The organism is Catellatospora aurea (genome assembly GCF_042663325.1).
Taxonomy (GTDB): Bacteria; Actinomycetota; Actinomycetes; order Mycobacteriales; family Micromonosporaceae; genus Catellatospora; species Catellatospora aurea.
The window spans coordinates 1-43,575 of the sequence record NZ_JBHTAC010000062.1; the positions used below are offsets into that span (position 1 = coordinate 1).

General features: G+C 71.9%; 42 protein-coding genes. 25 read left to right on the forward strand and 17 right to left on the reverse strand.

Annotated features, from left to right (window positions below):
• The first annotated feature begins 153 nt into the window (after positions 1 to 153).
• Positions 154 to 996, forward strand: a complete 843-nt coding sequence (locus tag ACFQO7_RS34830; RefSeq protein ID WP_376810385.1) for a CHAP domain-containing protein — start codon at positions 154 to 156, stop codon at positions 994 to 996.
• 43 nt (positions 997 to 1,039) lie between these two features.
• On the opposite strand, the gene ACFQO7_RS34835 is transcribed toward ACFQO7_RS34830, so the two are convergent.
• On the reverse strand, positions 1,040 to 1,696 hold the full coding sequence (locus tag ACFQO7_RS34835; RefSeq protein WP_376810386.1) for a hypothetical protein: 657 nt from the start codon (positions 1,694 to 1,696) through the stop codon (positions 1,040 to 1,042).
• Positions 1,697 to 1,849: 153 nt separating this feature from the next.
• On the opposite strand from ACFQO7_RS34835, the gene ACFQO7_RS34840 reads away from it, so the two are divergent.
• Positions 1,850 to 3,421 (forward strand): NAD(P)-binding domain-containing protein, encoded by a 1,572-nt coding sequence (locus tag ACFQO7_RS34840; protein ID WP_376810387.1) that lies wholly within the window; start codon positions 1,850 to 1,852, stop codon positions 3,419 to 3,421.
• On the opposite strand, the gene ACFQO7_RS34845 is transcribed toward ACFQO7_RS34840, so the two are convergent.
• The 3 genes from ACFQO7_RS34845 to ACFQO7_RS34855 form a co-directional block, all read right to left on the reverse strand.
• Positions 3,395 to 3,994: a nitroreductase family protein gene (locus ACFQO7_RS34845; protein ID WP_376810422.1), complete on the reverse strand. Its 600-nt coding sequence runs from the start codon at positions 3,992 to 3,994 to the stop codon at positions 3,395 to 3,397. The genes ACFQO7_RS34840 and ACFQO7_RS34845 overlap by 27 nt on opposite strands.
• 130 nt (positions 3,995 to 4,124) lie before the next feature.
• The gene (locus ACFQO7_RS34850; protein ID WP_376810388.1) at positions 4,125 to 5,240 is read right to left on the reverse strand and encodes a carboxylate-amine ligase; all 1,116 of its coding nucleotides are present in this window, start codon (positions 5,238 to 5,240) and stop codon (positions 4,125 to 4,127) included.
• A 109-nt stretch (positions 5,241 to 5,349) separates the two neighbouring features.
• On the reverse strand, positions 5,350 to 6,513 hold the full coding sequence (locus ACFQO7_RS34855; protein WP_376810389.1) for a M20/M25/M40 family metallo-hydrolase: 1,164 nt from the start codon (positions 6,511 to 6,513) through the stop codon (positions 5,350 to 5,352).
• A gap of 203 nt (positions 6,514 to 6,716) precedes the next feature.
• Between ACFQO7_RS34855 and ACFQO7_RS34860 the strand changes: the two genes are divergently transcribed.
• On the forward strand, positions 6,717 to 7,268 hold the full coding sequence (locus ACFQO7_RS34860; protein ID WP_376810390.1) for a carboxymuconolactone decarboxylase family protein: 552 nt from the start codon (positions 6,717 to 6,719) through the stop codon (positions 7,266 to 7,268).
• Between the two features lie 29 nt (positions 7,269 to 7,297).
• On the opposite strand, the gene ACFQO7_RS34865 is transcribed toward ACFQO7_RS34860, so the two are convergent.
• A complete protein-coding gene (locus tag ACFQO7_RS34865) occupies positions 7,298 to 8,026 on the reverse strand; it encodes a methyltransferase (protein ID WP_376810391.1) in 729 nt (242 codons plus the stop codon).
• 389 nt (positions 8,027 to 8,415) lie between these two features.
• Here ACFQO7_RS34865 and ACFQO7_RS34870 point away from each other — a divergent pair, with 389 nt between their 5' ends.
• The 3 genes from ACFQO7_RS34870 (at position 8,416) to ACFQO7_RS34880 (ending at position 11,267) form a co-directional block, all read left to right on the forward strand.
• Entirely contained in the window at positions 8,416 to 9,240 is an 825-nt protein-coding gene (locus tag ACFQO7_RS34870) for a TRADD-N-associated membrane domain-containing protein (RefSeq protein WP_376810392.1), read from the forward strand.
• 367 nt (positions 9,241 to 9,607) lie between these two features.
• Positions 9,608 to 10,312 carry an MOSC domain-containing protein gene (locus tag ACFQO7_RS34875; RefSeq protein ID WP_376810393.1) on the forward strand — a complete coding sequence of 235 codons (705 nt, stop codon included), beginning with the start codon at positions 9,608 to 9,610 and terminating at the stop codon, positions 10,310 to 10,312.
• Between the two features lie 295 nt (positions 10,313 to 10,607).
• Positions 10,608 to 11,267 carry a hypothetical protein gene (locus ACFQO7_RS34880; protein WP_376810394.1) on the forward strand — a complete coding sequence of 220 codons (660 nt, stop codon included), beginning with the start codon at positions 10,608 to 10,610 and terminating at the stop codon, positions 11,265 to 11,267.
• 39 nt (positions 11,268 to 11,306) lie between these two features.
• On the opposite strand, the gene ACFQO7_RS34885 is transcribed toward ACFQO7_RS34880, so the two are convergent.
• The gene (locus tag ACFQO7_RS34885; protein WP_376810395.1) at positions 11,307 to 11,663 is read right to left on the reverse strand and encodes a cupin domain-containing protein; all 357 of its coding nucleotides are present in this window, start codon (positions 11,661 to 11,663) and stop codon (positions 11,307 to 11,309) included.
• A gap of 69 nt (positions 11,664 to 11,732) precedes the next feature.
• Between ACFQO7_RS34885 and ACFQO7_RS34890 the strand changes: the two genes are divergently transcribed.
• On the forward strand, positions 11,733 to 12,329 hold the full coding sequence (locus tag ACFQO7_RS34890) for a TetR/AcrR family transcriptional regulator (RefSeq protein WP_360535672.1): 597 nt from the start codon (positions 11,733 to 11,735) through the stop codon (positions 12,327 to 12,329).
• An 86-nt stretch (positions 12,330 to 12,415) separates the two neighbouring features.
• Entirely contained in the window at positions 12,416 to 13,225 is an 810-nt protein-coding gene (locus ACFQO7_RS34895) for a GGDEF domain-containing protein (protein ID WP_376810396.1), read from the forward strand.
• Positions 13,226 to 13,335: 110 nt separating this feature from the next.
• Here the strand turns inward: ACFQO7_RS34895 and ACFQO7_RS34900 are convergent, their stop codons facing one another.
• A complete protein-coding gene (locus tag ACFQO7_RS34900) occupies positions 13,336 to 14,163 on the reverse strand; it encodes a hypothetical protein (protein WP_376810397.1) in 828 nt (275 codons plus the stop codon).
• A 120-nt stretch (positions 14,164 to 14,283) separates the two neighbouring features.
• A complete protein-coding gene (locus ACFQO7_RS34905; RefSeq protein ID WP_376810398.1) occupies positions 14,284 to 14,622 on the reverse strand; it encodes a hypothetical protein in 339 nt (112 codons plus the stop codon).
• Between the two features lie 249 nt (positions 14,623 to 14,871).
• On the opposite strand from ACFQO7_RS34905, the gene ACFQO7_RS34910 reads away from it, so the two are divergent.
• The 3 genes from ACFQO7_RS34910 (at position 14,872) to ACFQO7_RS34920 (ending at position 17,007) form a co-directional block, all read left to right on the forward strand.
• Positions 14,872 to 15,882 carry a hypothetical protein gene (locus ACFQO7_RS34910; protein WP_376810399.1) on the forward strand — a complete coding sequence of 337 codons (1,011 nt, stop codon included), beginning with the start codon at positions 14,872 to 14,874 and terminating at the stop codon, positions 15,880 to 15,882.
• 77 nt (positions 15,883 to 15,959) lie between these two features.
• Positions 15,960 to 16,694: a VOC family protein gene (locus ACFQO7_RS34915; protein ID WP_376810400.1), complete on the forward strand. Its 735-nt coding sequence runs from the start codon at positions 15,960 to 15,962 to the stop codon at positions 16,692 to 16,694.
• 136 nt (positions 16,695 to 16,830) lie between these two features.
• Positions 16,831 to 17,007: a hypothetical protein gene (locus ACFQO7_RS34920; protein WP_376810401.1), complete on the forward strand. Its 177-nt coding sequence runs from the start codon at positions 16,831 to 16,833 to the stop codon at positions 17,005 to 17,007.
• 13 nt (positions 17,008 to 17,020) lie between these two features.
• On the opposite strand, the gene fxsT is transcribed toward ACFQO7_RS34920, so the two are convergent.
• Together fxsT and ACFQO7_RS34930 are read right to left on the reverse strand one after the other, a co-directional pair.
• The gene (gene fxsT / locus ACFQO7_RS34925) at positions 17,021 to 19,444 is read right to left on the reverse strand and encodes an FxSxx-COOH system tetratricopeptide repeat protein (protein WP_376810402.1); all 2,424 of its coding nucleotides are present in this window, start codon (positions 19,442 to 19,444) and stop codon (positions 17,021 to 17,023) included.
• A 13-nt stretch (positions 19,445 to 19,457) separates the two neighbouring features.
• Positions 19,458 to 19,832: a hypothetical protein gene (locus tag ACFQO7_RS34930; RefSeq protein WP_360535688.1), complete on the reverse strand. Its 375-nt coding sequence runs from the start codon at positions 19,830 to 19,832 to the stop codon at positions 19,458 to 19,460.
• A gap of 310 nt (positions 19,833 to 20,142) precedes the next feature.
• On the opposite strand from ACFQO7_RS34930, the gene ACFQO7_RS34935 reads away from it, so the two are divergent.
• The 5 genes from ACFQO7_RS34935 to ACFQO7_RS34955 all read left to right on the forward strand — a co-directional run bounded on the left by ACFQO7_RS34935 (position 20,143) and on the right by ACFQO7_RS34955 (position 22,920).
• A complete protein-coding gene (locus ACFQO7_RS34935) occupies positions 20,143 to 20,967 on the forward strand; it encodes a YunG family protein (protein ID WP_376810403.1) in 825 nt (274 codons plus the stop codon).
• Positions 20,968 to 21,043: 76 nt separating this feature from the next.
• Complete coding sequence (locus tag ACFQO7_RS34940; RefSeq protein WP_376810404.1) at positions 21,044 to 21,253, forward strand: hypothetical protein; 210 nt, start codon at positions 21,044 to 21,046, stop codon at positions 21,251 to 21,253.
• Positions 21,250 to 21,732, forward strand: a complete 483-nt coding sequence (locus ACFQO7_RS34945) for a GNAT family N-acetyltransferase (RefSeq protein WP_376810405.1) — start codon at positions 21,250 to 21,252, stop codon at positions 21,730 to 21,732. Before ACFQO7_RS34940 ends, ACFQO7_RS34945 begins: the two co-directional genes overlap by 4 nt.
• Before the next feature lie 79 nt (positions 21,733 to 21,811).
• Positions 21,812 to 22,531 (forward strand): hypothetical protein, encoded by a 720-nt coding sequence (locus ACFQO7_RS34950; protein ID WP_376810406.1) that lies wholly within the window; start codon positions 21,812 to 21,814, stop codon positions 22,529 to 22,531.
• Positions 22,528 to 22,920 carry a GntR family transcriptional regulator gene (locus tag ACFQO7_RS34955; protein ID WP_376810407.1) on the forward strand — a complete coding sequence of 131 codons (393 nt, stop codon included), beginning with the start codon at positions 22,528 to 22,530 and terminating at the stop codon, positions 22,918 to 22,920. The genes ACFQO7_RS34950 and ACFQO7_RS34955 overlap by 4 nt, the downstream gene beginning before the upstream one ends.
• A gap of 42 nt (positions 22,921 to 22,962) precedes the next feature.
• Here ACFQO7_RS34955 and ACFQO7_RS34960 read toward each other — a convergent pair whose 3' ends face one another.
• From ACFQO7_RS34960 to ACFQO7_RS34980, 5 genes are all read right to left on the reverse strand, one after another.
• Positions 22,963 to 23,424: a hypothetical protein gene (locus ACFQO7_RS34960; RefSeq protein WP_376810408.1), complete on the reverse strand. Its 462-nt coding sequence runs from the start codon at positions 23,422 to 23,424 to the stop codon at positions 22,963 to 22,965.
• 97 nt (positions 23,425 to 23,521) lie between these two features.
• Positions 23,522 to 23,974, reverse strand: coding sequence for a hypothetical protein (locus tag ACFQO7_RS34965; protein ID WP_360535705.1), 453 nt, complete (start codon positions 23,972 to 23,974; stop codon positions 23,522 to 23,524).
• Positions 23,975 to 24,033: 59 nt separating this feature from the next.
• A complete protein-coding gene (locus ACFQO7_RS34970) occupies positions 24,034 to 24,921 on the reverse strand; it encodes a hypothetical protein (RefSeq protein WP_376810409.1) in 888 nt (295 codons plus the stop codon).
• 256 nt (positions 24,922 to 25,177) lie between these two features.
• Positions 25,178 to 26,197 (reverse strand): MerR family transcriptional regulator, encoded by a 1,020-nt coding sequence (locus ACFQO7_RS34975; RefSeq protein WP_376810410.1) that lies wholly within the window; start codon positions 26,195 to 26,197, stop codon positions 25,178 to 25,180.
• Between the two features lie 7 nt (positions 26,198 to 26,204).
• Complete coding sequence (locus tag ACFQO7_RS34980) at positions 26,205 to 26,873, reverse strand: HEAT repeat domain-containing protein (RefSeq protein ID WP_376810411.1); 669 nt, start codon at positions 26,871 to 26,873, stop codon at positions 26,205 to 26,207.
• A 319-nt stretch (positions 26,874 to 27,192) separates the two neighbouring features.
• Here ACFQO7_RS34980 and ACFQO7_RS34985 point away from each other — a divergent pair, with 319 nt between their 5' ends.
• From ACFQO7_RS34985 to ACFQO7_RS35000, 4 genes are read left to right on the forward strand one after another with little or no spacing between them, the layout of a single operon-like run.
• The gene (locus ACFQO7_RS34985; protein ID WP_376810412.1) at positions 27,193 to 27,501 is read left to right on the forward strand and encodes a hypothetical protein; all 309 of its coding nucleotides are present in this window, start codon (positions 27,193 to 27,195) and stop codon (positions 27,499 to 27,501) included.
• The gene (locus tag ACFQO7_RS34990; RefSeq protein WP_360535717.1) at positions 27,486 to 27,782 is read left to right on the forward strand and encodes a WXG100 family type VII secretion target; all 297 of its coding nucleotides are present in this window, start codon (positions 27,486 to 27,488) and stop codon (positions 27,780 to 27,782) included. The genes ACFQO7_RS34985 and ACFQO7_RS34990 overlap by 16 nt, the downstream gene beginning before the upstream one ends.
• Positions 27,783 to 27,827: 45 nt before the next feature.
• Positions 27,828 to 38,144 (forward strand): WXG100-like domain-containing protein, encoded by a 10,317-nt coding sequence (locus ACFQO7_RS34995; RefSeq protein WP_376810413.1) that lies wholly within the window; start codon positions 27,828 to 27,830, stop codon positions 38,142 to 38,144.
• Positions 38,145 to 38,163: 19 nt separating this feature from the next.
• Positions 38,164 to 39,192, forward strand: coding sequence for a hypothetical protein (locus ACFQO7_RS35000; RefSeq protein WP_376810414.1), 1,029 nt, complete (start codon positions 38,164 to 38,166; stop codon positions 39,190 to 39,192).
• A gap of 15 nt (positions 39,193 to 39,207) precedes the next feature.
• Here the strand turns inward: ACFQO7_RS35000 and ACFQO7_RS35005 are convergent, their stop codons facing one another.
• Positions 39,208 to 39,912, reverse strand: coding sequence for a LuxR C-terminal-related transcriptional regulator (locus ACFQO7_RS35005; protein ID WP_376810415.1), 705 nt, complete (start codon positions 39,910 to 39,912; stop codon positions 39,208 to 39,210).
• 377 nt (positions 39,913 to 40,289) lie between these two features.
• Here ACFQO7_RS35005 and ACFQO7_RS35010 point away from each other — a divergent pair, with 377 nt between their 5' ends.
• Together ACFQO7_RS35010 and ACFQO7_RS35015 are read left to right on the forward strand one after the other, a co-directional pair.
• Positions 40,290 to 40,727: an NADAR family protein gene (locus ACFQO7_RS35010; RefSeq protein WP_376810416.1), complete on the forward strand. Its 438-nt coding sequence runs from the start codon at positions 40,290 to 40,292 to the stop codon at positions 40,725 to 40,727.
• Between the two features lie 52 nt (positions 40,728 to 40,779).
• Positions 40,780 to 41,319, forward strand: a complete 540-nt coding sequence (locus ACFQO7_RS35015) for a HutD/Ves family protein (RefSeq protein WP_376810417.1) — start codon at positions 40,780 to 40,782, stop codon at positions 41,317 to 41,319.
• A gap of 25 nt (positions 41,320 to 41,344) precedes the next feature.
• Here ACFQO7_RS35015 and ACFQO7_RS35020 read toward each other — a convergent pair whose 3' ends face one another.
• Entirely contained in the window at positions 41,345 to 41,923 is a 579-nt protein-coding gene (locus ACFQO7_RS35020; protein ID WP_376810418.1) for a TetR/AcrR family transcriptional regulator, read from the reverse strand.
• Positions 41,924 to 42,014: 91 nt separating this feature from the next.
• Here ACFQO7_RS35020 and ACFQO7_RS35025 point away from each other — a divergent pair, with 91 nt between their 5' ends.
• From ACFQO7_RS35025 to ACFQO7_RS35035, 3 genes are all read left to right on the forward strand, one after another.
• Positions 42,015 to 42,461, forward strand: a complete 447-nt coding sequence (locus ACFQO7_RS35025; RefSeq protein ID WP_376810419.1) for an anthrone oxygenase family protein — start codon at positions 42,015 to 42,017, stop codon at positions 42,459 to 42,461.
• A gap of 24 nt (positions 42,462 to 42,485) precedes the next feature.
• Entirely contained in the window at positions 42,486 to 42,683 is a 198-nt protein-coding gene (locus ACFQO7_RS35030; RefSeq protein ID WP_376810420.1) for a hypothetical protein, read from the forward strand.
• Positions 42,684 to 42,832: 149 nt separating this feature from the next.
• Positions 42,833 to 43,402, forward strand: coding sequence for a dihydrofolate reductase family protein (locus ACFQO7_RS35035; RefSeq protein ID WP_376810421.1), 570 nt, complete (start codon positions 42,833 to 42,835; stop codon positions 43,400 to 43,402).
• Positions 43,403 to 43,575: the final 173 nt, after the last annotated feature.

The following is a 43,575-nucleotide window of genomic DNA, read 5'->3' on the forward strand; positions in this document are numbered from 1 at the left end:
GCACCTACAGGTGCGGCGCGTGCTGGACTTCACCAGCCCTCACCCGGCCGGCGCGGTGTCGGCGGCTGTAGCGGAAATGTACGAAGTGTGTAAGTCGGATTCGTACGGTCGCCTCACCGTGCACCTCAGTTCCATCCCCCGGGGAGGCAAACCATGTCAGGAAGAGTCGGACGCGCACTGCGCGCCGCGGGCGTCATCATCGCCATCGCGGTGTCCGGCGCGAGCGTCGCCGCGACACCGGCCCAGGCCTCGTCACGTGACGGCGTCTGCGACAGCGGCGAGTTCTGCTACTACTACAACAGCGACTTCGCCGGGTCGATCTCCGACCACGGGTCGTCGCTGGCCGACTACGGTGCCACCCAGCCGTCGTGCTACGAGTTCAAGAGCGCCGGCAACGGCCAGGGCCTGTGCGTGAAGAACAACGCGGCGTCGGCGTGGAACCGCACCGGCAGCACCATCCGCGTGTACTACAACAGCGACTTCGGCGGCACGTCGCAGGACATCGCGTCCGGTGCGAAGGTCAACCTGAACGCCTCGCTGAAGAACAACAACGCCTCGCATCAGCCCGCCCCCACCGGCGGCGGCGACAGCTACCCGGCCAAGGACGACTACCCGTACCGCGGGGCCACGACCGGTGTCGACCCGTGGAACTTCTACAAGGGCCAGTGCACCAGCTTCGCGGCGTGGGCGGTGCGCAGCCGGCTTGGCATCGCGTTCCACAACTACTACGACGGCGTCCACTGGGGCAACGCCAACAACTGGGCCAACGCCGCCCGCAGCGCGGGCATCCCGGTGTACGGCAGCCCGAAGGCCGGTGACGTCGCGGTCCGCCTTGGCGGCACCTGGGGTCACGTAGCGTTCGTGACCAGGGTGAACTCCAACGGCACGTTCGAGGTCGACGAGTACAACTACAACGGCGGGTCGGCCTACAGCCACCGCACCGTGTCGGTGGGCACCGCCAACAGCCAGTTCTCGCAGTTCGTCCGGTTCAAGTAGGCAACGCCCGGACCGTGGGGACCGGCCGCGCAGGCCCGCCCTCTCACCACTGAACCCTTGTCCAGGATCCGCCGGCATAAGCCGGCGGGTCCTGGCTGCCCTTGACGCTGTGCCATTCCGCAGGCCAGCTCTCGGGCGGTCCGGCCAGCAGGGCCCGCACTTGCGCGGCGCTCTCATCGGGCCGCTCCGGGTCCCACACCGTGCTCACGAAGATCTGGTACGCGTCCGGCTCTTCTAGCCACACCACGAGCTCACCGGCGTCAGCGGCGTGAGCCTTGACGGCCCCGACTCCCGGCGGCAAAGCAAGGTCGGTCAGGATGAGGCGCCCGGCCCGGCGTTCTGCGGTCTCCCAGCTGTGGTCGGACCCGATGCGGGCGACCTCGGCGTCGTAGGCGGCAGCGTCGAACACCGCCGTTCGCCGATCGACCTGCCAACTCACCCGGGTCCGGCCCCACTCCCAGCGCACGGTGTCGCCTTCGCGGCGGATGCTCGTTTCGATCGCGACGCAGTCCGGGCCGCAGCCGGGACAGCAGGCGATCGTCGCGGTCGTGGGCTCGTCGGTCGCCACGAAGCGGTTCACCGGCACGAGGACGTGCCACGGGTCGGGGCCGTCGTTGTCATCGGCGCGGCTGACGTCCTCGCCGTCGATGCGCACGATCACCCGCAGGCCCTCGACGGACAACGACAGCAGCGAGATCATCGCGCGAACTTAACACCCCTCGGCCACCGGCATGACCACACCGGACACGCGAACTCGTCGACCATCGAATTACACGGCGACCCACCGCGCACGAATGATTGACGCATCGTTATCGATGATGGAGGGTCATGGCATCCCTCACGAGGAGTGTCCATGACAGACAGTGCACCGGCCGAGGTCCGCCACCGGTATGTGATCGTCGGCGCGGGTCCGGCCGGGCTCCAGTTGAGCTACTACCTGCAGCAGGCCGGAGCCGACTACCTCACCCTGGAGCGGGCGCCGGAGCCTGCCGAGTTCTTCCGCCACTTCCCCCGCCACCGCAAGCTCATCTCCCTCAACAAGGTCCACTCGGTGGCCACCGACCCGGAGATCCGGCTGCGCTGGGACTGGAACTCGCTGCTGCAGGACCCGGCCGAGCTGCCGTTCGCCGACTACAGCCGCGAGTACTTCCCGCACGCCGACGACATGGTCCGCTACCTGGGCGACTTCGGCCGCCACCACAAGCTCAACGTCCGCTACGACACCGACGTGCGGCGGGTGGACCGGGCCGGGGACGGGTTCGCGGTGCACACCGCCGACGGGGTGGTCCACGCCGACTGCATCGTCGTAGCGACCGGCTGGGGCCGGCCGAACATCCCCGACGTCAAGGGCATCGAGCACGCCGTCGGCTACGAGGCGATGAGCACCGACCCGGCCGACTACGCCGACCAGCGGGTGCTGATCCTCGGCAAGGGCAACTCCGCGTTCGAGACCGCGTCGGCGCTGCTCGGGCACGCCGCGATGATCCACCTGGCGAGCCCGCGGCCGCTGCGGCTGGCGTGGAACACCAAACACCCCGGTGACGTACGCGGCCACCACGGGGCGGTGCTGGACAGCTACCAGTTCAAGACCCTGCACTCGGTGCTCGACTGCGTCATCGACGAGATCCGCCCGGTCGGCGACCGGTTCGAGGTCAGCCTGACCTACACCCACGCCGACGGGGAGACCGCGGTCATGGAGTACGAGTCGGTGCTGCGCTGCACAGGGTTCGCCATGGACACGTCGCTGTTCGGCGACGGCTGCCGGCCGCGGATGACCCCGAACGGCCGCATGCCCGCCACCCGCCCCGACTGGCAGTCGCTCGACGTCGACGGGCTGTACTTCGCCGGGACGCTGGCCCAGGACCGGGACTTCAAGAAGGCGTCCTCGGCGTTCATCGACGGCTTCCGGTACAACCTGCGCACCCTGACCCAGCTGCTGCGGGAACGCTACGAGCAGGTGCCGCTGCCCTACGACGAGGTCGACGCCGGCTCGCTGACGGCGGCAGTGCTGGACCGGGTCAACTGGAGCTCGGCGCTGTGGACGCAGTTCGAGTTCCTCACCGACGCCCTCGTCGTCGACGAGGCGTCCGGGCGGGTGCGGCACTACCACGACCTGCCCGAGGACTACGCGGTCGCCCGGTTCGGCGACCAGCCGCACCTGTACACGTTCGGGCTGCGCTGGGGCCGCGACGAGTACTCCGACGTGTTCGCCATCGAGCGGCACCCGCAGCCCGACCGGGCCGCCGAGAGCGCCTTCATCCACCCGGTGGTCCGCCGGTACCGCCATGGCGAGCTGGTGCAGGAGCTGCATCTGCTGGAGGATCTGCTGGCCGAGTGGCGGCGCGAGGACCGGCACGTGCGGCCCCTGCACGAGTTCTTCGCCCGCGACCTGGCCGGGTCAGCGGTGGACGAGGACCTCCGGTAGCGGTTTGCGGGACAGGGCGGGCACGGTGACCCCGTCGGCGGGCCGGCCGACGGGCATCACCACGCACGCCCGCTCCTCGGCCGGGCGGCCGCAGATCTCGTTGAGGAAACGCATCGGGCTCGGCGTGTGGGTGAGCGTGGCCAGCCCGGCCAGGTGCAGCGCGGTGATGAGCACGCCGACGGCGATGCCGACGGACTCCTTGACGTAGTACGGCTTGGGGGTGTTCGGGCCCTGGTGGACCTCGAACACGACGATGACGACGGGGGCGGTCTCCAGGAACGGCTTGTGCCAGTCGGTGCCCATCGCCGAGACCGCCTCCAGCCACTCGCGCGGGGCGCGGCGGGTGTAGAACTCGCGCTCCTCGGCCTCCGCCGCCAGCCGCAGCGCCCGCTTGCGGGCCGGGTCGGTGAGGACCACGAAACGCCACGGCTGCACGTTCGCGCCGCTGGGCGCGGTCGCGGCGGCGCGGATGGCGTTCTCGACGACGTCCAGCGGAATGGCTTCGGGCGAGAACTCGCGCACCGACCGGCGGGCGGCCATCCGGTCGGCGAACTCGCGCACGGTGCGGCTCATCTGCTTGGGGTCGAGGCGGTCCAGCTGAAACGGGACGGTGGCGACGGCGTTCACGGGGCCTCCAAGGGGGTGGCTTCGCCGTCCAGCATCACCCACCGGTGGCCCGTCGCGCTTACGCCGGATTGCCCTGTTAGTGCCGGCCCGCCGTCTGCTCGGCGACGTAGCCGACGACCGCGGCCGGGCCGCCGTCTTGGGCCGCCGCGCGCTGCCGCCTGGCCCCCGACCCGCTGTCCAGCAGCCGATCCAGTCCTGCGATCACGTATTCGTACTCGCCGGTGGCGCGCAGCTGCGGCTCCACCAGTGCGACCAGGTCACGGGCCAGCTCGCCGGCCGGGCGCAGCCGCGCGGTGGCAAGGTCCAGGCCCTCGCCGTCGAGGCCGTCGCGGGCGGCCCGCCAGTACGCGGCGCGCAGCAGCTGCTCGGGCACCTCCGGGGCGGGTTCACCGCGCCTGGCGACCGCCGACAGGTGCGTCACCAGGGCCCGGACGACCACGGCGTACAGCACGGCCTCGTCGGCGGTCAGCGCCGCGTCGGCGACCCGGACCTCCAGGGTCGGATGGGTCGCCGAGGGACGCACGTCCCAGAAGACGGTGCCCCGGTCGACGAGCGCACCGGCCTGCTGCAACGTGTCGACGACCTGGTCGTAGTGGGCGGCGGAGTCGAAGCGCGGTGGCGGGCCCGCCACCGGCCAGCGCGGCCAGGTCATGGTGCGCCAGCTGGCGTACCCGGTGTCGCGGCCGTCCCAGTACGGCGAGTTCGCGGTCAGGGTCAGCAGCACGGGTAGGTGCGGACGCAGGTGGTTGGACACGGCGACGGCCAGGTCGCGGTCGGGCATCTCGACATGCACGTGCAGGGCGCAGATGGCCAGTTCGTCGTGCAGGCCGCGGAACGTCTCGATGCCGCGGGTCTGCCGGGGCCCGGTGGTCATCGGCGGCGGGACGGGCCCGGCGACCGGCGCGGAGCCCGCCGACAGCAGCCGCAGGCCGGCGGCGGCGGCGGCCGCCGCGACCACCCGGCGGGCCTGGCCGACCTGCGCGGCCAGCTCCGCCATGTCGGCGCACGGTGCGGTCCGGGTCTCCAGCTGCAGCGTTGTGATCTCACCCGAGACGCGGGCGCCGAGCGTCGCGGACGCCTTCTCCACCACCTCGGCCGCGCGGGGCGCCGGAACGCCGGTGGCCGCGTCGACGACGAGGAACTCCTCCTCGACACCGAACCGCGGCGGGGTCCGGCTCGGCTGCTGGGTCACGGTCGTCGCCTCCGGGGTGGTCGGGGGCCGCGCGACACGGCCGCCCGGAGCGTACCGGCCCGCAGCCCACCTGCGGCCCGGCACGCCGACGACACGCCGATGTGGATGGTCAGCCGATCGCGGCTCCCGCCGCCGCCCGCCGGGCCCGGCCGCGCGGCTGCTCCAGCACCGCGGCGATCAGCCCCGCCAGCAGCGCCGCCCGCGCCGGCATCTGCGACACGTCGACCCACTCGCTGCGCGCGTGCGAACCCCCGCCGACCCCGCCGAGCCCGTCCAGGGTCGCCACGCCCAGCGAGCCGGTGAAGTTCGCATCGGACGCGCCCGGCGCGTGCGCGCCGCGCACCTCGGCCAGGCCGAGCCGGCGGGCCGCGGCCCGGGCCAGGTCCAGCAGCGGCAGCGCGACATGTTCGGGCAGCGGGTAGCGGTTGACGCCACCGCCGACGGACAGCGCCGCACCGGGCACCAGCGGCGTCATCGCCCGCACCAGCCGGTCGACCCGCTCCAGCTCGTCACGGGTCCAGGCGCGCACGTCCACGCAGAACACCGCCGACTCCGGCACCTGGTTGGTCATCGTGCCCGCGCTGAGCAGGGTCGGGGTGACGCTGGTGCCGCCCGCCGCGAAGGAACGCACGGCCAGCACCTGGTGGGCGAGCTCCACGGCCGCGTTGACGCCCCGGTGCGGCTCCACCCCGGCGTGCGCGGCCCGGCCCTGCACCGTGATCCGGTACATCGAGCCGCCCTTGCGGGCCACCTTCAGCGCCCCGTCCTCGGTGCTCGGCTCGCCGACCAGCACCGCCCGCGAGCGGCGGGCCTGCTGCTCGATCAGCGGCCGGGACGTTACCGAGCCGGTCTCCTCGTCGCAGGTCAGCAGCAGGCCGACGCGGGAGGTGTCGGGCAGCAGCGTCAGGGCGGTGAGCATCTGGACGATGCCGGACTTCATGTCGCACACCCCCGGCCCGGTGGCGATGGGCCCGCGTACCGTGAAGGGCCACTGCTCGACGGTGCCGGCCGGCCATACCGTGTCGTAGTGGCCCAGCAGCAGCACCCGCTGGTCCTCGGCGGCCCACAGCAGGTGCGGCAGCCCGTCGTGGACCACCCGGCGCGGCGGGCGGCCCAGCGCCGCCGTGCCCCACGCCGCCAGCAGGTCGGCGCAGGCGTTCAGCTGCGGCAGCGCTCCCGGCGGCGACTCGGTGTGCACCAGCTCGCGTAGTTGCGCCGTCATCGTCGCGGCCCGCAGCTGCGCCTGACCGCCCATATGCTCCACGTCGGACATGTCGTCAGCGTGGCAGCGCCGTCGCGCGCCTGCCAGCAGCGAAATTGCGCAACCGGCGAGGCCGGGCGTAGCGGCAGGCCCACTGCTCCAAACAAGACCGACCGGCCGCAGAACCGCAACATCGAAGAAGCGCACCGCGTATCGAGCCGGGAAAATGCTCCAGGAGTGTGCGGCGGCCGCACGCCGGTCAGTGAGGAGTGGCGATGGCGCACATCGACCTCGGTGTGGACGAGAACCGGTTTCCCGGCATCAACGGGCCGATGCGGTTCCGGCCCGAGACCGCAGGCCCGCTCAACGCGCTGGCCGAGGCGCTGCTGCACGCGCCGCACCCGACGCTGAGCGCCGGGGAGCGGGAACTGATCGCCGCCTACGTCTCCGGGCTCAACGAATGCGTGTTCTGCTGCTCGTCGCACTCGGCGTTCGCAGCCGCGCAGCTCGACGCCGGCATGCCGCTGGTCCAGCAGGTCCGGGCCGACCTCGACGCCGCCGACATCAGCGCGAAGCTGCGCGCGCTGCTGCGGATCGCGGCCGCCGTGCAGCAGGACGGCCGCAAGGTGACCACGGCGCTGGTCGACGCAGCCCGCGCCGAGGGCGCCACCGACCTGGAAGTGCACGACACGGTGCTGATCGCGGCGGCGTTCTGCATGTACAACCGCTACGTCGACGGCCTGGGCACGCTGCCGGCCGCAGATCCCGCCGTCTACGAGCAGTCCGCGCAGCGCATCAAGGAACACGGGTACGGCGCGCCCGCCTGACGCCGCGGCCACCTGCGGCCGATGGCTGCTCAACCCGGGCGGCGTCCCCATGCCGAGATCAGCGGCGCGAGGGTGAGGTCGAGCTCCCCGGCGTCGACGGCAGCCAGGTGCGCGTCGATCTCAGCGTCGTCGGCCAGCCCCGCCGCGAGCAGCTCGGCGCGCACCATGCGCACGGTCTCGGCCTCCAGCCGGTCGCACGCCGTCCCGCCGACCGGGAAGCAGCCCGACGCCGCGACGTCGACCAGGCCCGCCGCCCCCAACACCCGCGGCAGCGTACGGCCGAAGCGCAGGTCGGCGCCGCGGCGGGTCATCAGCTCCCGCACGGCGCGGCGCAGCCGGTTGGCGCGCTCCTGCACCGGGCCGACCTCGTCGAGGCAGGCCAGCGGCTGCAGCTCGGTGTCGGCTTCCTCCACCAGCAGCCACCCGCCGGGCCGCAGCGCCGCCACCATCGACGCCAGTGCCCGCGCCCGGTCGGGCAGGTGAACGAGCACGAGCCGCGCGTGCACCAGGTCGAACGTGCCCGGCTGCGGCGGCGGGTCCGCGACCACGTCGTGCCGGCGCACCTCGTACCGGGCGTGCGGGTCCAACCAGGTCGGATCGATGTCCGTGGCGAGCACGTGACCGGTCGGCCCGACTGCCGCGGCCAGCGCCTCGGGGATGCTGGGGCCTCCTGCGCCGACCTCCCAGCAGCGCCAGCCTTCGGTCATACCGAGCCGGTAGAAGTGCCCTCGCGTGACGCCGTCGAACAGCTCGGCCAACCACCTGAACCGCTCGGCCGCCTCCGTTCGGGCGTTATCCAGCAGGTAGCGGTGATCTGCGGAGGATTTAGAGACGTCCGGCGGTGAGGGCCTGGATTGCACGCCGCAAGTATTCACCGTTCCACCCTGCAGTCGCTGCTCGGGCCTGGGACCGACGAAGTGAGGCGGCAAATTCATGCCGAGATCTTCACGTTCGGCCGCGTGCAGCGCCGGCACCGCGAGATAAGCCAGACGCTGCCCGGCATGTGGTCCGCGAAGACCTCGGGCCAAGGCGCAACGGGTCTTCTCTATCGACGCGTGATTGCCAACCGGAGTGCCGCCGCTTGTCCGACAGAGATCTGACACTCGGGTTGATGGAACCAAGCCGGTTGACGCCATAGCGTTGTCGGATGTCCTCTCCGACGGCTCAGCCTATCGAGACAGAGTCATCATCCAGGCGCCTCAACGGGCACGACCTGGTGTTGCTCGGCACCGCTGTTGTTCTCATTCTGGGCAGTCTGGCCGGCCTCTATCTCGCGAAGTTCGCCGATGGCGTCGGTACGTCGTCGTGGCTGTTACTCTGCCTAGCCGGCGTAGGCCTACTGGTAAACGCGCAACGGCGGACGGTCGGAACTTTGGATCGTTACGCCGACCAGATCCGGCAAACGGTAGACGCAGAGGCCGAAGCACCAGCGGTGATCGTTAATGGCGCGGACGCCACTGTTCACTTTCATCCACAATCTTTGGTTGATCCCGCAACAGCCCGAGCATCGGCTGCCATCCAGAAACAAGAGGCGATCTTGCGCGAGATCTACACTCAGGGATTGGCGCAAGCAAAGGCCAGCTTCAAGGTTAGTATCTGGTTTGCAAGTATAGGCTCGGCGGTGCTCATCGCGGGTGTAGCGTTAGCGATTTTGTTCGCTGGCAGCAATGGCGAGAAGTACTCGGCGATCGTGGCTGGCACATCGGGCACAGTCATCAGCCTGACTTCCTCCCTCTTTTACGTACAGTCAAATCGAGCGCGCGCCAACATGGTGCGTCAAGGTGCGTTGCTGCGCGAGGAAAGCCAGGACGACCGCCGCCTTAGCGCAGCTCGCGAACTTGTCGATGCGATCGAGGAGACTGGCCTTCGCGACAATGTCCGCGCGCAACTTGCACTCGGCCTCCTTCAGGGCACGGCAGAAGTTCCCCCGGGGACGAGTGGCGCAACGGATCCAGGTCAGGGATCGATCTGACTCGCAAGGCAGGAAGCGCATCTTGGAGCACGTGCGGCCCGTGTCAGCTTAGAGAGCCATCCATTCGATAGTCACCGATTGCCTGGCTTCGTGGGTGAGTACTGGTCCCACCTGGGAGCAGATTCCGGCTCCACACGTCGATCACCGGCGGATCCGACCGGGAACGAGTCGGCCCCGGCCGTGCCGGTCGAACGACAGGCGCCAGTTACTGTCGGCGGCCTGCTTGCTGGTGAGGGTTAACGAGGAGTGCCAGCGCGTCCGGATCCGCCAATGAGCGCGCAGTTAATCACCGATCGGGCTGTCCGAGTCTTGACTTGGGCGACGACCCCACACCGCCGGAACTCCCCGAACCTCCTACTCTCGACCCGTGAGAGTCGCCGAGATCCGCCGATACCCAATCAAGTCGATGCTTGGCGAGGTGGTGCCGCTTGCCGAAGTAGGCGAGCGCGGCTTGGTCGGCGACCGGCTGTGGGCGGTGCGCGACCCGGACGGCAAGCTCGGCAGCGGCAAGAACACCCGCCGCTTCCGGCGGATGCCGGGCCTGTTCCGACTTCAGGCGTACGCGGCGGACCCGGTTCCGATCGTGGAGTTGCCCGACGGTCGTCGCTTCGCGGCTGACGATCCGGTCGGGCACCGAGCGGTCGGTGAGGTGCTCGGCCGAACGGTGACGCTCGCCCCGGAGGAAGCTGTCTTGCACCATGATGAGGGCCCGGTCAGCCTTATCACGACGGCTGCCCTGCGCCGCCTCACGGAGCTCAGCGGCGGCGAACAGGCCGGCACGGGCGTCGATCCGTTGCGGTTCCGGGCCAACCTCCTGATCGACGTTCCCGGCAGCGGCTACCCCGAGGACGGCTGGCCGGGGCGCCGGCTGCGAATTGGCCCGGAAGTCGTCCTCCGGCCGGTCCGGCCGCTCACCAGGTGCGTGATGATTGACATGGCACAGGATCGGGCGGGCGAGCGGAACGATCTGCTCAAGACCCTCGCCGAGAACCACGGACTGACCTTCGGGGTTCTCGCCACGGTGGAGAGGCCAGGCCGGGTCGCCGCTGGCCATATGTGCTCGTTGACGTGAGGCCGAGGAGGAGCGTCGCCGCGTCCGCAGCTGCCGCGGTCCGGCCGGCAGTCGGGTACGACCGTCGCCGGCCAAGACCTCGGTCGTAACCGTGCGTAGAGTCGGCATGTCGGCGATGCCTGCCGGCTTCGATGGAGCCAGCTCTCACCCGAAGGAATCCCAGAAGCGAGAACGTGGGGCCAGAATTGACGCATAGATGTGGCCATCGTTCACCAACGGAGCCGGTGCAACGCGGCGGTCCGGCACGAAGATCGGTCGGGCTCGGCGGCGAGCGCGTGGGCGATACCGTCCAGGCGTGGTTCTGCCAATCCTGTTCCGGATCGGGGTCGTGTCTACGCTGGCCGCGGCGGCGTTGACGGCCGGCGCGTGGATCGGCACCGCACAGGGCCTCGACCCGGGCCCCGGAAGCCTGCGGTTTCCGGTGATGCTGGCCGTGACGGCCGTGCCGATCACGGCCGTGGGCCTGCTGGGCTCGACCGGAGTCGGGCGCACCGTAATGGCCTGCATCGCCTGGTGTCTGCTGTCCTTCGGGCAGCTGACCATGATGATGGCTGCTTCCGACGCGGTGCTCGGAGAACGCGGACGCACGGTCACCGCGACGGTGACCCACCTCGTCGGCCACGACCTGTCCGAGGATGGCGGCGACTACCTCTACCGGGTGGCCGACGCGCAGGGCAGGCCGCTGGCAGGCCTCCTGCGCACGCCGAACCGACGCGGCATCGGCAGCGACGTCGCCGTGCTGGTCGACCCGCAGGGCTGGGCGCATCCCACCGAGATCGCCGCATACGAGCCGGGCACCGATGCCCTGACCCTCCTGATCCTCGCGGGAATGTTCGGCGGCCCGGCCATCGTGCTCTACGTGCTGTCCTGCCTGCCCGAAGACCGCCGCCGCGACGGCACGACCCCCGCTCCGTGGCACAGGGAGGCGTTCAACCAGGTCGTCCGCAGCACGTGAGACCTTCGGCGAACCCACGATGTGGGCGGGAGAGCGTGTTCAGCGTTCGCTCGGTCCGAGCGGAACCGGCCCGACGGCCGGGGTGGCCGACGGCTCCTTCAGCTCTACGAAGACGGCGTGTGTCTCGGTGCTGCCGATGTTCTCCCCGTAATGCTCCTGCGCCCCGATCCACCGGGCGTGCGCGGCCGGCAGTTCGATGTCGGCGTGCCGGTCGCCGCTGGAGACCCGGCGCTGGAAGCCGCTGAGGGTGACCATCACGCTGTCCGGGTGCCGATGCGGATGCGTCCGGTCACCCGGGCGGTCGCGGTACTGCAGCACCCGCACCCGCTCGTTCTCGAACAGAACACGGTAGAGCTCCGGGTCGGTGACGACGGGGTCGGCTGACTGACCGTTCATGACGCACCTGATTTCGTCCGGCCGGCGTGACGAGAACCGGCTTCACGGTACTTCGGTACCATGATGGTAATGGCGATACCATATGAAGCGAGCGGGCGAACACAGCAGAAGTCACGAACCCGACAGGCACTCGTCGACGCGGCCCGGGAACTGCTCGCCCAGGGATCGACGCCCCAGGTCGAACACGCGGCCGAGCGCGCCGGGGTGTCCCGGACGACCGCCTACCGCTACTTCGCGAACCAGCGCTCGCTGCTGATCGCGGCCCATCCGCAGATCTCGCCGCAGACCCTGCTCGACGCCGACGCACCCGACGAGCCGCACGCCCGGCTCGACGTGTTCATGGCCGCCTTCACCCGCTACAACCTCGGCTGGGAACCGCAGCTACGGACGGCCCTGCGGCTGTCGCTGGACCTGCCAGGCGACCGGCCGGTCCTGCGCCAGGGCCGCGCGATCGGCTGGATCGAGCACGCCCTCGAACCGGTCCGCCGCACCCGTCCCGACGTCGACGTGCACGCGCTCGCGGTAGCGATCCGCTCGGCAACCGGCATCGAATCGCTGATCTGGCTGCTCGATGTCGCCGGACAGACCCCGCAGGACGCCGCCGAGACCGTACGGCGGACCGCTCAGGCACTGCTCACCGCCGCCCTGGCCGACACCGCCCGGTAACCCCGGCGCCCCGGCGGGTCCGCCTTTGGGTCAGATCCGGCCTCCCGCAGCCGCCACGCACCGCAGGCATCGACCGTTGTACGTACGTGGCCCCCGGGCGGCCCCTCGCCGCCACCACCGACCGGCCCGACGCCGCGGCCCACCGACCCGCCGCAGCCGACGCCGCCGAGAAGGAGGCGGACTCCGCGATGTCGACCACTCTCTCCGCCCTGACACTCGCGACGCTGGCCGCGGGAACCGCGCTGATCATCTGCCGGCTCACCGGCTCCCGCCTGCGACGGCGGCTGCTCGCCCGGCTGTGGCACGCGGTGCACGTCGACGCCCTCACCGGCCTGCCCAACCGGGCCGGCGCGCTGGACGAACTGGGCCGCCGCTACGCCGACCACCGGCCGCTGAGCCTCGGCTTCGCCGACCTCGACCAGTTCAAAGCCATCAACGACACCCACGGCCACGAGGTCGGCGACCGGGCGCTGCAGCACATCGCGCTCGTACTGCGCACACACCTGCCGGACACGTTCGCCGCCCGCATCCACGGCGACGAGTTCGTGTTCGCCTGGCACGCGCTACTGACCGACGCCCTGGCCCACGCATGGCACGTACGGCACCTGGTCAGCGCGCACCCGCTGCGACTGCCCGACGGCGAGCTCCTCGAGCTGCGCATGTCGATCGGCGTCGCCGAGCGCAGCCTCACCGGTGATCTGCGGCTGCTGATGCACCACGCCGACCTGGCCATGCACGACGCGAAGGCCGGCGACACCGGCTGTGCCCCCTACAACCCGCAACACCACGTCACCGCGGTGACACCTCGGCCGACGCAACGCGCACGGGAACGCCGCCACGCCCCCACCCCGTTGGGGAGCCAGGCATCGAATCACACCACACCGAACACGAGATGACCGCCGGCCGGCTGGCCTCCCAGCGGACCTGGAGCCCGGCCGACCGTTGGGCGCGGACCTGCCCGGTCCTCCTCCTGGGAGAACCGGGCGCGGTGTGTACCGGCGGACCGCTATCCGATGCAGATGCGCTGCATCTGCAGACTCCAGTTGCCGGCGAAGGCGCCGACCTCGCGTGCCACGATGCCGCCGCCCACGGGCAGCGGGGTGAGCGTCGCGATCGACGCGTCGCCGAGCGCGCCGGTGATCACTCCACCGACCGCCGACACCTGCGATCCGGCGGGGCAGGCAGCCCCGTTCGTGCCCTTGGGTGAATTGGGGTTGGACGCCGAGGTGGCGCTCCAGTAGTCGCTGATGGGAAGGGGGTCGGCGCAGACCGCCTGCGTCGTCAGGGTGTAGTTGCCGACGGCCGCGTTGTCGTAGGCCGTGACGGACAGCTGCGTCATCGCGGCGTCGTAGCTGACCTCGTCGATGGACACGTTGCCGAAGGCGTCGGTCAGGAAGTAGCCGCCGCCGACGATGTTGTCGCCCGCGGGGCAGGCCGCGGTCTGGAACTTGTCGGCCATGTTCGAGGCGGACACCGTCTGCACCACGGACCGGTTGACGAGCGCACCGGCCGGGGCACAGACGACGGTGACCTCGACGGTCCAGGCCACGCCTGTCGCGATGGCCTCGATGCCGGAAGCGGTGCCGCCGCCGGCGGCGTCGAGGTAGGCACGGGTCAGCAGGACGTCACCGCCGCCGTTGTTGACCTGCCCCATGACGCTGACGATGTCGTCACCGGCGGCGCATGAGGCGGAGACGTTCTTCGGTGAGTTGGCGTTGGCCGGGCTCACGGCGTTGACCTGGTACAGGCCGATGAAGGCCTGGGCTGGAGTCGCTATCTGCACCATCGCGGCAGTTGCCGCGATGGTGAGTAGCGCGGCGAGTCGTTTTCTCATGCCAGCCAGGGTCAGCACGGACGTCACGGTTACCTCACGGCGCGGTCAGTGCGGCTGTCTTCGATCAGCCACAAGGCAGTGCCGCACCGCCGACCGGATCGCGGCAGGTGCGGTTGCAGGCTAGGTGTCGGTGTCGCCAATGGGTGCCGCGTCCACGGGCCCGACCAGTTCGAACCTGCCATCGCGGACTCGCCACTGCACCTGGTGGCCCCGTGGCTGCGCAAGCGCTCGCCGCACCGCGTCGATCTCGTCCAGACGTAGCGCGGTGTCTTTGTCGAACCACACGATCCCGCCGACGACGTCCGGGCGGAGCCCAAGCCGGTTCAGCATCTCGACCGCTGCGGCACGAGTGGCGGAGGTCGGGATCACGTACGCCCGGCCGCCGTCGTCCTCGCAGCAGCTTCGGGTATCGCAGACAGCCCACAAGCCGGCCAGTAACCCGACGAGCCCCTGGTCCACGCACGCCTCTTTGCCGTGAGCACGCAGATGAATCTGGCGATGCCTGACGGAGACCAGCCCACCGTTGGTTGCCTGACACTGCGGGCACAACGGATACGGTCCTAGGAACACGGGCACCGCTACTTCCGCAGCCTGGAGACTTTGTCGCGTCTGTAGATCACGCGCGAAGCCTAGTCACCCGCGGCAACCGAGACTCGTGGCAATGGGGGCTAGGCTCGCGCCGATCAGCACAGCCCCGAGGGAGTGCCCATGACCAGGACGACCCCGCCCCGCCCGCACGCCGTCCTCGACGCGTTCCCGGAGCTCGCGGCCCACTCGGCCACAGCCACCCGGCTGCACCCGCGCCCCGGCCGCCCGACCGTGCACGACAGCTCGGTGGGCGGTCCGCTGCTGTGGCCCGCAGGCGAACCCTGGCCGCACTGCGACGAGGACACCCACTACGCGGACGACCCCAAGCGCCCCGAGCAGGTACGGCGGTGGCGGCAGCTGCTCGACACCGCGTGGCGGCGGACCCGCCGTGGCGAGCAGTTGCAGCTCAGCGACGCGGAGCGGTCCGAGCTGGACGGCCTCGACGCCGCCGAGCCCGACGAGTCGATCGAGCAGCCGATCGCGATGCTGCCGGTGTTGCAGTTGTACCGGCGCGACGTCCCCGGCTGGCTCGGCCCTGACGGCACTGACCTGTTCCAGACGCTCTGGTGCCCGCTCGACCATGACGATCTGGAGTACTGTCCGCGCCTGGAACTGCGCTGGCGGCGTGCCGCCGACGTAGGCGCGGTGACGACCACGCCACCGGAACCCGCGGTCGTGTCCGAGCAATACCTGCCCGAACCGTGTGTGCTGCACCCCGAGCAGGTACGCGAGTACCAGTACTCGGGCTTGCTGCCCAAGGAACTGGCAGAGCGGATCCGGGCCTGGGAGCAGGAACCGGCCGCGCCCCCACGCCGCTACCAGTACGACCTGTCCATCGCCCCGGGCTGGAAGCTGGGCGGATTCGTGTCCTGGCACCTCACCGACCCGTACCCGATGGACTGCACGGTGTGCGACGAGCCGATGTGCCTGCTGCTGAGGATCCACGGCACCGAGTGGGACGGCGGCTCCGGCAGTTGGCGACCGGTCGAAGAGGACGAACAGCCAGGAGAGTTCCACTCTCTGGAGGGGCCGAACAGCCCCACCGGCATCATCATCGGCCGGGGCTACGGCCTGTGGGTGTTCTACTGCCCGACGTCCTTCGACCACCCGCACCGCACCGCGATGCAGTGAACTCGGCGGGCGTCGGCCTGGCCTGGGGACCTGGTGTGGTCGGCCCTGGTCGCAGCGAAGCCGATAAGATCACCGGCATGGCGACGCGGCTAGTTCAGATCAACATGAAGGCTCGGGACGACTCCGCGTTGGGCCGCTTCTGGGCCGAAGCGCTCGGCTGGGTGATGTCCAGCGAAGGACCCGGCGTGACCAACCTCGAACCCGAGGGCTTCGTGTACCCCGACCCGGTTGCCGTCGTCGTCGACCTGGTCGTCTCCGCGGAGCCCAAGACGGTGAAGAACCGCGTGCACCTCGACCTCGCCACCACCTCGGCAGCCCACCAGGCCGAACTGGTGGCGCGCCTGACCGCCCTCGGCGCCACCCCCGTCGACGTCGGCCAGGGCGACGTCCCGTGGACGGTTCTGGCCGACCCGGAGGGCAACGAGTTCTGCGTACTGGAACCACGTCCGATCTACCGCGACACCGGACCGGTCGCCGCGATCGTCGTCGACTGCACCGACCCGCAGGCCATGGCCCGCTTCTGGGGCAGCGCCACGGACTGGGCCGTGCTGGAGACGAGCGAAACCGGCGCAGCACTGCGCTCGGCCAAGGGCGTCGGCCCGTTCCTGGAGTTCATCCGCTCCCCCGACGTGAAGACCGGCTGGAACCGGGTCCACCTCGACGTGCGCCCGTACCCGGGCGACGACGTGCAGGCCGAGAAGTCCAGGCTGCTCGCGCTCGGCGCAGCGGCCGTCGACCTGGGCAGCGACGTTCATTGGACGGTCCTGACCGACCCGGAAGACAACGAGTTCTGCCTGCTCGCCTCGGCCTGATCGACGAACGCGGCCGGTCGGGCAGGAGGCGACTGCAGGTCAGGCCAGGCCGGACAGCAGCGCGGCGACCTCATCCGCAAGCGAGGCGGCGGGTGTGCCGGTCCGGGAGAACGCCGACTCGACCGTGGCCGACAGCATGGCAGGAGCGTACACGCTGGCCCGGACCCTCGCCGAGCACCGCGACCACCCCGGCGCCCGCCTCGTCACCGGCTGGCAGCGACTCAGGCTGGGGCGAGCCGACCGCTCCGCTCCCCACGCACATGGGCGGTTCGGGCTCGGTCTTGAAACCGCCGGGGCCGGCGAGGACCTGTGACGTCCAGCGTTCGTCATTCCTCAGTCTCAGTGCGGGCTCCGTTCTCGGAAGGAAGCTCGCCGAACCGCTCCCTCCAGTGGGCGAGACTGCGGCGGGTCGCCAGGGTGTGAGGGTGGTCTGCCCCGAGCACCCGCAGCCGGTCGGCCAGCAGCTGCTCGTATCCAGCGACCGCCCCGGCCGCATCTCCGGCCCGGCCCTGCCAACCAGCGAGGTTGCTGCGGGTGTTCAGGGTGTCGGGGTGATCCGGTCCCAGCACCCGCAGCCGGTCGCCCAGCAGGTGCTCGAACGCGGTCGCCGCACCGGCTGCATCACCGGCTTGGCCTCGCCAGTAGGCCAGGCTGTGGCGGGTGGCGAGGGTGTCGGGGTGGTCAGGGCCGAGCGCCCGCACCCGGTCGGCCAACAGGTCCTCGAAAGCGGCGACCGTCCCGCCCGCGTCCCCTGCCGCACCCCGCCAACCGGCGAGGCTGTGACGGCTGGTCAAGGTGTCGGGGTGGTCGGCTCCCACCACTCGCACCCGGTCGGCCACCAACTGCTCGAACGCGGCCGCCGCACCCGCCGCGTCACCAGCCTCCCCCCGCCAGGTGGCGAGGTTGTGACGGGTCGCCAAGGTGTCAGGATGGTCGGGGCCGAGCACCCGCAGCCGGTCGGCCAACAGCTGCTCGAACGCGGCCGCCGCACCGGCCGCGTCACCGGCCTGCCCCCGCCAGTAGGCCACGTTGGCACGGGTGGTCAGGGTGTGCGGGTGGTCGGGTCCCAGCACCCGCAGCCGGTCGCCCAGCAACTGCTCGGACGCGGCCGCAGCCCCACCTGCGTCACCGGCCTGCCCCCGCCACCGCGCGAGATTGCCACGGGTGGTCAACGTGTCGGGATGGTCGGGGCCGAGCACGCGAGAGATGTCGTCCAGCAACAGCTCGTACGCCTCGACTGCCCCAGCCACGTCGCCGCTCGCACCCCGCCAGTAGGCGACGTTGGCGCGGGCGGCCATCGTGTCATGGTGGTCGGGTCCGAGGCGCCTATGCGCGGTCTGGTGCATGCGCTGGAGGTAGTCGACGGCCGCCCGGACTTGCCCGACCTGGCCGAGGCGACTGCCGGCGGTGAACAGCACGACGTGTACGCCGTTGTCGGGTGTCCAGAGCGGGTCGGGGTTGGTGTGGTGCAGGTGCTCGGTGTTGGCTCGCAGGGCCTGGCCGAGGTCGGGATCCGGGTCGGTGTCGGCGGCAGGCCATACCGCCTGGAGCGCGTCGGCGGCGGCGACCGTGGCGCTGTCCCGCACGGCGGGCGGGGTCTGGTCGCGGGTGGCGCGCTGGACGAGGGCATGTACGCGCAGGCTGCGGGCGGGGTTGCCCGGGTCGTGGACGGCCAGGCTCAGCAGGTGCAGGTTGCGCACCGCATCGTGCACGTCCTCTGCCATGACCTCGGCGCCGGCAGCGTTGCTGAGCCACGCCGATACCGGCGGGGCGGTGAGCACCGCGGCCGGGATGCCATTCGGGTCGAGCAGGCTCGCCAACTGCAGCAACGGCCGCGACAGGCCTGCCGGGCGTAGGGTGTCGGCGTGGTCGACGGACAGCGACCAGGTCGCGGCAACGGTCGCCTGGTGCTCGTCGGGCAGCGACTCCGGCTCAGGCACCAGATGTTCGAGGCCGCGCCGGCGGTCGGCGAGCCGACCGCGGTAGGCACCGCATGTCATGTTCCGGTCGATCATGTAGGCCGCGGACTGCGCCAGGGCCAGCGGCAGGTATCCCAGGTCGGCAGCCACACCGTGGACGTCGTCAGCGAGGCCGGGGTGTGCTGCCAGCTTCGCGGTCAGGTATTCATGAGCCTGCGAGGCCGCGAACAGGCCCACCTGCACCAGCACCCGATTGTCGCGCCGTAGGGCGGAGTCGCCGCGGCGGGTGGTGACGACCACCGATCCGGCCCCGGTCGCAGGCGGCCACCATCCGGTCAGATCCGCCGGCCGCGTCAGGTCGTCCAGGACCACCGCCCACCGCCTGCCGGTGGTGGCCAGCCATTGCAGGAACCACTGCGCGGCCTGCTCTCCTTCCAACCGCGAGTCCGCGCCGACGGCAGCGGCAGCCTGCGCGTACGCCGAAACGATCGACTGCCGCGATCCGGCGTCTGCCCACAGCAGCAGGTCGACGTGCTCGCGCTGCCACAGGCTGGTCGCCCAGCCGACGGCGAGCTGAGTCTTGCCTACCCCGCCCATACCTGAGAGCACCTGCGTGAGCACCGCCGTCCGGCTGTTGCCCACAGGTAGGAGGGCTTGCTCGTCGGGCCGGGGCTGCCAGCAGTCGGCCAGCGGCGGCACCCGGCCCACCGCGATCGGCCAGGCCGGTTCCGGTCGGCCGCCGAAGACGTTCACCTGTACGCCGTCGCCGACGTACAGGCCTTTGGCGTTGGGCGCGTTGACTTCGTACCGGGTCGGGCTGTCGTCGGTCACGGCCGGCCGGCGATCAGTTGAAGGTGTTGTGCTGCGTGCTGTGGTCGCCGATGAGCAGGCCCTTGGCGTCGGGAGCATTGATGCTGTACTTGGTCCCGGACGCGCGGAGCAGGTCCAAGAGCTGCTGGGCGGCCTGCAGTGTCGGATCGTCGACACCCGCCGCGGTCAGCTGCGCGGTGAGCGCTGCCTGGCTGTCAGCGGCGGTGCCGTTGGTCTGCTCAACCAGAGCGCGGCTGGTGTCCTCGCCGGCGCCGTTGCGGTGCAGCAGCTTGACTACCAGGCCCTTGAGCGTGTCGTACGCATCGGCAATCAGTTTCGTCGCCGTACCGGCAAGCCCTGCCTTAGCGCCCTCTTCCAGGGCCGTGACGACCAGCGATACCGGATCCATGACCACCCCAGCGTTCGTCTGCCTACAACGGTGCCTCCACACTAGAACCCTGTCGATACAACGATGTCGATCAAGGAGGTACTGGTGTGGGTTCCGGCCGGGGCGCGGGTATCGGTGGTCGACGGCTACGCCGACGCCGCCCGTCAACTCGGCGTGGACCCAGACCGTCACGCACGCCTGCACCGCTTCGCAGTAGGAACCGCGCCACGACGGTGTAGGACACGCCCCACAGGTGGCGCGTCGGCCAACTCTTCGCTGCCGGTGCGTCGCTGCCAGTGACGATGTCAGCCGTAGACGGCATGATGGCGCGATGCTGACCTTGTCACGGCTGCGGCCCGTCGTGCGCAACGCCTGGGGGCCCGACACCTGCGATCCCATCGACCTCGCCGACTGGCGGCCGGAGAACCCGAGCCGTGGCCAGTGCGGGGTCACCGCCCTGGTCGTCCATGACCTGCTCGGTGGCGAACTGGTGCTCGGCGAGGTGTTCGAGGGCGGAGTGCGGCGCGGGTACCACTACTGGAATCGCCTGCCCGACGGCACCGAGGTCGACCTCACCCGAGATCAATTCCGCCCGGGCGAGACCGTCACCGGCGGCGTGGACGTGGTCCGCCCGGCCGGCTCGCCGAACCGGTGTCGCGGACAGTACGAACTCCTCCGGCACCGGGTGCGCTCAGGCCTGCACCGTGACGAGGGTGCGCCCCTGCCGACACCGGCCGGGCCGCCGGTGCGGATCGCGGTGGTCCTGCTCGTCGACCCCACTGGGGCGGTCCTGCTGCAGCTTCGTGATCGCCATGCCCGCGCCGAGCCGGGGCAATGGGGTCTGGTCGGCGGACATGTCGAGGCGGGCGAGGACCACGAACAGGCTGCTCGACGCGAACTGGCGGAGGAGACCGGGCTGGTCGTCGACGCGGAGTTCCAGCTCATCTGGCAGGACATGCGTCCAGACCTCGCCGAAGGCACGTCAGGCGTCGACGTGCGCGCCTACGTGGCCCGATGCGACGTGGTGCCGTCCGACGCCATCGTCATCGGCGAGGGGCAGGCCGCGGAGTTCGTCAAGCTCTCGGAGGTCACCAAGCTGGACCTGACCCCGACAGCCGCGGCCGTGCTGTCGCGCCTGCTCACCCGAACCGGGTGAGCACCCGGACCGCGGTGACCGCGACGGTGCTGTATCCGATGACAACGCTGCCACCGAGCGCGTCGAAGCCGCGACGATGATCGGCACGTACCTGCGCGCGGAGCAGGAGATCGGCCGGATCACCGCCGACGCCGACCCGGACACGCTCGCGGCCATGCTGATCGGATCGGCGCACCTGCTCTACGCCGACCGCACCGGCACCCCGCCCGACACCGCAGCGGTCCGCAAGGTCGTCGACGGGGTCCTCGCCGCCGTTTCCGCCGACCGCCGCGGCGGACGGCGATGAACCTGCGCCTGGCCCGCCTCACCGAGATCGACCCGGCCCACCTGATCGGGCTGATGGGCGACCCGCGGGTCCGCCGGCACATGCCGCTCGCGGACGGCGCATTCGGCCACGCAGAGTGCAGGGCGTTCGTGGCCGCCAAGGAGGCCCTGTGGCGCGAGCACGGCTACGGCCCGTGGGCCTTCCTCGTTGACGGCGAGTTCGCCGGTTGGGGCGGCCTGCAGCCCGAGGACGCCGACGTCGACCTGGCCCTGGTGCTGCATCCGCGGTTCTGGGGCCACGGCCAGGCGATCTGCGCCCGGGTCCTGGACGAAGCGTTCGGCACGTTCGGGTTCGACGCGGTGACGATCCTGCTGCCGCCGACCCGCCGCGGCGGGCACGGTGTCACGCGGCTCGGCTTCGTCCCCGATGGACAGACCAGCATCGAAGGCCGGCGCTTCCTGCGGTTCCGGCTCCAGGCGGCCGACCGACCGCGGACCTGAGGCCGGGAACACTCCGCTTGTATCGAGGGGTTGACACAAGCCCTACGCTTGTACCGACCCCTCGATACAAGGAGCTGCCATGCTGCTTCGCCTTGCCGGCATCGCCCTGGGCGTCGCCGTCGCCTGGCAGACCGCCGTCCACCTGCCACTGGGTCGTGGCTACGCCCTGGCCGGGCCCGCCTTCGCGGTGGTCCTGCTGCTGACCGCGCTGGCAGCCGAGCGGTTCGCTCCCCGACCCGCCGCGACCGGGCACCGCTCGGCCTCGTTGACGGTGCGCCGCATCCGGGACTACCTGCCCGTCTACCCGACGTGGGTGGCGGCTCTCGGCACCGTCCTGCTCGTCGCGCTGCTCACCACCACCACCGCGGTCGGCGTCGCCGACGACCTGGGCCGGGCCGGACGTGCGATCACCAACCGGTGCGGCGACCAGCTGCAGACGAACACGCCCTGGCCCGGCAGCTACTACTCGATCCCGATCCTCGTCGCGACCGGTGCCTGCCTCGCGCTGGCCGCCGCCGCACTGCAGGCGGTCGCCCGCCGGCCGCGTTTCGCCGGCGACGACGGGGCCCGCCGCCGCGCCGCCGAGGTGATCATCAGTGGGTACGGGATAGCCGTGCTGACGCCGCTGGCCGGGGTCGCCCTCGCCGCCGTCCACGGAGCCATGACCATCCGCTGCTTCGACCGGCACCCTGGGATGGACTCGGCCCTGACCGTGGCCTCCCTGGCCGCGGTCGGGCTGGTCGTCTTCTGGGTCTACCTCGTCTCGGTGCTGCTGTTCGGCCGCAAGGTGCGGGCATGAGCCGGCTGCCCGAGATCGCGGTCGACACCGACCTGTACACGCCGCCGTACGAGCAGATCCGCCGGCAGATCGCCGACCTCGTCAACACCGGTGTCCTGCCCACCGGCCACCGGCTGCCGCCCATCCGGCAACTCGCCGCCGACCTCGGCCTGTCCGCCGGGACCGTGGCGCGGGCATATCAGGAGCTGGAGTCCGCCGGGCTGGTCCGCACCCGCCGCGCCGCCGGAACCGTCGTGGCCGGACCGGACCGGCAACCGCACGAGGATCGCGGGGAAACCCTGGCCCGCCAGTACGTCCAGGCCGCCAAGCAGCTCGGGCTCACCGTCGACGAAGCCCTCGCCGCCGTCGCCCGGAACTGGTCGGCCGCGGACGAGCGCCGGGCCGGTTGACCGGTGGCGGCGTCCGGTCCGGCGCCGCCACCTGTCGTGGGATCAGCCGCAGGACGTCGACCACTTGAAGGAGGCGATCTCGTCGTCGATGCGGGTCTGGTAGCCGCCGAGTCCCGAGCCGTGGTTGAACCACCAGTTGTAGAGGTTGTCCCAGTACTCGCCGGGGCCGATGCACGCCCACGCGCCGGTGTGGTCGGGGTGGTAGTACAACCGGGCGTAGTTGTTGCGTGAGGTGCCGTTCACCAGCGACGACGCCTGGTTGCGCATACCACCGGGCGTCTCCTCGAAGACGCAGTCGTCACCCCAGTTGGCGTCGGAGTTGAACCAGGCGCACTGCACGCCGTACGGGTCGGCGTACGGCCTGTCCCAGGCCCACAGGCAGCCGGTGCCGTCGGCCGACGAGCACCAGGTGTGTCCGCTGCCCGCCTGGGCGGCCGCGGGACTCAGCAGCAGCGACACGACGATGACACCGGTCGCGAGCAGTACATTGTAGATCTTGCGCATGTGGTTGTCTCCCCAAGTCTCGTGCACCGCGACCGGTCGGCCGCTGTCCGCGCAGGGTCGGGGGCGGCGCCCCCCTGCGGCGCCGCCCCCGGTCGGTTCAGCCGCAGGACTTCGACCACTTGAAGCCGGCGATCTCGTTGTTGATCCGCGTCTGGTAGCCGTCGAGTCCCGAGCCGTGGTTGAACCACCAGTAGTAGAGGTCGTTCCAGTACTCGCCGGGTCCGATGCACGCCCACGCGCCGGTGTAGCCGGGGTGGTAGTACAACCGGGCGTAGTTGTTGTTCGCGGTCACGTTCTCCAGCGACGAGGCCTGGTTGCGGAACCCGCCGGGCAGGTGCGCGTTGACGCAGTCGTCACCCCAGTTGCTGTCGGAGTTGAACCAGGAGCACTGGTAGCCGTTGGTCCGGTCCAGCTCCCAGGCGTTCAGGCAGCCCCTGCCGTCGGAGGTCTGGCAGTACGGCGTGCCGCCCGCCTGGGCGGCCACCGGGGTCAGCAGCAGTGCCATGAGCATGGCACCGGTCGCGATCAACCCCTTGTAGAGCAGACGCATGGTCTTCTCCCTCGTGTGTGGTGCACCGCGGCCGGTCAGCCGCGGAATCCATGGGGCGGTCAGCCGGCCCGGACTATCTCGCGGGCCAGGGGCAGCGCCGCGGCCTGCAGCCGTGCCCTGGTGTCCACGGCAACCTGGTGGTCGTTCGTGACGACCGCGGCGTAACGCCGGTCCAGGGACGCGACGGTCGCCGCCATGCCGGTGTCGACGGCGCAGGTCGCCTCGGCCACGGCGATCTCCACCTCACGGTCGAACGCACCGGGCGCGGTGCCGTCGGCAACCGCGGCCCGGGCGTCGTCCGGGGTGTCATAAGGGAATCCAGCGGCGCGCATGCAGCCGCTCCAGGCACGGACGGCGTCGGCGTACGCCGGGTCGGCCAGCACCAGACCGGCCCGCGCCCCGGCCAGGCCGTCGGTGACCCGCTTGGCCTGGTACCAGGCCCGCACATCGCCGTACAGGCGCTGCTCGGCCAGGGACACGCAGCTGGTGTCGCTGCGCTTGACCTCCATCCCGTTGGGCAGCTTCGCGACCAGGTCGCCGGCCCCGCCCGGCTTCCCGTTCAGCGCCAGCAGGAACGAGGCGCGCCGATCCTGCGACAGCCCGCGCAGGTAACGGATGTAGGGATCGTCCGGGTCCGGCTCGTCGAAGCGGCGCTGCAGCACGCTGCCGTAGCCGTACCGGCGGGCCCAGCCTACGTCGTCGACGACGTACGGAAAATCGCGCAGCTCCGGCACCGGGTCGCGGGGCTGCGGCCAGTACGAGAAGCCACGCTCGGCCAGGCAGCGGCCGATCAGGATCTGCTCCGCGTCATGGAGCAGATCGGCCTCGCTGCCCGGCGGCGTGGCGGCCGGGACAGGCGCGGCCGCGCCCTGCGAGGTCGCCGCGACGACCCCTGCGAGCGCGACCGCGGCGGCGGCTGACGCGATCCAACGCCACGGCTTCGACATCACAGCTCCCCGTACCCATCGCGGTCGCCGACCCGGGACGGGGCGACCTGCACGGGCAGCCTGCCGCCGCGTCGAGGTGCGCCGGGCCGTCACCGACGTGCTCCGGACCGCTCAAGCGTCGGCGCTGGTGACAGGGTTCGGCCGGGTCGACAGACCGGACAGGACCGGACGGGGTTGAGCCGCGGAGCTGCTGGCCGCCGCGGTCAGGTCGCGGGTGTGGGCTCGTTCGGTATGCGTCGACGCCGCAGCACTGATCTCAGCCTCGGCCCTGCGAGCCGGCGTCGCGCAGTTGGATGATGTACGCGGCGGTCAACGCGACGCCGCGGTCCTCGTCCTTGGCCAGCTCGGCCAGGGCCCGGGAGGCGGTGTCGCCCGGGATGTCCGCGAGCGCCTGGGTCAGCCGCCGGCGCGCCGACGAGTCCGCGGCTGCGGAGTCGAGGTGGGCGACGAGTCCGGCGGCGATCCGGTCCGCGCACGCGGGGTCGCGTGCCACCGCGCCCAGGGCGTCGGCCGCCTCGACGTCGTTGGCCTCTGCCACGACCATGTCGATGAGTGTCGGGATCGTGTCGGCCACGCCGTGCGGACCGAGGGCCAGGGCGGCGCGCCTGCGGACCACGATGTCGGCGTTGGTGAGCGCTTGGTGCAGCAGTGTGTGCGCCGTTTCGGTGCCGATGGCGACGATGGCGTGCACGGCACGCTCGCGTACCTCGGCTTGCGCCGCTTGCAGGCCCGGTGCCAGCAGCGCCAGCCCGTCGTCACCCGAACGTGCCAGAGCCCAGCGCAGGGCTCCGGCGACGTTCGGGTCGGCTTCGCTCAGCACCGCCTCGACCAGTGCCTCGACCGGCGTGCGGTCCGCCGGCGCCGTCGACAGCGCGGCGCGCTGGCGCCTGCCGGCGCTGTCGGAGCCCAGCGCCTGCAGCAGCGCGACGATCTGCAGGACGTCCGCCCAGTCGCCGGGTTCTGCCGCGCCGATCCGGCGCAGCCGGGTGAGCAGTTCCGTCTCGGTGGCGATGCGCTCGACGGTCTGGCCGATGAGGTCGTCGACCAGGCTCGAGGGCGTGAAGTCGGGGTCGTCGAGGGCTCGCCCGACCTCACGCAGCGACAGTCCGAGCGAGCGCAGGCTCTCGATGTGGAAGATCCGCCGGATGTCGTCGTCGGAGTACTCCCGGTAGCCGGTGCCGCTGCGCCCGGTCGGCCGCACGAGGCCGAGCGAGTCGTAGTGGCGGAGCATGCGGGCGCTGACCCCGGACCTGCGGGCCACCTCACCGATCAGCATCGGGTGATCATCCTTCCTCGGCAGCCCTGCCCAGGGCCGCGACACGTTTGGCCTGCTCGACCGCGAGCTGGAAGCCGGCGTCCGGGTCGAGCCACAGCCGGTGCGTGGCCAGCGCGTGCTCGCGTACGGCAGGGTCGCGGTGCTCGGCCGCGGCGTCCAGGATCGGCATGATCACCTCACCGAGCGCGATCAGCGCCCGGCTCAGGCTCAACTGCGTCTCCCGCCCCCCGCGCCCGAGCTGTGTCGCCAGGACGGCTGCCAACTCGGATTGTGCCCCCTCGGGCGCCAGCACGACGGCTGCCCGCCAGGCGGCCTGCGCGACCGTGTCGTCGGGGTCGGTCAGCAGCGCCTGGGTGATCGCCGGCCACGCCTGCCGGTCCCCGATCTTGGACAGCGTGTGCAGGGCCTGGCTGCGCGCCTGCGGCAGCTCGGAGCGCAGCTCGCCGACCAGGTCCGGGACCGTCGTCGCCGTCGGCTGGCGGGTCAGCGCCCAGGTGAGCATCTCGCGTACGTAGAACTCGGGTTCGACGGCGCACCGCTCGACGAGCGCGGCGACGGTCCGCGGGTCCGGGGTCGTGCCGACGGCCAGCGCCGCCCGCAGCCGGACCGAAGGGTCACGGTGCTCCAGGGCCCTGAGCGCCTGTGTCATGGTCTTGTCCTGCTCCTGCGTGGTCATGCGGCCACCTCCTGCACCGCAGTCAAGACCTTGTCACCGTGTCAAGGTCAAGCGAGTGGGCGAGGCCGGGAGGACCAGGCCGGAGCCGTCCGCCACCACGGGGGCCCTTACACATATCGCCTCGTCAGGGGGCTGGATGAGTTCCCAGGCCCACGGTCGGCGGTGCGTGACCGGCGCGGCACGCCGGGTGTCTTTGGGCCTTAGCCGAACCGGTCGACCTGGCTACCTTCAGCTTCGAAGCGGTCGGTCGGGCGGCACTGCCCACGGTGATCGGCCACTGCGACGCCGGACGCTTCAGCCGACCAGGGGGTGCAGGGAGATGACACAGGCGCAGTCGCAGGCTGACCAGGACGCCTTCGAGGTGTCGCACCGGCTGCTGCTGTTGGCGCAGCTGGTGCAGGACGCGCACGCCGCGCTGCGCTCGGGCCTGGCCACGGCCGACGGCTGCTGGGGCGGCTCCGACGAGATCGCCGCGTGGTCGGCGCACGGCTACGACCCGGCCTGCGATTCGGTCCTGAACGGCGCCGAACAGGTCTCGGCGGCGCTGTCCGGGCTCCGCGACCGCGCCGGCCGGATCGCCGCCGGCGCTGTGAACCGGACGGAGGACGGCCGATGGCCCAGCAGCTGACGGTCGACGGGAACACCGTGGACGGCGTCGGGCACCGCCTGCTCATGGCGGCAGGCCAGGTCGACCGTTACCGGCAGGACCTGGAGCGCGGGCTGGGCACGACGCCGAACGCGTGGGGCCGCGACGACGAGTTCGCGCGCAAGTTCGTCGCGGAATACCGGCCCGGCCACGACGAAGTCCTCGAAGGGACGAAGAACCTCGCCCGGCTCCTGAACGACATGGGCGAGCACGTCCGGACGACCCACAGATCGTTCGGCTCGGTCGAGCACCACAACACCTGATCGCGGCGTCGCATGATCGCAGCGCCGCCGGGCCGGGGGTGACCCATGGGCATGCACGTGCCGGAATGGGTGAGCAGGTTCTTCCTGGTCGTCACCGGTGAGTCCTGGCCGCAGGCCGACGAGGACCAGCTCTGGGAGATCGCCCAGGCGTGGGCGACGTTCGAGACCAACATGGCCGCCATCGAGACCGAGCTGGCCGAACTCACCCGGGTGGTGCAGAGCGGCGGCTGGGAGGGCGACGCCGCCGTCGCCGTACGCGGCCGGCTGGCCGAACTCGTCGACGGCGGGAGCCTGCGCGAGCTGGTCGGGGCGGCGGGCAAACTGTCGCGGTTCGCCGACGGCGCGGGCACCAACGTCGAGTACACGAAGGCGTCGATCATCGGGCAGCTGTTCATCCTGACCGTGCAGATCGTCATGCTGCTGCCGTGGGTGTCGTTCCCGCCGACGTCGGCGTGGGCGTCCGGCTGGATCTCCGCCCTGATCACGTTCGGGCGCTACATGTCGGCGACGTTCTTCCGGCGGCTGATCACCTCGATCCTGTTCGGCATCGTGCTGCAGGTCGGCCTGGACGTGGCGATCCAGTTCACCCAGCTGTTCATCACCGGCACCCGCGACAAGTGGGACACCAAGCGCACCGGCGGCGCGGCCCTGGCCGGAGCGGTGGGCGGCGTGCTCGGACCGATCCTGTCCAGCGGCTTCGGCAGGATCTTCGGGCAGAAGTTCGTCACCTCGATCGTCGGATTCGCCGGCATCGGCGCGCTGCACGAGTGGAGCACCGAGGCGCTGGCCGACCTGATCCTCACCGGGCGGCGCGAGCAGAAGGAGGACGAGTGGGCGTCGGCGTCGGCCGGTGCCGTCGAAGGCGTACTGGACTGGATCGGTCACCGCAACAGCCGCAACTCGGCCGGCGCGGACCTCGACAGCGGCGTCGGTGACCTCGACATCCCGGGCCTGGACGGCCACCCCTTCGACTTCGACCCCGGCCCCGACCGGTTCACCGGCCCGGCGCTCGCCGACGGCGACTTCACGTTCACCGGGATCTTCCCCGACCCGAAAACGTTCATCGGCAACATCACCTTCACCGGCACGATGAACCCGCCGGGCGCACCGCCGCAGAAGACGACGTTCACGGGTTCGACGGCGTTCCAGGGCAACTTCGACGGGGCCTTCGACAGGTCGCGGCTCGGCACCCGCAACGACATGATCGTGGGCGAGGTCAGGGGCAGCGGCCGCCTCGACGGCGACTTCCACCTGTCGGGCTCCTTCAGCCCGGTCCCCGGCACGGTCGGCGAGAGCACGTCGCCGCAGACCCGGCCGGGGTCGGCCGCCGCCGCCCTGCCCGCCACCTCGCCGCGTCCGGGCTCCGCGCCGGCCTCACCGCCGACCAGCGGCCTCACCGTCACCAGCCCGCCCACGCCACCCACATCCACCGCGTCTTCCGGGTCCACCGCGTCTTCCGGATCCGCCGAGTCTTCCGGATCCACCGCGTCTTCCGGGTCCGCTGCAACAACGGGGTCCACGGCACCGCCTGGGACAACCGTGTCGGCATCGCCGGGCACATCACCGTCGCCGACGGCACCGGCGACGGACACGACGGCTGTTCACCCGCCGGTCATCGGCATCGAACCCGGCCCGTTCGCGCCGGTCACCGCCATGTCCGACGGCCCGGCGCAACACGCCGAGACGTCGTCGGAGGGAGCGCCGGTGCCACACACCGCGGCGCAGACCGGCAGCCCGGCGGACACCGACCACACACCACAGACTGGTTCGGACACTGCCGTGATCACCCCGGCACCCACTCCGACGACCCCACCGGCCGCGTCAGCCGACATGTTCACCGCCACACCGACCGTGCTCGCTCCGGGTCAAGGCGGCCTGCTCGGCAGGGGTGGGCCGGCACCCCGGCCCGCTGCCGCCCGCGACGGCAAGCCCGCCGGCGGCGAGCGCACCGTCGTCGTACGCGAGCGGACCGTGCCGGCCGACGGCTGGCACACGGTGCCCGGCGGCTTCGCCCACCCGGCCGAGCGTGTCCTGGTCACCACCGACGGCCGGTGGAGCCCGCTGCCGCCGTCATCGCCGACCCCGGGCAGCCCGGACGCCTCCCTGGTGCGCGCCGACCTGTTCGGGCTCTACTTCGCCACCGGCGACACCGGCGTGCTGCACGTGCCGCTGCGCGCGGACCAGGTGACGACCGACGCCGACGGCACGGCCCTGCTGGACATCACCGCCACGAACGCCGCCGTGGACACGGACGCGATCGTCGACGGGACGGCGCTGACCGCGCAGGCTGCCACCGCGCTGGCCGCGCTCGCGGTGATCGAGAACGGCAAGGTGCTGTTCCCCGGGCCGTACGGCGGTGCCGACGTGAACGCCGCACGATGGGTGCCGACGGGCAAGGGTTCGACCCGTGTCCTGGTGCACGCCCAAGGCGGCTTGGTCCGCGTGGGCGACAGCCTGCTGACGGCGCAGCAGTTCGCGCAGGTGCTGTCCGCGCTGCCACCGGGCACGCTGGGCAGTGCGATCGAGCTGATCAGCTGCAACACCGCGCCCACCGCCGGGGCCTTCGCCGGGGCACTGGCCGTGGCGCTGGACCGCCCGGTGGTGGGGGCGACCACTCCCGTGTGGACCGCTGTCGGTCCGGGCGCGCCCTCGTGGTCGCGGGCGATCGCCGCGACCGTGGACCCGTCCGGCCGGCTGCGGCCCCGGCTGGGTCCGGGCGGCGCGCCCGACGGCCGTTTCGTGCGCCACACGCCCGACGGCTCGGGCGGCGTACGCATGGAGGACCTCGGCGGGACGCTCGACCCGGCCACCGCGGACGCGATCGACGTGACCGACGACGCCGCGGTCCTGCCCCCGGAGTCGACCCCGCAGGCCGTCCCGCAGCCTGCCGGTGCGGTGAGCTGGCACCAGTGGGTCTCCCCCGTCGGCACGTTCGGCCCCGCGCAGAACACCCCCGTGCTGCTGCGAGTACCGGGCATCATCGGCGGGCAGAACGTGCCGATCCACGATGTCGTCGACACCCGCGGCGTCCTGCGCGCGCACATCGCGGCCCAGCTGACCGCCCTGGCGCCACGGGGCTGGAACCAGCAGCAGCTCACCGACGCCGTCGCCGCCCAGCTGCCGGACACCGTGCTCACCGAACGCGGCAGGTCGCTGTTCGACGGCTCGGGATTGCGGATCACCCTGGGCACGGGCCGCGACGCGATCGGGGTGCGCCTGACCGCGGCGGCGGGCGCGCAGTCACGCTCGGCTCCCCTGCTGGGCTCGGACGCCTCGGCGGCGCAGGTGTCGGCGGGCAACAGCCCCGACCGGCGTACGCCGCAGCGCACCGCCGTCGACAACACCCGCAGCGAGAGCAGCGCCGGCAGCCTCACCGCCGCGGTCGGCTACTCGGCGGTGGGCGTGTCCGACGCGCCGATCCCGGCCGTGCGGGTCGTCCCGCTGGGCTCGGTGTCGGTGCAGGGCACCAGCACCACCGTGCTGAGCCAGTCCGCGCAGACGCGGCTGCGCACCAACGAGGAGATCACCGCACCGGCCGCCGGCACCGCAGCGGCCCAGGCGCAGGCGTGGCAAACCACGGCGGCGGTGACCGTGGAGGTCACCCGGCGCGGCCACGCCACCCAGACGCTGCCCGGCGGCGGGAATCTGCAGGTGACGGTGTCCGCGCTGAACGCGATGACCGCCCTGAACGCGGTGCCCGCGGCGGGTAACCAGCAGCCGCAGTCGCCGCAGCGGGGCTGGACGCTGCCGCCCAACGCGGTGCTGGAGACCACCTCGGTGCCCGGCGACCTGTTCGACTCCCTCGTCAACCACGGCCAGATCCCGCCGGGCTTCCGCAAACCCGGCAGCGACCACCGCGCCGCCCTGGCCGACCTGGCCCGAGCGGACACCCTGGGCCTGAACCGCCACGGGCTGATCGTGCCGCCAAGTCAGCATGCGCCCGCCAACGGAGCCGCACCCGCGGGCCTGTCCACCGACAAGATCACATCGCGGCGCGGCGAGGACACCCCGGCCTGGCAGCGGCCGTTCACGGCCACCCAGCGCGGCTACACGACGCTCACCGCCGTGGCCGGCACCCCCGTGCTCATGTTCAACCCGCTGACCCTGCCCGGACGCGCCGAGTCCGCGATCCGGGCCGGCGCCTCCGGCAGCACCTCCACCAGCCACGACACCACGCTGCGGCTGCAGGGAACCGCCGGAGTGGGCGTGGCGTTCGGCGAGGACGTACAGGACCCGCTCAACTACGGCACCTTCGCCGCGTCGGGCGTGCTCGGCGTGGAACGCGGCTCGGGCAGCAGCAACTCCACGGAGTTCTCGACGCAGATCGAAGCCAAGAGCAAAGTCACCGGCGACATGCTGCTCTACCGCGTGCCGCTGACGGTGTATGCCCACGACCACGTCGGCCGCACCGCCTCGCCGGCCCGCCAGATCGGCGCCGGTCCGGCACACGTCTACCTGTGGGTGACACCGCTGGACGCCCACCGCCTGGGCTACCCGGGCGCACCCGCGCCCACACCCGTACCGGCGCAGGCCACCGCACCCGCCTCGCCGCTGCCCCCGGCGATCGGCGCCTGGCAGCCGATGGCGCTGCCCGACGTCCGCGAGATCCGCACCACCGCCGACAACGGGACCAGACTGTGGGACCGGGTCGTCGGCACCGTCAACGCCGTCGACCCCGACCTGCTGCCACGCCCCGGCGTCACCCCCGACCGGGCGCGGCTGCGCAACCTGCAGGCGCTGCAGAACGCCGTCACCCAGTCCCACCTGCGCGGCAACTGGCGAACCCTGCTCGAATCCGGGATCCGGGTCTCGCTGGAACGGCCCGCCGACCTCACCCACGACACCATGCGCGCCTCGCAGTACGTCTCCATCGTGATCAGCGCCGAACTCAGCTCCCCGCTGACCGCCGACGACGCCCACATCACCGGCACGCAGATCGAGGAGACGACCCGGGTCGCCCAGGCGCACACCGAGGGACGCTCGGTCAGCCTCGGCGCCCGCGCCGGCGCGCAGGCCCAACTGGGCATGAGCACCGGCAAGGCGAGCACCGCCGCCAGCAAGGTCCGGTCGTTCTTCATCCGGTTCGGCGCGGTCATGTCCTGGCGGCACCAGCGGTCGCTGTCCGGCGGCACCGCCCCCGCCACCGGCCACCTGACCAAGGTCGACCGGGCGCTGCGCGCGCACTCCGCCGACCTGGCCTTCTCCGTCCGCGCCGAGTACGCCGACCGCCCGCGCACCCTCAACGCCCCGGCCAATCCCGTACCCGGCAGGTTCCACCAGGTCACCCTGCCCGGCCCGGCGCTGACCGTGGCCGGCGGATTCCGGGCCGGGCTGCCGGAGTTCGACCAGGTGCACCAGCTCGCGGCACCCGGCGGCCCGCCCCGGGTGGAGATCGTCGACACCGCGGCCGCGCCCCAGGCCGCGCCCGTGCACATCGAAGGGCCGCACCAGTTCCTCGACGCGCACATCGCCGACGACGCCCTGTTCACCGCCGCGGACATCGCGCTGGGCGAAGCGATCACCCGCGAGCAGCCAGGTCCCGGCCCCCGCTCGGTGCGCGGGCGCATCGGCCGGCTGTGGAGCGGCTGGCGCAGCACCGCGGGCGTGGCGTCCACGAGCGGGCAGACCTACACCTACCAGTCCACTCCGGTGACCGAGCCGGGCTCGCCCGCCGAGATGGCCGTACGCAACCGGCTCACCCCCGACGCGATCCGCTCCGCGCTCGACGTGTACGAGCGCGGCGGCGGTCCGGCGACGGTGCTGCGCGGCGGCACGTTCACCGACATCGTCGGCGACCTCACCATGACCGTACAGCTGGCCAACCCCCGGCGCGCGATGACCGCCAACACCGGCTACAGCATCTACGACTCCGCGGAGGTCACCGACAGGACCGAATCGGGCCGCCGCAAGGAGAGCGGTTTGGACATCACGGCCGCCGTACAGCTCAACAGCGAGGCGGCCCCGTCGAGCACCACCGACCCCCGCGGCGTGCACCGGGTCACCGCCCTGCCGCAGGTCGGGCACAGCAGCCGCGACGGCGAGCGCACCGAGGCCGAGAACGTGCACGGCATCGCCCGCCGCGAGGTCGTGGAGAACCAGGTCAGCACCGCGATGCTCGCCGACCTGGTCATCACGTTCACCGGCGGGCTGTCCGCGCGCAACGTCATCGCGTCGTCGCACATGCCGGACGTGACCGTGCGCGTCACCGCGCCGGACTCGCTGCTGTTCCTGGTCACCGAGACCGAAGCGGCCAGGCTCGTCGCGGTCGCCAACCAGCAGCCCGCTCCGGCCGCGCCCGCGGCGGCGCCGGCCGCGACCCGGATGCCGCCGTTCCTGACCCGGATGCTGGGCCTGGGCGTCGTGCACCGGGCGGTGCCGCCGCACGACCCGGTGCCCCCACCCGCCAACGCCCCCGCCGGCACCCCGCCGCAGCCGTCGCTGCGCGACCGGTTCGCCGACTCGCTGCCGCAGGCCGTGCCGGCGCGCATCCGCGGCCGGGCCGCCGACATGGCCGCTGACCTGATCACCCTGCACCGGCTCAAACCGACCGTCGACGGCCTCTACGACGGCGGGGTGTCCGACACGTTCACCATCGACGGCGTGCTGTACCGCGACGAGGTCAAGGTCGTGGTCGAGGCGGCCGCGAGCAACCACCGCGCGGCCGCCGAGCAGGTCCCGGCCGCGCTGCGCGCGTCGCTGTTCAGTTCGGCGGCCACCGGCACCAAATGGCAGCGGTTCCGCCAGCGGGTGATGGGCCTGAGCGTTCCCGCGATCTACGGCGGCGGCTCCCGGCTCACCACCGGCGAAGGCGCCGGCACCGGCCTGCAGTCGGTGCCGCTGGGCCTCACCGCGGCGGTCAACAAGGTGCGCCACTGGTCACGGCTGAAGGCCGCCAGCCGCAACACGTCCGGCTACGTGGAGAAGTCCGGGCCGCTGACCGGCGTCGACGCCGACCACACGTACACCGTGACCGTCACCCGCCAGCGCGTGTCCACGAAACTCGGCGTGGCCACGGTCGCGGTCGGCACAGCCACCCACTTCCTCGACGGCGTACGCCGCCAGGTCTGGCCGGGCACCCCCGTCGTGCAGCACAACGCGGTCACCCTCGCGGTGCCGGTCACCTCGACCGACCGCCCGGCGGGCCTGGACACCAAGCTCACCGGCATCGGCCAGACCGCGCCCGCCCGCGACACCCCACCCGCGGTCACGCACACCCCCGGCGGGGACGGCGCCACACCGGCCTGGAGCCTGCCGCCCGGCACCTCGTACTCGCTGGAAGGCGTGGTCGCGGGCGCGGCGCTGCGCGACGCCATCACCCGCGCGTTCACCCCCGCCGGGGCGAGCACGCCGCGGCTGCTGACCGACTACGTCACCGACCTCGTGCTGGACCGGATCACCGGCGGCGAGACGATGCTGCCGCGGGTGCAGACGATGCTCGACGGCGAACTGCGTTCGGGTGACCTGTTCGACGACTCCGGGCTCGTCGTCCGGCTCGGCGGTTTCAAGGTCACCGCCCGGCTGCACGGCAGACCGCTGCTGCTGTCCCAGAGCACCACGGTGGAGCAGGAGGCCCAGCACGAGGTCGGCGAGATCGAACGGGAGTCCGGGTCGTCGGGCGTGGACGTCAACGCCGGCGCCGCAGGCGTGCGCTCCGGAGCGGTCATCGGGGCCCAGCCGGACACCGACGCCGCCCGCCGGGCATTCGACTGGCAGCCCAACGAGCTGCTGGCAGACGTCGCGCCCGGTTCCGGCGGCCGCGACAGCGCCTCGTCCGGCGACGGCCTCAGCGGCGGCACGAAGATCAAACAGAAGAACCGGTCCGGTGTGTACGGCGTCGGCCTGGCCCTGTACGTCGAACCCGACCACATCGACGGCCGCCTGCCCCTGGTCGAAGGACAGCTGCCGGTGACCCCGGCGTCGGTGGTCGTCGACTGGGGCGCCCAGCTGCGCCTGTGGGCCGGCGACGTGAACGCGATGGGCATGTTCGGCTGGCGCGAACGCCTCGACGACCCCGCAGACCTCACCGGCGTCGCCGTCGACCCCGGCACCCACCTGGCGGTCGTGAACGGGCAGCTGCACCTGGCACCGGGCGCAGGGCCACCGGTCGGCGACATCACCGACCTGCCCTCGGACTCCAGCGCGGTCCTGGTCGTCGACGCCGGGGTCACCGACGCGCAGGCCGCCGCGTTCGTCACCGCGCTGCCGCCCACCGCGCGGCCGCCGGCGATCCGCGCGGACGGCCATACCCCCGCGCAGGCGGCGACCCTGGCGACCGCGACCGGCGTGCCGGTCGTCGTGGCCAACGGCGCGCGGGCCCACGCCCCGAACACCGGCGTCACCGTCCAGGCCGGAGCCGACCCGGCGCGCGACCCCGGCTGGCCGGCCGTCGTCGAGGAGATCCGCCACACGCCCCACCACAACGCCCCGGTCACGACCGCTCCGGAGGGCGTGCGGCCGCTCGGCACGTGGACGCTGCCCGGCCACGGCCTCACCCCGGTGCCGGGCAGCCCCGCGGTGTTCACCCTGGCCGCGCACCCCGGCGTCCTAATCGAGGCGACCGCCTCCGGCCTGTGGATCCGCGACGCCGCCGACCCCGCCGCCGCGGACACCCGCACCGCGCACGACGCCCCGGCCGTGCCCGCCGGCCCGGTCCTGCGGGTGCAGGCCGACACCCAGGCCCTGCGCGACGCCGCCGACCACGTGCTGGCCCACCTGGACCCGGACCTGGCGCGGCAGGCGATGGTCCACCGGCCCAACCCTCCGGCAGGCGCCGACCCGCTCGTGCCCGCCGCGGCGTGGACCGACCGCGACCACCTCGACGCCCGCCACCGCGCCGCCGCCGACCTCGACCGCCCCGACCCGGCCGGCGGGCCGACACCCCGCCAGACCGTCAACGCCGCCGCCGCGGCAGCCGCCGCCACCCGCGACTGGCTCGCCCCGACGGCCCCCGCCCAGCCCGCACCGCGCGCCGCCGCCCACACCGCGATCGCGGCGTACGCCGCCGAGATGCGCCGCCGCCGCCAGGACTGGGACACCGCCGTCGCCGCCCCGACCCAACTGCAGGCCGTCCGCGACGCCGCGGCACGGCTCGACCCCGGCCAGCCCGCCAACGCCACCCTGCGCGGGCTGCGAGACACCGCACAGGCGGCCGTCGACCGCCTCGCCACGCTGCGCGACCAGGCCCGGCAGCACAGCCGAACCCTGGCCGGCCACCAGGGCGCCGTCGCCGGCGTCCAGCCCGCCCTGACCGCATACCAGCAGGCAGCCACGGCAGCGGTCGGCTCCGTCACCCGTGCGGTCAACACCGGCCTGCCACCCGGCACCCACCCGCCGCAGCGCGCCGCAGACCTGATCACCGAGGCCACCACCGCGCAGACCGAAGCCGACAGGTTCATCGCGACCGGCACCGACCTGGCCGACCAGCGCCGCGCCGCCGACGCCGCCGCGCGCGACCACGACAACGACCACACCGCAGCCACCGACGCGATGACAGCCGCCGCTCCCGTCGACGCCGCCGCGCTGCTGGCGGCCCACCACGACCTGCTCGGCGTCGCCGACACCGCCAGCCGCGACGCCTACCGGCGCACCCAGGACGACCTCGACACCGCGACCACCCGCCGCGACGAACTCGACGGCGCGCGGTCCGCCCAGCAGGACACCACCGGCCGGGCATCAGCCGCCTGGGCAGCTCAGGTCACCGCGTTCACCACCGCCGCGCCCGGTCACGACACCGCCCGCACCGAAGTCGGCACCACGCTGCAAGGGCTGCGCGACCGCATCCGCGACTACGACGCCGCGAACCTGGGCGGCTCCCGGCTCAGCACCGCCGGCACCACCACCACACGCCTCAACGAGACCGCCCACCGGCTCGCCGCCGGGCTGACCGACTGGGACACCGCCCGCCGGCAGCTGCACGACACCCTCACCGCTCCGGTCCTCGACATCGACGCCGTCACCACCTCGCTCGACGCCGTGGCCGACGCCCGCAGACACGTCGAGACCGCGGCAGCCGCCCTCACCACGGCCGTGCGCGCCGTGCCCGGTTGGACAGGGCAGATGCCGGGCACCGTCGTCCAGCGCAACCGGGCCGTCCTCGCCCTGAGCCGGGCCGCCGAGACGCTCGACCGGCAGGCGCGAGCGCTGGTCGGCGCGCTGCCCGCCCCGGCGCTCGCCACGACCCTGGGCACCCTCGACCAGGCCCGCCGCACCCTCGCCGAACTCACCCGCCGACTCGAACAGGCGCAGCGAGCTTTCACCACCGCGGCCGAACGCCACCGCGACGACCGCCGCCGCACGGCACTGACCGCCTGGCAGCAGGCCCTGACCGACCTGACCCGGCTGCTGGCCGCACTGGCCCGCTGAGCACCGAACGGAGACAGCCTTGACCACCCCTGACCCGGCGTCCTGGCACCGCCTACTGCTGCTGCTGTCCGGCCGGATCCCCGACGGGCTGCTCGTCCAGGCCCGCGAACTGCTCGCCCACGAACAGCACCACGAACTCGCCCGGCAGGTCGACACCTGGGTCTCGGCAATGGAACTCGCGTTGCCCGCCGACGCCGCCGCACTGCTCGGGACCACTGCCGCCGACCCCGTGCACGACGACGTCCCACCGCCGTACGGGCTCGCCCCGGTCAGCCCGAGACTGCTCACGACACACGGCGACCGGGTGCCGCAGACACTGGACCTCACCGGCCCCCACGACCCGCATGACGAGATCCGCGAACTCGACACCCTGGACCTCACCGCGTCGGCCACGGCCGCGTCACTGCCCCGGACCGCCGGGCTGTGGCGGGTGTGGCGCTACCCCACTGCGGCCACACCGTGGGCCGGGCCCAAACGGATGTACGTCGTCGAGGTGAGCGCCGGGCCGCCGACGGCGCTGCCCCAGGTCACCCTGGCCATGCAGCAGGCGCTCACGGCCGCCGGGGAGCCCGATCCGCTGGTGGAGTCCTATACCGACGGCATGGCACTGCCACCGTTCCAACGCCGCGCCAGGGCCTACGGCGCACTGCTCTGGGCGGCGAGCCCCGCCGAGCCGATCACCCTGGCCCGCGTCTACGACGGCGCCGACCCGGCCAACGGACCCTACTTCGACCCGGCACATCGCCTCGTACCCGACGACGGCGAACGCGCCAGGCTGCAGGCCTACCTGGCCGGCGGCGTTCCGCTGCTGGCAACCGGGGCGCTGATGGCCGACGCCGTCGACCCGCGGCACGGCGACGTGGTGCCGATGACGTTCCGCACCGACGGCCGCTGGATCTGGACCGAGGCGACCGCGTACTACCTGGACCGGCACCGGCTCGCCCCCGACCCGGAGCTCACGGCCTGGATCCGCGCGAACCGGTTCCGGCACCCCCACGTCGACGGGGCTGCCCTGCACCGGGCGACCGCGGCACTGCTCGCATCGTGAGCCCCGGCGTACGGGTCAGCGCGGCGCGGTCTCCCGGTCGGCCAGACCGAGCCAGATGGCGATCACCTCGGCGCGGCTACGGGCCCCGAGCTTCGTGTAGATGTGGTTGATGTGGTTCTTGACCGTCTTCTCGGTGACGTAGAGCCGGGCGGCGATCTCCCGGTTGGTGCGGCCGCAGACGATGTGCTCCATCAGCTCCGCCTCGCGCCGCGACACCCGGGCCCGGGGACTCGGCTCCGGTTCGGGCTCCGGCGTCGGCTCCGGCTCCGCAACGGACTGGGTGCGGAACGACTCGACCATCGCCGCGACCGCGCCGGGCGACAGGTACGGCCGCCGGTCCGCCGTGGCGACCACCGCGGCCACCAGGTCGGCCGCCGCGAACTGCCCGTGGATCAGGTAGCTGGTCGCGCCGTTGCGGAACGCGTGCTCGACCAGGTGCCGCTCCTCGCTGTGCGACACGACCAGCACCAGGGCCTGGTCCGGCAGCGGGGGCGCGGAATCGCCTTGCGCGGCCAGAGCGCCGTGGCCCGCGACGATGACGTCCGGCGACAGGCTCCTGGCCCGGCTGACGGTCTCGGTCCGGTCGCCCGCCTCGCCGATCACCGAGATCATGTCGCTGCCCTCGAGCACCGCGCGTATGCCGAGCCTGACCAGCAGGTTGTCGTCGCTGATCAGGGCGCGCACGCGAGTCACCGGACTGCTCGGGGCATGCGTGATCATGTGGCTCTCCTAGGTCGGTGGCCGGCAGAGCGGGGGTTGCTCGTAGCTCTTTCCGCCAGCAACGTAGGCGGGCCTACGGAAGCGCGGGTGGCGCGCCGGTGAACGGTTGCCCCGCTACACATAGCCATCCATCTCGAATGGCCGCCCGACCGGGCCGTACGGGCACGGTGACCCGGGCCGGCATCGTCCCGTTCCAGTAGGCCTGGGGCCCACGACGGGCCAGAGGCCGACCGGCCCACGGCTCGCCCCGCCCGACGTCGCATACCCGCACCCGCGAGCGCGAGGGTGCGCCGAAGGACACCGGCCTGGCGAAAACCGTTTGCGAGGGCTGGGCAGGCCTGGCACGGTGCGAGTTCCGTATCACCCGCGAGGTTCCGATGACGATCTGTTTCTATGGTGCTGATGAAGTGCCCTACGGATGCTTCTCGAACTTCTCCGATCACGGCTTCCGCCTCGACGGGGTCTGGTGGCCGACCTCGGAGCACTACTTCCAGGCGCAGAAGTTCAACGGCACCCGCCGTGCGGATCTCATCCGGCGTGCGCACACGCCGCTGCGGGCAGCGGAGCTGGGCCGTGACGCGTCCGACCCTCTGCGCAGGGACTGGGAGCGGGTCAAGGACGACGTGATGCGCCGCGCGGTGGCAGCCAAGTTCCACGCCCATGCCGATATCCGGGACGTTCTGCTGTCCACCGGTGACGAGGAGATCGTCGAAGACACCACCACCGACCACTACTGGGGTCGCGGCAGGACCGGGAAGGGAAAGAACATGCTCGGGCGGATTCTGGTGCGTACCCGCAACCAGTTGCGTGCCTGAACACCGATGCGATTCGCCGCATCCTCCCGCCGAACGGCATAGGCTGCCCGGCATGGGCCTGACGCTGCTGCCGGCCGTCGACCGTATCGCCGTCGCGTGGCGCAACGGCGGCGGCATCACCCGGGAGATCTTCGTCCATCCCCGTGGCGTCGACGACTTCCAGTGGCGGCTGAGCATCGCCGATGTCGTCGCGGACGGCCCGTTCTCGGCCTTCCCGGGCTACCGGCGCGTGATCACGGTTCTCACCGGCGCGGGCATGCGCCTGACCGTCGACGGTGTGGGGCACGACGTCGGACCGCTGGAGCCGTTCGAGTTCGACGGCGGCGCCCAGACCTCGTGCACGCTGCCGGGTGGGCCGATCACCGATCTCAACCTCATCGTGCGGGCAGGCGATCGCGGTGCGGTCCGCGTCGTCGACGTCACCGGACCGCTGACCGTCACCGGCCCGGCCGCGATCGTCGTGGTACGCGGGTCCGCGGCCGTGGACGGGCGTCCGGTGCACACACCGGACGCCGCACTCGTGGACCGCGCGGCGGACACGGTGCTGCACCCGCGTGGCGCGACGACGGTGGCCCTGATCGACCTGCCCTAGCCGGACCTGACGCCGGAGCAGCACGTCAAGCCACGGCCAGCCGGTCCACCAGCAGCCGCACCCTCAGCTCGGCGAGCTCGGGCAGCAGGCGGCCCGTGCGGGTAAGGGTCGCCAGGCCGTGCAGGGACGCCCAGAACACCTCGGTGAACAGCCCCGGGGCGACACCGTCCCCGGCGACCTGGCTCAGGCTCTCCATCAGCGCGGCGAACGCGTCCTTCAGCGGTTCCGGGGTGTCCTCCCGCGCGTACGCCAGACCGCCGTCGAGCTGGAACAACGCGTCGTACACCGCCGGGTTGCGGGCGGCGAAGTCGAGGTAGGCGCGGGCCAGGGCGGTGACCTTGGCCCGCGGGTCGGCCTCGGCGGCAGTCGCGGCCCGCACCGCCGCGGCTAGCTCGGTGGCGCCCTGCAGGGCGACGGCACCGATGATCTCCCGCTTGCCGCGGAAGTGGCTGTAAAGGACGGGTTGGCTGTATTCGATGCGTTCGGCGAGCCGACGGGTGGTGACCGCATCCCATCCCTGCTGTTCGGCGAGCTCACGGGCGGTCGCCACGATGAGGCGCTCGCGGGTCGCCTGCTCACGCTGCTTACGGTCCTGTACCGACATGAACGGATCCTAGCACCGCTAGACAATCAAGCACTGACACTGCTAGCGTCGCATCATTCGCTAGCAACGCTAGATTCCGAAGGGAACAGTCGTGCTCAACGCACTCGCGGTCGCCACCGTCGTGATCGTCGGCCTGATGGTGGGGGTGGAGTTCTCCGTCGCCTTCATCATGAACCGGATTCTGGACGCACTCCCCGAGGACAGCGGCCAGCTCGGCCACGCCCACGGCGGCCGGATGCTCGGCGCCCTGATGCCGTTCTGGTACATCGGCTCGCTCGTGCTCACCGCGATCTGGGCCGCGGCCGGCCGGCAACAGCACAGCGCGGGACTCGTCGTCACCGCGGCCGGCCTGCTCGTCGTCAGCGTGGTCATGTCGATCCTGCTACTCGTCCCGATCAACAACCGGAACAAGACCTGGACCCCCGAGACCCGGCCCGCCGACTGGAAGCAGCAGCTGAACCGATGGGGGCGCTACCACTACGTCCGGGTCGCCGTCATCATCGCCGCCTTCACCCTGCTCGTCGCAGCGCTCGTCTGACCAAGACCCACAAGAAGGAACACCGTGTCTCTCAAGCTGGTGGAGTCGCTCGCCGCGTACGGCGACATGGCCAACGTGCTGGCCCACCACGGCTCGGCGGCCACCGCGCTCGGCATCCACGGCCTGACCGCGACACTCATGGTGGCCACCGGCCTGCTGATGATCCGCGAGACCCGCGCGGCCGGTGCCGCCGCGGCATCGCCCGCCCCGCAGCCCGTCTAGTCGTCACCAACCAACGGACAAGGCGCAGCACCGCCCTGCCGCAGCCCAGCGGCCGGGCGGGCCGCGCGTCGCCGATGAGAAACGGCACCGACAGTAGTCTGAGGACGGTCCGGCGAAACGCACCACGCGCATCAAGGGAGAGCCACGGGATGAGACCCCTTCGATACTCGATCAACGTCACGCTCGACGGCTGCTGCCATCACGAGGCAGGGCTCGCCCCCGACGAGGAGTCGATGCGCTTCTGGACCGCGGAGATGGCACGAGCCGATGCCCTGCTGTTCGGCCGGGTGACCTACGAGATGATGGAATCGGCGTGGCGGCGGCCGGCCACGGGCACCTGGCCCGACTGGATGGGTGCGTGGCAGGTCCCGTTCGCCGAGGCCATCGACCAGGCGAAGAAGTACGTCGTGTCGAGCAAGGCGAGCGGGGTCGACTGGAATGCCGAGCTGCTGCAAGGCGACTTGGGGCAGGCGGTTCAGCGGCTCAAGCAGGAGCCGGGCGAGGGTCTGTTCGTCGGTGGCGTGACGCTCCCGCTGGCGTTGGCGGATCTGGGACTGATCGACGAGTACGTGTTCGTGGTGCAGCCGGTCCTTGCCGGACACGGGCCGACGCTGCTCGCCGGGCTGCGCGAGCGCATCCGGCTCGAGCTCGTGGATCGCCAGGAGTTCCGATCGGGGGTGGCCGCCCTGCGATACCGGCCCACGCGAGTGACGTCTTGACCTGATGTGTGAGGGCCGGTTGGCCGCTACGCCAGGACTTGCGGAACCCTGCCTCCGATCGGGCCGAGCAGGTCCGTTCGAGCAAACCGGTCCCGAACGGCATTGACCGTATCGCCGTCGTGTCAACGGCCATCGTGAGGTCGCCACTGGTGGCCAGCGAATGTCGCCACCTG

Coding starts and splice junctions, on each gene's coding strand:
- ACFQO7_RS34830 (WP_376810385.1), top strand. CDS start 154: ATGTCAGGAAGAGTCGGACGCGCACTGCGCGCCGCGGGCGTCATCATC.
- ACFQO7_RS34835 (WP_376810386.1), bottom strand. CDS start 1,696: ATGATCTCGCTGCTGTCGTTGTCCGTCGAGGGCCTGCGGGTGATCGTG.
- ACFQO7_RS34840 (WP_376810387.1), top strand. CDS start 1,850: ATGACAGACAGTGCACCGGCCGAGGTCCGCCACCGGTATGTGATCGTC.
- ACFQO7_RS34845 (WP_376810422.1), bottom strand. CDS start 3,994: ATGAGCCGCACCGTGCGCGAGTTCGCCGACCGGATGGCCGCCCGCCGG.
- ACFQO7_RS34855 (WP_376810389.1), bottom strand. CDS start 6,513: ATGTCCGACGTGGAGCATATGGGCGGTCAGGCGCAGCTGCGGGCCGCG.
- ACFQO7_RS34860 (WP_376810390.1), top strand. CDS start 6,717: ATGGCGCACATCGACCTCGGTGTGGACGAGAACCGGTTTCCCGGCATC.
- ACFQO7_RS34870 (WP_376810392.1), top strand. CDS start 8,416: ATGTCCTCTCCGACGGCTCAGCCTATCGAGACAGAGTCATCATCCAGG.
- ACFQO7_RS34885 (WP_376810395.1), bottom strand. CDS start 11,663: ATGAACGGTCAGTCAGCCGACCCCGTCGTCACCGACCCGGAGCTCTAC.
- ACFQO7_RS34890 (WP_360535672.1), top strand. CDS start 11,733: ATGGCGATACCATATGAAGCGAGCGGGCGAACACAGCAGAAGTCACGA.
- ACFQO7_RS34900 (WP_376810397.1), bottom strand. CDS start 14,163: ATGAGAAAACGACTCGCCGCGCTACTCACCATCGCGGCAACTGCCGCG.
- ACFQO7_RS34910 (WP_376810399.1), top strand. CDS start 14,872: ATGACCAGGACGACCCCGCCCCGCCCGCACGCCGTCCTCGACGCGTTC.
- ACFQO7_RS34915 (WP_376810400.1), top strand. CDS start 15,960: ATGGCGACGCGGCTAGTTCAGATCAACATGAAGGCTCGGGACGACTCC.
- ACFQO7_RS34920 (WP_376810401.1), top strand. CDS start 16,831: ATGGCAGGAGCGTACACGCTGGCCCGGACCCTCGCCGAGCACCGCGAC.
- ACFQO7_RS34930 (WP_360535688.1), bottom strand. CDS start 19,832: ATGGATCCGGTATCGCTGGTCGTCACGGCCCTGGAAGAGGGCGCTAAG.
- ACFQO7_RS34935 (WP_376810403.1), top strand. CDS start 20,143: ATGCTGACCTTGTCACGGCTGCGGCCCGTCGTGCGCAACGCCTGGGGG.
- ACFQO7_RS34940 (WP_376810404.1), top strand. CDS start 21,044: ATGATCGGCACGTACCTGCGCGCGGAGCAGGAGATCGGCCGGATCACC.
- ACFQO7_RS34945 (WP_376810405.1), top strand. CDS start 21,250: ATGAACCTGCGCCTGGCCCGCCTCACCGAGATCGACCCGGCCCACCTG.
- ACFQO7_RS34950 (WP_376810406.1), top strand. CDS start 21,812: ATGCTGCTTCGCCTTGCCGGCATCGCCCTGGGCGTCGCCGTCGCCTGG.
- ACFQO7_RS34955 (WP_376810407.1), top strand. CDS start 22,528: ATGAGCCGGCTGCCCGAGATCGCGGTCGACACCGACCTGTACACGCCG.
- ACFQO7_RS34960 (WP_376810408.1), bottom strand. CDS start 23,424: ATGCGCAAGATCTACAATGTACTGCTCGCGACCGGTGTCATCGTCGTG.
- ACFQO7_RS34965 (WP_360535705.1), bottom strand. CDS start 23,974: ATGCGTCTGCTCTACAAGGGGTTGATCGCGACCGGTGCCATGCTCATG.
- ACFQO7_RS34970 (WP_376810409.1), bottom strand. CDS start 24,921: ATGTCGAAGCCGTGGCGTTGGATCGCGTCAGCCGCCGCCGCGGTCGCG.
- ACFQO7_RS34975 (WP_376810410.1), bottom strand. CDS start 26,197: ATGCTGATCGGTGAGGTGGCCCGCAGGTCCGGGGTCAGCGCCCGCATG.
- ACFQO7_RS34980 (WP_376810411.1), bottom strand. CDS start 26,873: ATGACCACGCAGGAGCAGGACAAGACCATGACACAGGCGCTCAGGGCC.
- ACFQO7_RS34985 (WP_376810412.1), top strand. CDS start 27,193: ATGACACAGGCGCAGTCGCAGGCTGACCAGGACGCCTTCGAGGTGTCG.
- ACFQO7_RS34990 (WP_360535717.1), top strand. CDS start 27,486: ATGGCCCAGCAGCTGACGGTCGACGGGAACACCGTGGACGGCGTCGGG.
- ACFQO7_RS34995 (WP_376810413.1), top strand. CDS start 27,828: ATGGGCATGCACGTGCCGGAATGGGTGAGCAGGTTCTTCCTGGTCGTC.
- ACFQO7_RS35005 (WP_376810415.1), bottom strand. CDS start 39,912: ATGATCACGCATGCCCCGAGCAGTCCGGTGACTCGCGTGCGCGCCCTG.
- ACFQO7_RS35010 (WP_376810416.1), top strand. CDS start 40,290: ATGACGATCTGTTTCTATGGTGCTGATGAAGTGCCCTACGGATGCTTC.
- ACFQO7_RS35015 (WP_376810417.1), top strand. CDS start 40,780: ATGGGCCTGACGCTGCTGCCGGCCGTCGACCGTATCGCCGTCGCGTGG.
- ACFQO7_RS35020 (WP_376810418.1), bottom strand. CDS start 41,923: ATGTCGGTACAGGACCGTAAGCAGCGTGAGCAGGCGACCCGCGAGCGC.
- ACFQO7_RS35035 (WP_376810421.1), top strand. CDS start 42,833: ATGAGACCCCTTCGATACTCGATCAACGTCACGCTCGACGGCTGCTGC.